Origin of the sequence: Paenibacillus apii (assembly GCF_011043685.1) — a bacterium.
In the GTDB taxonomy this organism is placed as follows: Bacteria; Bacillota; Bacilli; order Paenibacillales; family Paenibacillaceae; genus Paenibacillus_AQ; species Paenibacillus_AQ sabinae.
In genome coordinates, this window is record NZ_JAAKGU010000002.1 from 57672 (window position 1) to 115342 (window position 57671).

Annotated in this window: 52 protein-coding genes, 1 pseudogene, 1 riboswitch and 1 other annotated feature (2 of these 55 cut by a window edge); of the genes and pseudogenes, 37 read left to right on the forward strand and 16 right to left on the reverse strand. The window is 48.2% G+C overall.

Features of this window, described 5'->3' with window-relative positions; all coding sequences use genetic code 11:
• The 10 genes from G5B47_RS06135 to G5B47_RS06180 all read left to right on the forward strand — a co-directional run.
• Window positions 1-936, forward strand: partial view of a S1C family serine protease gene (locus G5B47_RS06135; protein ID WP_165095684.1) — the 3' portion only. The gene continues 306 nt to the left of window position 1, outside the view; the window shows 936 of its 1242 coding nt (coding positions 307-1242); its start codon lies off the left edge, out of view; its stop codon occupies window positions 934-936.
• A gap of 289 nt (window positions 937-1225) precedes the next feature.
• Complete coding sequence (locus G5B47_RS06140; RefSeq protein WP_025337122.1) at window positions 1226-1426, forward strand: cold-shock protein; 201 nt, start codon at window positions 1226-1228, stop codon at window positions 1424-1426.
• 95 nt (window positions 1427-1521) lie between these two features.
• Window positions 1522-1752, forward strand: coding sequence for a cold-shock protein (locus G5B47_RS06145; protein ID WP_025337121.1), 231 nt, complete (start codon window positions 1522-1524; stop codon window positions 1750-1752).
• Between the two features lie 213 nt (window positions 1753-1965).
• Window positions 1966-3369, forward strand: coding sequence for a cytochrome ubiquinol oxidase subunit I (locus G5B47_RS06150; RefSeq protein WP_165095687.1), 1404 nt, complete (start codon window positions 1966-1968; stop codon window positions 3367-3369).
• Window positions 3356-4375: a cytochrome d ubiquinol oxidase subunit II gene (gene cydB, locus G5B47_RS06155; RefSeq protein WP_165095689.1), complete on the forward strand. Its 1020-nt coding sequence runs from the start codon at window positions 3356-3358 to the stop codon at window positions 4373-4375. Before G5B47_RS06150 ends, cydB begins: the two co-directional genes overlap by 14 nt.
• Window positions 4375-6279 (forward strand): thiol reductant ABC exporter subunit CydD, encoded by a 1905-nt coding sequence (gene cydD / locus G5B47_RS06160; protein ID WP_165095692.1) that lies wholly within the window; start codon window positions 4375-4377, stop codon window positions 6277-6279. Before cydB ends, cydD begins: the two co-directional genes overlap by 1 nt.
• Window positions 6276-8186 carry an amino acid ABC transporter ATP-binding/permease protein gene (locus tag G5B47_RS06165; RefSeq protein WP_165095695.1) on the forward strand — a complete coding sequence of 637 codons (1911 nt, stop codon included), beginning with the start codon at window positions 6276-6278 and terminating at the stop codon, window positions 8184-8186. The genes cydD and G5B47_RS06165 overlap by 4 nt, the downstream gene beginning before the upstream one ends.
• A gap of 172 nt (window positions 8187-8358) precedes the next feature.
• Complete coding sequence (locus G5B47_RS06170) at window positions 8359-8526, forward strand: CxxH/CxxC protein (protein ID WP_165095698.1); 168 nt, start codon at window positions 8359-8361, stop codon at window positions 8524-8526.
• A gap of 93 nt (window positions 8527-8619) precedes the next feature.
• A complete protein-coding gene (locus tag G5B47_RS06175) occupies window positions 8620-8988 on the forward strand; it encodes a VOC family protein (RefSeq protein ID WP_165095701.1) in 369 nt (122 codons plus the stop codon).
• 222 nt (window positions 8989-9210) lie between these two features.
• Window positions 9211-9807, forward strand: coding sequence for a Crp/Fnr family transcriptional regulator (locus tag G5B47_RS06180; protein WP_165095703.1), 597 nt, complete (start codon window positions 9211-9213; stop codon window positions 9805-9807).
• Here G5B47_RS06180 and G5B47_RS06185 read toward each other — a convergent pair.
• The gene (locus G5B47_RS06185) at window positions 9764-10471 is read right to left on the reverse strand and encodes a DUF4386 domain-containing protein (protein ID WP_165095706.1); all 708 of its coding nucleotides are present in this window, start codon (window positions 10469-10471) and stop codon (window positions 9764-9766) included. The two genes, G5B47_RS06180 and G5B47_RS06185, sit on opposite strands and share 44 nt — an antisense overlap.
• Before the next feature lie 153 nt (window positions 10472-10624).
• On the opposite strand from G5B47_RS06185, the gene rlmH reads away from it, so the two are divergent.
• The 4 genes from rlmH to G5B47_RS06205 all read left to right on the forward strand — a co-directional run bounded on the left by rlmH (window position 10625) and on the right by G5B47_RS06205 (window position 14780).
• Complete coding sequence (rlmH, locus tag G5B47_RS06190; RefSeq protein ID WP_038699763.1) at window positions 10625-11104, forward strand: 23S rRNA (pseudouridine(1915)-N(3))-methyltransferase RlmH; 480 nt, start codon at window positions 10625-10627, stop codon at window positions 11102-11104.
• A gap of 351 nt (window positions 11105-11455) precedes the next feature.
• Window positions 11456-13027, forward strand: a complete 1572-nt coding sequence (locus tag G5B47_RS06195) for an RNA-directed DNA polymerase (RefSeq protein WP_165095709.1) — start codon at window positions 11456-11458, stop codon at window positions 13025-13027.
• A complete protein-coding gene (locus G5B47_RS06200; RefSeq protein WP_165095712.1) occupies window positions 13000-13281 on the forward strand; it encodes a hypothetical protein in 282 nt (93 codons plus the stop codon). The genes G5B47_RS06195 and G5B47_RS06200 overlap by 28 nt, the downstream gene beginning before the upstream one ends.
• A 5-nt stretch (window positions 13282-13286) precedes the next feature.
• Window positions 13287-14780, forward strand: coding sequence for a P-loop ATPase, Sll1717 family (locus G5B47_RS06205; RefSeq protein ID WP_165095715.1), 1494 nt, complete (start codon window positions 13287-13289; stop codon window positions 14778-14780).
• A 295-nt stretch (window positions 14781-15075) separates the two neighbouring features.
• Here G5B47_RS06205 and G5B47_RS06210 read toward each other — a convergent pair whose 3' ends face one another.
• Window positions 15076-15513 (reverse strand): isochorismatase family protein, encoded by a 438-nt coding sequence (locus tag G5B47_RS06210; RefSeq protein ID WP_328804469.1) that lies wholly within the window; start codon window positions 15511-15513, stop codon window positions 15076-15078.
• A 410-nt stretch (window positions 15514-15923) separates the two neighbouring features.
• A riboswitch (glycine riboswitch) is annotated at window positions 15924-16004 on the forward strand.
• Between the two features lie 134 nt (window positions 16005-16138).
• Between G5B47_RS06210 and G5B47_RS06215 the strand changes: the two genes are divergently transcribed.
• A complete protein-coding gene (locus tag G5B47_RS06215; RefSeq protein ID WP_165095718.1) occupies window positions 16139-17512 on the forward strand; it encodes an amino acid permease in 1374 nt (457 codons plus the stop codon).
• A gap of 494 nt (window positions 17513-18006) precedes the next feature.
• Here the strand turns inward: G5B47_RS06215 and G5B47_RS06220 are convergent, their stop codons facing one another.
• A complete protein-coding gene (locus tag G5B47_RS06220; protein ID WP_042205576.1) occupies window positions 18007-18246 on the reverse strand; it encodes a hypothetical protein in 240 nt (79 codons plus the stop codon).
• A gap of 348 nt (window positions 18247-18594) precedes the next feature.
• Between G5B47_RS06220 and helD the strand changes: the two genes are divergently transcribed.
• The gene (gene helD, locus G5B47_RS06225) at window positions 18595-21012 is read left to right on the forward strand and encodes an RNA polymerase recycling motor HelD (RefSeq protein WP_165095721.1); all 2418 of its coding nucleotides are present in this window, start codon (window positions 18595-18597) and stop codon (window positions 21010-21012) included.
• Between the two features lie 44 nt (window positions 21013-21056).
• On the opposite strand, the gene G5B47_RS06230 is transcribed toward helD, so the two are convergent.
• The 3 genes from G5B47_RS06230 to G5B47_RS06240 all read right to left on the reverse strand — a co-directional run bounded on the left by G5B47_RS06230 (window position 21057) and on the right by G5B47_RS06240 (window position 23939).
• On the reverse strand, window positions 21057-21671 hold the full coding sequence (locus G5B47_RS06230) for a TetR/AcrR family transcriptional regulator (protein WP_165095724.1): 615 nt from the start codon (window positions 21669-21671) through the stop codon (window positions 21057-21059).
• 115 nt (window positions 21672-21786) lie between these two features.
• Entirely contained in the window at window positions 21787-22608 is an 822-nt protein-coding gene (locus tag G5B47_RS06235; protein WP_165095726.1) for an SDR family oxidoreductase, read from the reverse strand.
• Between the two features lie 221 nt (window positions 22609-22829).
• Window positions 22830-23939, reverse strand: coding sequence for an ATP-binding protein (locus G5B47_RS06240; protein WP_165096617.1), 1110 nt, complete (start codon window positions 23937-23939; stop codon window positions 22830-22832).
• 261 nt (window positions 23940-24200) lie between these two features.
• On the opposite strand from G5B47_RS06240, the gene G5B47_RS06245 reads away from it, so the two are divergent.
• The 10 genes from G5B47_RS06245 (at window position 24201) to G5B47_RS06290 (ending at window position 34279) form a co-directional block, all read left to right on the forward strand.
• Complete coding sequence (locus tag G5B47_RS06245; protein ID WP_165095729.1) at window positions 24201-24992, forward strand: DUF2785 domain-containing protein; 792 nt, start codon at window positions 24201-24203, stop codon at window positions 24990-24992.
• Window positions 24993-25333: 341 nt separating this feature from the next.
• Entirely contained in the window at window positions 25334-26368 is a 1035-nt protein-coding gene (locus G5B47_RS06250; protein ID WP_165095732.1) for a LacI family DNA-binding transcriptional regulator, read from the forward strand.
• 6 nt (window positions 26369-26374) lie between these two features.
• Window positions 26375-27199 (forward strand): ABC transporter permease, encoded by an 825-nt coding sequence (locus G5B47_RS06255; protein WP_165095735.1) that lies wholly within the window; start codon window positions 26375-26377, stop codon window positions 27197-27199.
• A gap of 34 nt (window positions 27200-27233) precedes the next feature.
• Entirely contained in the window at window positions 27234-28271 is a 1038-nt protein-coding gene (locus tag G5B47_RS06260; protein WP_165095738.1) for an ABC transporter ATP-binding protein, read from the forward strand.
• A gap of 18 nt (window positions 28272-28289) precedes the next feature.
• A complete protein-coding gene (locus G5B47_RS06265; RefSeq protein ID WP_165095741.1) occupies window positions 28290-29450 on the forward strand; it encodes an extracellular solute-binding protein in 1161 nt (386 codons plus the stop codon).
• The gene (locus G5B47_RS06270) at window positions 29447-30292 is read left to right on the forward strand and encodes an ABC transporter permease (RefSeq protein ID WP_165095744.1); all 846 of its coding nucleotides are present in this window, start codon (window positions 29447-29449) and stop codon (window positions 30290-30292) included. The genes G5B47_RS06265 and G5B47_RS06270 overlap by 4 nt, the downstream gene beginning before the upstream one ends.
• 38 nt (window positions 30293-30330) lie before the next feature.
• Window positions 30331-31149 carry an inositol monophosphatase family protein gene (locus G5B47_RS06275; RefSeq protein WP_165095747.1) on the forward strand — a complete coding sequence of 273 codons (819 nt, stop codon included), beginning with the start codon at window positions 30331-30333 and terminating at the stop codon, window positions 31147-31149.
• Between the two features lie 6 nt (window positions 31150-31155).
• Window positions 31156-32085 carry a hypothetical protein gene (locus tag G5B47_RS06280; RefSeq protein WP_165095749.1) on the forward strand — a complete coding sequence of 310 codons (930 nt, stop codon included), beginning with the start codon at window positions 31156-31158 and terminating at the stop codon, window positions 32083-32085.
• Complete coding sequence (locus G5B47_RS06285; RefSeq protein WP_165095752.1) at window positions 32085-32834, forward strand: glycerophosphodiester phosphodiesterase; 750 nt, start codon at window positions 32085-32087, stop codon at window positions 32832-32834. The genes G5B47_RS06280 and G5B47_RS06285 overlap by 1 nt, the downstream gene beginning before the upstream one ends.
• A gap of 278 nt (window positions 32835-33112) precedes the next feature.
• Window positions 33113-34279 carry an acyltransferase family protein gene (locus tag G5B47_RS06290; protein ID WP_165095754.1) on the forward strand — a complete coding sequence of 389 codons (1167 nt, stop codon included), beginning with the start codon at window positions 33113-33115 and terminating at the stop codon, window positions 34277-34279.
• Window positions 34280-34390: 111 nt separating this feature from the next.
• Here G5B47_RS06290 and G5B47_RS06295 read toward each other — a convergent pair whose 3' ends face one another.
• The gene (locus tag G5B47_RS06295; protein WP_235957106.1) at window positions 34391-35401 is read right to left on the reverse strand and encodes an AraC family transcriptional regulator; all 1011 of its coding nucleotides are present in this window, start codon (window positions 35399-35401) and stop codon (window positions 34391-34393) included.
• 101 nt (window positions 35402-35502) lie between these two features.
• Here G5B47_RS06295 and G5B47_RS06300 point away from each other — a divergent pair, with 101 nt between their 5' ends.
• Window positions 35503-36378: a MerR family transcriptional regulator gene (locus G5B47_RS06300; protein ID WP_165095756.1), complete on the forward strand. Its 876-nt coding sequence runs from the start codon at window positions 35503-35505 to the stop codon at window positions 36376-36378.
• Window positions 36379-36735: 357 nt separating this feature from the next.
• Window positions 36736-38292 carry a malate:quinone oxidoreductase gene (locus G5B47_RS06305; RefSeq protein ID WP_165095759.1) on the forward strand — a complete coding sequence of 519 codons (1557 nt, stop codon included), beginning with the start codon at window positions 36736-36738 and terminating at the stop codon, window positions 38290-38292.
• Between the two features lie 58 nt (window positions 38293-38350).
• Here G5B47_RS06305 and G5B47_RS06310 read toward each other — a convergent pair whose 3' ends face one another.
• Window positions 38351-39115: an SDR family oxidoreductase gene (locus G5B47_RS06310; protein ID WP_165095762.1), complete on the reverse strand. Its 765-nt coding sequence runs from the start codon at window positions 39113-39115 to the stop codon at window positions 38351-38353.
• Window positions 39116-39261: 146 nt separating this feature from the next.
• Window positions 39262-40089, reverse strand: a complete 828-nt coding sequence (locus G5B47_RS06315) for a MerR family transcriptional regulator (protein ID WP_165095764.1) — start codon at window positions 40087-40089, stop codon at window positions 39262-39264.
• A 141-nt stretch (window positions 40090-40230) separates the two neighbouring features.
• On the opposite strand from G5B47_RS06315, the gene G5B47_RS06320 reads away from it, so the two are divergent.
• Window positions 40231-41001 (forward strand): phosphotransferase enzyme family protein, encoded by a 771-nt coding sequence (locus tag G5B47_RS06320; RefSeq protein WP_165095767.1) that lies wholly within the window; start codon window positions 40231-40233, stop codon window positions 40999-41001.
• Window positions 41002-41149: 148 nt separating this feature from the next.
• Here G5B47_RS06320 and G5B47_RS26155 read toward each other — a convergent pair whose 3' ends face one another.
• Window positions 41150-41326: a transposase gene (locus G5B47_RS26155; protein ID WP_407945216.1), complete on the reverse strand. Its 177-nt coding sequence runs from the start codon at window positions 41324-41326 to the stop codon at window positions 41150-41152.
• A 262-nt stretch (window positions 41327-41588) separates the two neighbouring features.
• Between G5B47_RS26155 and G5B47_RS06330 the strand changes: the two genes are divergently transcribed.
• Together G5B47_RS06330 and G5B47_RS06335 are read left to right on the forward strand one after the other, a co-directional pair.
• The gene (locus tag G5B47_RS06330; RefSeq protein ID WP_165095772.1) at window positions 41589-42293 is read left to right on the forward strand and encodes a hypothetical protein; all 705 of its coding nucleotides are present in this window, start codon (window positions 41589-41591) and stop codon (window positions 42291-42293) included.
• Between the two features lie 11 nt (window positions 42294-42304).
• Window positions 42305-42562: pseudogene (locus tag G5B47_RS06335) on the forward strand (CD3324 family protein); the annotation flags it as partial.
• A gap of 534 nt (window positions 42563-43096) precedes the next feature.
• On the opposite strand, the gene G5B47_RS06340 reads toward G5B47_RS06335, so the two are convergent.
• The gene (locus G5B47_RS06340; RefSeq protein WP_165095775.1) at window positions 43097-44131 is read right to left on the reverse strand and encodes a helix-turn-helix domain-containing protein; all 1035 of its coding nucleotides are present in this window, start codon (window positions 44129-44131) and stop codon (window positions 43097-43099) included.
• A gap of 195 nt (window positions 44132-44326) precedes the next feature.
• Window positions 44327-44581 (forward strand) — a binding site (T-box leader).
• Between the two features lie 73 nt (window positions 44582-44654).
• On the opposite strand from G5B47_RS06340, the gene G5B47_RS06345 reads away from it, so the two are divergent.
• Both G5B47_RS06345 and G5B47_RS06350 read left to right on the forward strand, forming a co-directional pair.
• Window positions 44655-46334, forward strand: coding sequence for a glutamine--tRNA ligase/YqeY domain fusion protein (locus G5B47_RS06345; RefSeq protein ID WP_165095778.1), 1680 nt, complete (start codon window positions 44655-44657; stop codon window positions 46332-46334).
• Between the two features lie 159 nt (window positions 46335-46493).
• Window positions 46494-47354 (forward strand): hypothetical protein, encoded by an 861-nt coding sequence (locus G5B47_RS06350; protein ID WP_165095781.1) that lies wholly within the window; start codon window positions 46494-46496, stop codon window positions 47352-47354.
• Window positions 47355-47422: 68 nt separating this feature from the next.
• Here the strand turns inward: G5B47_RS06350 and G5B47_RS06355 are convergent, their stop codons facing one another.
• Window positions 47423-47707, reverse strand: a complete 285-nt coding sequence (locus tag G5B47_RS06355) for a transporter (RefSeq protein WP_165095783.1) — start codon at window positions 47705-47707, stop codon at window positions 47423-47425.
• A gap of 151 nt (window positions 47708-47858) precedes the next feature.
• Here G5B47_RS06355 and G5B47_RS06360 point away from each other — a divergent pair, with 151 nt between their 5' ends.
• Complete coding sequence (locus G5B47_RS06360) at window positions 47859-48632, forward strand: sporulation protein (RefSeq protein ID WP_165095786.1); 774 nt, start codon at window positions 47859-47861, stop codon at window positions 48630-48632.
• Between the two features lie 229 nt (window positions 48633-48861).
• On the opposite strand, the gene G5B47_RS06365 is transcribed toward G5B47_RS06360, so the two are convergent.
• Together G5B47_RS06365 and G5B47_RS06370 are read right to left on the reverse strand one after the other, a co-directional pair.
• On the reverse strand, window positions 48862-50457 hold the full coding sequence (locus G5B47_RS06365; RefSeq protein WP_165095789.1) for an L-lactate permease: 1596 nt from the start codon (window positions 50455-50457) through the stop codon (window positions 48862-48864).
• Between the two features lie 102 nt (window positions 50458-50559).
• The gene (locus G5B47_RS06370; RefSeq protein WP_165095791.1) at window positions 50560-51459 is read right to left on the reverse strand and encodes a LysR family transcriptional regulator; all 900 of its coding nucleotides are present in this window, start codon (window positions 51457-51459) and stop codon (window positions 50560-50562) included.
• Between the two features lie 152 nt (window positions 51460-51611).
• On the opposite strand from G5B47_RS06370, the gene G5B47_RS06375 reads away from it, so the two are divergent.
• The gene (locus tag G5B47_RS06375; protein ID WP_328804470.1) at window positions 51612-52529 is read left to right on the forward strand and encodes an NADP-dependent oxidoreductase; all 918 of its coding nucleotides are present in this window, start codon (window positions 51612-51614) and stop codon (window positions 52527-52529) included.
• Between the two features lie 61 nt (window positions 52530-52590).
• Here G5B47_RS06375 and G5B47_RS06380 read toward each other — a convergent pair whose 3' ends face one another.
• A complete protein-coding gene (locus G5B47_RS06380; RefSeq protein ID WP_165095794.1) occupies window positions 52591-55863 on the reverse strand; it encodes a DEAD/DEAH box helicase in 3273 nt (1090 codons plus the stop codon).
• Between the two features lie 202 nt (window positions 55864-56065).
• On the opposite strand from G5B47_RS06380, the gene G5B47_RS06385 reads away from it, so the two are divergent.
• Entirely contained in the window at window positions 56066-56350 is a 285-nt protein-coding gene (locus G5B47_RS06385; RefSeq protein WP_165095796.1) for an alpha/beta-type small acid-soluble spore protein, read from the forward strand.
• A 16-nt stretch (window positions 56351-56366) separates the two neighbouring features.
• Here G5B47_RS06385 and infC read toward each other — a convergent pair whose 3' ends face one another.
• A complete protein-coding gene (gene infC, locus G5B47_RS06390; protein ID WP_165095799.1) occupies window positions 56367-56882 on the reverse strand; it encodes a translation initiation factor IF-3 in 516 nt (171 codons plus the stop codon).
• A gap of 137 nt (window positions 56883-57019) precedes the next feature.
• On the opposite strand from infC, the gene G5B47_RS06395 reads away from it, so the two are divergent.
• Window positions 57020-57671 carry the 5' portion of an ATP-binding protein gene (locus tag G5B47_RS06395; RefSeq protein ID WP_165095801.1) on the forward strand. Its footprint extends 587 nt past the window's final position, so the window shows 652 of its 1239 coding nt (coding positions 1-652); it begins with the start codon at window positions 57020-57022; its stop codon lies beyond the right edge, outside the window.

A 57671-nucleotide genomic window follows, 5' to 3' on the forward strand; every position in this document is an offset into this window, starting at 1 on the left:
GCGGTGGTCAGCATCATTAATCATAAAGAAGAGAGCGCGAAGAATACGCTGGACGAATCGGCGCTTGGTTCAGGCGTTATTTATAAGAAAAACGACGACAAGGCGTTTATCATCACCAACAACCATGTCATCTCCGGAGCGAGCAAGCTTGAGATTGTTACCGTAGACGGCGAAACCCGCAAGGCGGAGCTTGTGGGGGCGGACAAGGTCAGCGATCTAGCCGTCCTTTCCATCGATGCGGCGGGGATCAACACCATTGCGAAGCTGGGAGACTCCTCGAAGCTTCAGCTTGGGGAAACGGTGATCGCGATCGGCAACCCGCTCGGTCTTGGCGATACGCTTACTTCGGGCATCGTGAGCTATACGAACCGCACGATCCCGGTATCCCTTAACCAGGACGGCGTTTATGACTGGGAGCAGGAGGTTATCCAGACCGATGCCGCCATCAATGAAGGCAACAGCGGCGGAGCGCTCGTCGACTTGAACGGCCGGGTAATCGGCATCAACACGATGAAGATTTCCGATACCGGCGTAGAAGGCCTCGGGTTCGCCATTCCGGCCAACCATGTCATCAAGATTGCGGAGGAACTGGTCCTGAAAGGGAAAATCGCCCGCTCTTACCTGGGAGTATACTCGATGGATCTGAACAACCCTTACGTTCCGCTTGCCGAAGACCAGCGCAAGGCGCTCAAGCTGCCGAGCAGCGTCAAGGAAGGCGTCGTCGTTCTCGATGTCGTCGGGCCGGCCAAGGAAGCGGGACTCAAGCTGAATGATGTTATTACGAAATTTAATGGCCAGACTATCGATTCCACGCTGAGCCTGCGCAAATATTTGTACAATGAGACCCGGGTGGGCGACCCGCTCGCAATCACCTTCTACCGTGGCGGGGTAGAGAAGGAAGTTACGATTACGCTTGAAGAGAAACCGGGAGAATAAATTCCGAATTTGCAGGATATAATACTAAAGAACCGAGATAAGGCTGGCTGTGCTGGATTGGGGAGCTAGCCTTATATCGGAAAAAAATGGGTTTGCTACCGGTTGTTAGCTTGCCTTTGATGTCTTGTTGTGGTACTATGATAAAAGTCATAATTTAATTTGAACCCTGGAATTTCCACATTGAAAAGGGTTGTCAGGTTGGAAGAGCAGCCTTTTTCAATGTGTGAATTTTTTCTTTGCTCAAAGATAAAAGGAAACATGTTAATTTCAATTTTTGGAGGCATACAACATGCAAACAGGTACAGTTAAATGGTTTAACGCAGAGAAAGGCTTTGGCTTCATCGAAGTTGAAGGCGGAAACGACGTATTCGTACACTTCAGCGCAATCGTCGGCGAAGGCTTCAAATCGCTGGACGAAGGCCAACGCGTTGAATTCAACGTTGTTCAAGGCAACCGCGGACCGCAAGCCGAGAACGTTGTAAAACTGTAAATCAACCCAAGTACCGTCCCCGCTTGACAATAGTTGGGACGGTCTTTTTTTAAATCATAAACCAACCTTGCACCTAAAGAATGGAGGGAACGGCAATGAACTACCGGAAGAAACCGCTGGAAGAAGTCCCGGAAGAGAATACGGCCGTGTGGTCCTGCACGAATGATGACTGCAATGGGTGGATGAGAGATAATTTTACGTTTGAGGATGCGCCTGCCTGCCCGCTGTGCCATGCGCCGATGGAGCAGGGAATGCGAATGCTTCCGCAATTGATTAATTCAAGCAGCGATCCGAAATCGTTGAAAAAGAACATTTCCATTTCTTGATAGTGAAAGAAAGAAACAGATTTTCAAACGATAAGCTTTAAAGACGGATAACCGTCTTTTTTTTTGCTTTTGTCGAAAAATTTGTGATCAATGTCACAAATTTATTGATTTTTGTGTTGGAAAAGTGGAATTAAATGTGACATAAATCACACTTCACATCTTAAAATTTTGACAAAATAAAAAGCAATCAAACGGGGGGAAGGAAGGGAAAACATGGATACACTTATGCTGTCGCGCATGCAGTTTGCGTCGACAACGATTTTTCACTTTTTCTTTGTGCCGGTGACGATCGGATTGTCGTTCATCATCGCGATTATGGAGACGATGTACGTACGCAGCGGCAACGAAGAGTACAAGCGAATGGCTAAATTTTGGGGCAAGCTCTTCCTGGTTAACTTTGCGATCGGAGTTGTGACCGGAATTTTGCAGGAATTCCAGTTCGGTATGAACTGGTCGGATTACTCGCGCTTTGTCGGGGACGTATTCGGAGCTCCGCTTGCGGTTGAAGCCTTACTCGCGTTTTTCCTGGAATCGACGTTTATTGGAATTTGGATTTTCGGCTGGGAGAAGGTTTCGAAGAAGGTCCATCTGCTGTCTATCTGGTTTGTTGCGATCGGCACCACGCTATCGGCTTTCTGGATTCTGGCAGCGAACTCCTTCATGCAGCATCCTGTAGGGTTCACCATCAACAACGGCCGCGCGGAGATGAATGATTTTCTGTCGCTCATCACCAACGGTCAAGTTCTGGTTGAATTTCCGCATACCGTACTCGGCGCTTTTGCCACCGGATCCTTTCTGATTATCGGTGTCAGCGCGATTAAGCTGCTCAGAAAGCAGAACGTTTCGTTCTTTCAAAAATCTTTTAAAATCGCGGCGATCGTCGGCATCATTTCCTCGATCGGCGTTGCCTTTGCCGGCCACTGGCAGGCGCAATATCTGGTTGAGACCCAGCCGATGAAGATGGCCGCTTCCGAAGGCCTGTGGGGCAAGAGCGGCGACCCGGCGCCGTGGACGGTAATCGCCAATATCGATCCTGATAAAATGGAAAGCACGCATGAGCTGAAGGTTCCGTATTTGCTGAGCTTCCTCTCCTACAGTACATTCTCCGGTGAAGTCAAAGGGATGAAAGAGCTGCAGGCTGAGTATGAGCAAAAATACGGTCCGGGCAATTACATACCGCCTGTACGTACGACCTTCTGGAGCTTCCGGATTATGATTGCCGCCGGTATGGCGATGATTTTTATAACACTATGGGCTGTATATCTGATGTGGCGCAAGAAGCTGGATCAGCCTAACACCGGGTTCCTGCGCATCTGCTTATCCGGACTGCTGCTGCCTCCGATCGCCAATACGGCAGGCTGGGTCATGACGGAATTCGGGCGTCAGCCTTGGACCGTTTTCGGACTGATGACCACCGAGCAGAGCGTCTCGCCCAATATTACGGCAGGACAAGTCTTGTTCTCGCTCATTACCTTTAACGCTATCTATGGGGTTCTGTTGATCGTGCTGATCTATCTGTTCGTCAAAGTAATCAAAAAAGGCCCGTACGCCATCGACGAAGATTCGCATTCGACCGACCCTTATAACAAAAAGGAGGGACACCATGCTCTCACTTAATGAACTTTGGTTTGTGCTGATTGCGGTTCTCTTCGTCGGGTTCTTCTTCCTGGAAGGCTTCGACTTCGGTGTGGGGATGCAGTCCCAGCTGCTCCCGAAGGACGAACGGCAGCGCCGGGTGATGATCAACTCCATCGGCCCTTTCTGGGACGCGAATGAGGTATGGCTTATTACCGGGGCGGGGGCGATGTTCGCCGCTTTCCCCGAGTGGTATGCAACGCTGTTCAGCGGATTCTATGTACCGTTCGTGTTCGCTCTGTTCGGTCTGATTCTCCGCGGGGTGGCCTTTGAATACAGAGGCAAAGCGCAATCTGGGGGCTGGCGGACCACCTGGGATCTGTCGATCCTGATCGGCAGCTTCCTGCCGCCTTTCCTGCTGGCCATTGTGTTTGCGAGCTTCATCAAAGGTCTGCCGATTGACGGCGACATGCAGATGCACGCGGCCTTTTTCGGGGACATTGTGAATGTCTATACCGTGCTGGCGGGAGTTGCGGTCGTCCTGCTGTGCAATATCCACGGCTTGCTGTTCACGGCGCTTCGGACCTTCGGCGAGCTTCAGGAACGGGCGCGCAAACGGTCGCGAGCTCTGCTGCTGCCGACGGGTATAGTGCTGCTGGCTTTTGTCATCATGACTTACTTCCAGACGGATATTTTCAAAGTGCGCGGGGTGCTGCTGTGGGCTATTGCGGTGCTGGGGCTGGTCGCTTTTCTGCTCGCGGGTTATTTCAGCAAGCACAAGCGCGACGGCTGGGCATTCGGCATGACGGGCGCGGTGCTGGGCCTTTCGGTTATCGCCGTATTCGTGGGCCTGTTCCCGCGGGTAATGGTCAGCTCGCTCGGCGAAGCTTACAACCTGACGATTACGAACGCCGCATCCGGCCAATATTCGCTTAAAGTGATGACGATCGTGGCGGTGACCATGCTGCCGTTCGTGCTGGGCTATCAGGTCTGGAGCTATTTCATCTTCCATAAAAGGCTTAGCGATAAGGAGACTCTCGAATATTAATGGATAGAAATTTGCTTGGGTATAAAGGAGTTAGGCCGGTCTTTCTGGCGGTGGGATTCCTTACCCTGGTGCAAAGCTTGTCCATCTTGCTGATGGCGGGGTCGCTGGCCGAAGTCGTCTCCGCGCTGTTCGCGGGGAATCCGCTGAAGGAACAATGGGGCACTGCGCTGTTGTTCCTTCTTGCGTTTCTGGCGAGGCATGCCTGCGGCCTGCTGATGAGCAGTGTTTCGTACCGGTTCGCGGAGAAGACGGGCAGCGCCATGCGGCGCAAGATGATGGACAGGCTGTTTCGGCTGGGGCCGAGAATGGCCGGGGATCAAGGAACAGGAACGCTGGTAACGCTTGTCCTTGAAGGGGTTACCAAGTTCCGCACCTATCTGGAGCTGATTATTCCGCGGATGGTCGGCATGGCGGTAACGCCTGCGCTGCTCCTTGTCTTTGTGTATACACAGGACCGCATAAGCGGGATTATTCTAACGGTGACGATGCCGATCCTTATCGTGTTCATGATTCTGATTGGCATGACGGCACGGGGGCAGATGGACCGGCAGCTGGAGTCGTACCGGACGCTGTCCAATCATTTTGTCGATTCACTGCGGGGGCTGGAAACGCTGAAGTTTCTCGGACGCAGCAAGGATCACAGCGAGGCGATTGCCGAGGTCAGCGACCGCTACCGATCGGCAACGATGCGTACTCTCCGGGTCGCATTCCTGTCCTCGTTTGCGCTCGATTTCTTCACGATGCTGTCCGTCGCTTCCGTGGCAGTAAGTCTCGGTGTGCGACTGGTGAACGGAGAAATGACGCTGGTGACGGGGCTGATGATCCTCATTCTCGCGCCGGAATATTTCCTGCCGGTACGGCTCGTCGGCGCCGACTTCCATGCTACGCTCGACGGCAAGGAGGCTGGGGAAGCGATGAAGAGCATTATCGACCGTGAGACGGTCAAGGCGGTAGTGCTGAAGCGTGGGGAGTCATCGCGGATGAATGCTCAGGAAGCAGGAGGGGAGGGGCGGCAGGAAGAACGTTCTGAGGATGAGGGCAAAGTGCGTGCTTTGTCGGCTGTGGCAGGTAAACCGGATACGCATCCGTCCGTCGGCGGGGAGAAGACTGAAACCTCTGGTAAGGGCGTATTGGCTGTGCTGGAGTCCGTATTTGCCTGGGCTGGCACCAGCAACCTGTCTCTTGAAGGGATCGGCGTCCGGCACGAAGAGGGAGGTCCTTCCTCGCTGGAGGAAATTACCGTGCAGTTCCCCAGTAACGGCAAAATCGGCATCATCGGGGAGAGCGGCGCCGGCAAGTCGACGCTGATCGATGTGCTTGCCGGGTTTTTGCATCCGAGCCGGGGACATATAAAAATTAACGATTATGACGTAAGCGCGCTGACGGACGACGCCTGGCGGCGCCAGACGTCGTATATTCCGCAGCGGCCGTACATTTTTAGCGGAACATTGGCGGATAATGTCCGGTTCTATCATCCGGAGGCTTCGCCGGAAGCCGTTGCCGGGGCGGTCGCAGCAGCCGGTCTCTCTCCGCTTGCCGCTTCGCTCCCTGACGGACTGGACGAAATGATTGGCGGCGGCGGACGCGCTTTAAGCGGGGGGCAGGAGCAGCGGGTCGCGCTGGCGCGGGCGCTGCTGAGTAGACGTCCGATTATGCTGCTGGACGAACCGACGGCGCATCTGGACATCGAAACGGAATATGAGCTGAAGGAGACGATGCTGCCGCTGTTTGAGGACAAGCTTGTCTTCCTGGCTACGCACCGTCTGCACTGGATGGCGGATATGGACCTTATTCTGGTCATGAAGCAGGGCAGGGTTGCCGAAATGGGCACCCATCAGGAGCTTCTTGAACGCAAAGGCACCTATTACGAGCTTATAGAAGCGCAACTGGAGGGGATTCTTTGAGACGGGAAGGCTGGTTTGCCCCCTATGTATCGTCCTATTTCTGGCGTTTCCTGGCGATTGTCCTGCTGGGAGCACTGACGATATTTTCCGCTTCATCCCTGATGTATACGTCCGGCTTTCTGATTTCCAAAGCGTCTATTCCGCCGGAGAACATCCTCATGATCTATGTCCCGATTGTCGGCGTGCGCGCATTCGGCACAAGCCGGGCGGTCATTCATTATGTGGAGCGGCTGGTCGGGCATGATACGATTCTGCGGATATTGTCCCAAATGCGTCAGCGGCTGTACCGCATTCTGGAGCCGCAGGCGTTGTTCCTGTCCTCGCGCTTCCGCACGGGCGATATCCTCGGGATGCTGGCTGACGACATTGAATATTTGCAAAATGTATACCTGCGCACCGTATTTCCCGCCGTCATTTCCCTGATTATCTACGCGGTGGCGGTTATTGCCATCGGCACGTTCGATGTGCGCTTCGCGGTGCTGGTCGGCCTGTACATTCTGGTGCTGGTCGCAGTCCTGCCGCTTATTTCGCTGCTGCTAACGCAAAAGCGTCAGCGCGAAGTCAAGCAGGCCCGCAATCGGCTGTACCAGAAGCTGACCGATGCTGTGCTCGGCATGAGCGACTGGATGATCAGCGGTCGGCAGGGCCAGTTCGTTGAAACGTACGAGGCGGATGAGCGGGCGGTCGCCCGTACAGACGCGGCACTGCGGCGCTGGGCACGAATCCGCATGTTCCTGGGCCAGTCGGTGGTCGGCCTTGGCGTGGTGTCCATGATCTGGTGGGCCGGCGACGAGTTTGCGCAGGGAGCGATTCCCGGCACATTGATTGCCGCATTCGCGCTGGTGGTCTTTCCGGTTGCGGATGCGTTCCTGCCGGTATCGGAGGCTATCGAGAAAATCCCGCAGTACCGCAACTCGCTGGAACGGCTCGCGGGTGTGGAGGAAAGGCCGCGGGAGTTGGCGGAGGGCGGCGAAAAGGCGGGTAGCACGTCATATGAGGGAGACTCAGAGCTGTCTAAGGCTGGTGGCGCAGACGGCGGACAACCGGGCAGTGCTAATTTGGAGCAGTCTGGTGCTGACCGTGCAGCTGGGAGCGACTCCGGCCGCGCTGGTTCAGACCTGTCTGCAGCCGGTGGCCAAGAAGGTCATTCGGCGCATATTTCGCTGCGCGATGCAGGTTACAGCTACGGCGAAGCCGGGGAATGGTCGGTTCGCGATTTGACGCTGGACATTCCTCAAGGCAAGAAAGTCGCCATCATCGGCCGCAGCGGCGCAGGCAAATCGACCCTGCTGAAGATGATCCAGGGAGCGCTTGCTCCCACCTCAGGGTCAGTAACGATTAACGGACATGCCGCAGCTTCTTATGGAGACCGGATTCCATCCATTATCTCCGTGCTGAATCAGCGTCCGCATCTGTTCGACACGACGGTAGCGAACAATATCCGACTTGGCGACCCGGAGGCTTCAGAGGAGCAAATCGCGCAGGCGGGCGTTTTAGCGAAGCTGGGCGACCTGATCGCCTCGCTGCCTGCAGGCTACGACACGCGGGTACGCGAAGCGGGACTGCGCTTCTCCGGCGGGGAACGCCAGCGGATCGCGCTCGCGCGCATCCTGCTGCAGAACACGCCGGTCGTCCTGCTCGACGAGCCGACTGTAGGTCTCGATCCGCGCACGGAGCTGGAGCTGCTGTCGACGATTTTTGCCGCAATGGAGGGCAAGACGCTGATCTGGGTGACCCATCATCTTGTCGGCGCGGAGCGGATGGACGAAGTGATTTTTATGGAGAATGGCAGAGTCGAAATGCGCGGCACCCACGCCGAGCTAATGGCTTCCGAGCCCCGCTACCGCAGATTGTATGAGCTGGACCGGCCGGGGTATGCGGCGCAGCGCGCCACTTCGGCGAATTAAGACAACCGCAGCATTTTGGCAGAGCAAGGCTAATCATAGACCCGTAAAGGCAAGGCTGCGTCAGGCGGCCGCTTTTGCGGGTTATTTGGATTTCTTTTTTGGCGGAATTGTGGTAGAACAGTAAGAGGAGTATTACGCTTTAAGAGCAAAGGGAAAGGGATGCTTGCATTACATGTATGTTGTCTGTAAAGAACATCTGGAGCTGGCCATTGATATGTTTGTCGACGAATACGAGGACGCGCCCGACGTCGTGGATCTGAAAGATACGGAATTCTCGGACTGGGACCCGCCGGCCAAATGTGCGGAATGCAAGAAGAATGCGGAATATCTGGTCGTGTAAATAGAAATGGGAGAGAAAAAGACGGCTTCCCGCCGTCTTTTTCCATTGATAGCATATTAGCGGATGGGACAATCAGCAGAGGGGGATACACGCATGAATTTGAGCATGAATTGGATTACACTCCGGGTGCGCGATCTCGAGGCGTCCATGAACTTCTATCACGGGATTCTCAAACTGCCGGTTCAGCGCAGATTCGAGAGCAGAGGCAGGCAGATCGCCATGCTGGGGACGGATGGGCAGCCGAAGGTTGAACTGATTCAGGGAAGTGAGCCGGTGTTGAAGACGGAATGCGGCGTGTCCATTGGTTTTGAAGTGGAATCCCTGGATGAGGCGATGGAATATTTGAAGAACCTGGGCATTCCGGTTGCCCGCGGGCCGGTCGCGCCCAATCCCCGCCTGCGATTCTTTTATATCCTGGACCCGGACGGCTTTGAGGTGCAGCTGGCGGAGCATAGCGATTAGGGTCAGCCCTTAGCCTACAAAAAAGAGAAATGTACAACCCGCCTGGCCTCCCTTAAAATGGAGGATGGTGCAAGTCATATCCGGCGGGCGTGACCGACCCGGACTACTGCGTGCTGTAATTTACGGTGGAGAATGGGCGGTACTGCAGCCTTTTTCATTCGGACAATTTTGACGTGCCCATGATGCGGTAACTCATACACTGAAGGAGGAAGGCTGGAAAGAATGAAGCATCTTTTACTAAAATATATGGCCCGGCTGACCTCTTTGAGCGAAGCAGAGCAGCACGCGATTTTGGATGAAATTCAGGTGGAAGAATACAGGAAGGGAACCGTTCTGCTCAGGCAGGGGGAGATTCCCGGCAAATGTTATTTTGTCCTAAAGGGGTGCGTACGGCAGCATGCGGTGGATGAGACGGGCCGGGACATAACCTCGAACTTCTACACGGAGGAGCAGGCGATCGCCATCTTCAACGTACATAAGCCGGATAAATCATCGGATTACACCCTGACCTGTCTGGAGGACTCTGTATTGGTCGTCGGCCAGCTGGACACTGAGAGGGAGATGTACGCCAAATACACGCAGCTCGAGTCCATGACGCGCCGGATGATCGAGGAGAGCTTCGGTCAGGTTCAGGAGGAGTTCGCCGCTTTTATCGCTTCTTCCCCCGAAGAGCGCTATAAGACCCTGCTTCTTCGAAGACCTGGCCTCATCGACCGAGTTCCTCAGCATCAGCTTGCAAGCTATCTCGGCATGACGCCGGAGTCGCTGAGCCGGATCAAGAAGCGGCTTCACCGCGAACGCGCGGAGACGGAGCTCTGAACAGCAGCCAGATCCCAAAGCCCAGTTCCCCGGCCGTCATCGGCAGCATAAACACCCACTCCAGCCCCTTAACAAGACCCTCGGCCTCAGGCCAAAGCGTGCGCCACACATGGATGACGATATAACCGGCTCCGGCCAACAGCAGCAGTACGCTAATGATCTTCGGTACATTCGCTGTCCAGAGAGCCAGAATCCCCACAATTACCAGATGCCCACCAAAAATGATCAAACCAACCGACCATACCGCTTCAAAAGCCCGCAGAAACAGCATCGTCTCCGTCTCCAACTGATTCGCCGTGAAGCCCGAAAATGCCCCGGTACTGCTGCCTGTAAGCAGTGAAACGACGACAAGACTGGAGACGGCCGCACCCAAGACCGCTGTATACAACAGGCGCAGCCATGCGCCCAGCAGGGACAGGCTCGGCTGCACCGGCTTCAGCACTTTATATAATCCCCATGCAGCCACGATGTCACAGACCATAATCAGGGTCCATCCCAGGATCTCTGCCCTGAACAGCAAAGGAGATGCGGTCAAGCTGCTAGATGTAGCGCCCGGGTCTCCCTCCGTGACCAGATTTGAATGCACATATCCGTACGAGAATGCGGCGGCAGCCGCCATCAAAATGAGTGAAATCCCGGCCGCCCGGGCCGCTGGAGTCGACATTCGAAAACCCTCCTCATAAGAATTCTTCATGGTTACATTGTACTAAGGAGGAAACGGGACTTCCTTGACTTAAGTTAAGGGAAGGCCCGCGTTTGTGTATTCATCGATCCTTGTTTATCATTAGAGGACGAAGAAAGGGGAGTTCGGAGTTTTATGTTCATTCAGCTCATTACGGTCGGAAAATTAAAAGAGAAATACCTGGTGCAGGGCATCCAGGAATATGCCAAACGGCTTACGCCCTACCTCAAGTTTCAGATGATTGAGGTGGCGGATGAAAAAGCGCCCGATACCCTAAGCGAAGCCGAGGTATCGGGCGTGAAGGCGCGCGAGGGCGAGCGCATCCTCGCGCATGTGAAGGAGGGCGCGCATGTCATCGCGCTCGCCATCGACGGCAAGCTCTGGAGCTCGGAGGAGCTTGCCGCAGAGATCGACAGGCTCGGCACCTACGGGACGAGCCATGTCGTGTTCGTCATCGGAGGCAGCCACGGGCTCTCCGATGCGGTCCTAAGCCGCGCGCAGCAGCGGCTCAGCTTCGGGCGCATGACGCTGCCCCATCAGCTCATGCGCCTGGTGCTGGTGGAGCAGATTTATCGGGCGGTGAAGATCAATCGGGGGGAACCCTACCATAAGTAGGGGCAGGTTTTTGAGGGAAGAATAAAGGAACAATTCGATTTTCTTTAATTCTTCTTTATTTAGGGTTGCTGCAGTAGAAGGTCCGTCAAATTTCTCAGTATCATCATGTACCTCAGGGCATTAGAGGCTCTATGTCTTTTTATTACCTCTCTAGAGATGTTCGAGTTTACAGAATAAAAGAATACCCCATGACGCCTCGATCCTTGGTTTTATTGGTCGTCTGATCTATTCTTCGATATGATCAAATTCCCTACTGATCGGTTCAATAAATTACAGTTGTAGGGTGTTACATAAATTGGTAGAATGGGTAGTATGTCATAGTTCTTAATGAGAATAAAGAGGTGAGTTTATATGTTGAGAATACAACCGCAGTCATATGACTGGGCATTAAGTCATATAGAGAAATATGGGGACACCGATATTTTTCCAACTCCATTTGAGTTTTCCGCTATTAGGACTTATTGGGAACAAGATGTAAAGCCAGAACTTTCGCAACAAAATGTCTTAGCGTGGGAATTGCGTACTTATCGAAGACTATTGACACCAAAACATCGTTATGGATTTCGAATCTCAACACAACTCGATCCATTGGATTCCATCACTTTTACAGCATTGATGTATGAAATTGGACAAGATATAGAAGAGTTTAGGATTCCTAAGGAACAAAACATAGCTTTTTCTAATAGATTTGACCCAGATAATAATGGCCGTATGTATGACCCAAATTATAATTGGGATGGCTTCCAGGATCATTGTAAAGAACAAGTGGATTCAGGTGCATTTGAATATGTTGTAATCGCTGATATTGCTGACTTTTTCCCACGGATATATTCCCACCCACTAGAACAAGCTTTAGGCCAAGCATTGCCTGCTAAAGGTAACCATGTAAGGACATTGAGAAGATGCTTAAGCCAAATGAATGGCAGTGTGTCTTATGGGATTCCCGTCGGACAGGCAGCGTCTCGTTTACTTGCTGAATTGGTCCTAGATGATGTTGACCGTGGATTAATGGGAGAGGGTTTAATTCACTGTAGATTTGTTGATGATTTTAGAATCTTTTGTGAAACAGAAAAAGACGCTTTGGTCGCCTTGGGTACTCTAGCGAATTTGTTATTTGAAAATCATGGGTTGACCTTGCAACAACACAAAACTCGGGTTATGACGATTGAAGATTTTGAAAATCGCATATTAGGGAATGAAGATGACCGGGAAATTGGCGGGTTGAATGAACAATTTAATGAAATACTCTCACATTTGGAAATTTCAAACCCATATGACGATTTTGACTTTTTTGAACTTGATGATGAGCAACAAGAAGAATTAAGACGGTTGAACTTAGAGGGAATTTTAGAAGAACACTTGGAAGAAGTCGATGATATTGACATATCCCTAGTGAGATTTCTCTTAAAGAGGTTAACTCAGATAGGAAGCCCTGCTAGCGTCGAGTGTTTGATTGGTAATATAAATAAACTGTATCCTGTGGTTAAAGAGGTAATGGTCTACTTCCAAACAATTGAAATTGATGTTGGAACAAAACACAGAATCGGAACACAACTTCTTAACCTGTGTACAGATTCAATTGTAGGCCACCTAGAGTACAATCGAATTTGGATACTAAACACATTTACAAGTAATAACGAGTGGAATAATGAGGATAGATTTAATAGGCTTTATACAGAGTTGACGGATCAATATTCCCAAAGGGAGTTAATTTTAGCTATGGGTAGAGCAGGACTAGATCATTGGTTTCGTCCAAGAAGAAGAAATGCTTCGGAATTAACTCCATGGCTAAAAAGGGCTTTTTTGGCGGCTTCAAGTTGTTTGCCAGGAGATCAAGCACAGCACTGGTACCGTTCACTTCCGCGGCTTGACATACTCGAGAAGGTAGTCACGAAATGGGCAACGGCAAATCGTTTTTCTTAATTATGAAAGCTGCTATTCTTAGTGGGCCGTCTAAGACAGCCCTATTTCTTTATCCAAAATTTGCCGATACAGACAGCGCGGAGAACCGTATCATAAATAATGGCAAGTTTTCTCTATTAGCTTCAGTAATACAGTTCCATAATATCAAAATCATTGATGTATTTTTTTGTAAATTATTGTTTGAAAATGTAGAATTAAAGAACAGAATGGTAATATTTGTTCTAGGTGTTTTTTATTGTGTTGAAAAGGGGTAAAAACAATGAGCACTAATATGGTGGAGTTAATTAAAAAGATAGATTTTGGTGATATAGATGGACTGTATGATGCTAATCTGGAATCTTATTTTATCGACGACAACTACTGGCAAACAATTGTTGAAAATAATATTTATTTTGTTATTGGTAGAAAAGGTACGGGTAAATCAGCAATATATAATTGGATTGAGAAACAAGCCGGCAACAATGATGCGATTATTTCAAACATGTCATTTAAAGACTTTCCATTTGAAAAGTTGCTTACTTTGAAAGATGAGGATTTTTCAAGACCAAATCAATTCCAGAGTATATGGAGAAATATAATTTTTTTAGAATTGGCGTCTCAAATTACACGTGATGCAAATTCTGTTGTTAACGATGAATATAAACAATTGTTCGATTATGTACATTACTTATTTGGTGATGATGTTATTGATTTACATAAACAAGTGGTGACTAAAGCAGATAAAACCTCGGGCAGTATATCACTAAAGCCGTTGTCCTTATCCGCTGAGAGTACAGGAAATACTACATATGCGCGTGAGTTTAGCAACATAACACAAATCAACAGGAAGCTAGAGAATCTAATTATTAATTACTTTCAAGGTTATCCTGAAACAACAAGATTTTTGATTCAATTTGATCAGTTAGACGATAACTATACTCAATATCAAAACATGGGTGAGTATCACCAAGCAATTATAAGTCTCTTTAAAGTTATTTATGATATAAACCAAACGTTTAAAAGTCGAAATATAAAAGCCAAAGTGGTGGGATATCTACGAAGTGACATTTATAACTCGATTGATCAATTTGATGCTGAGAGTGCACGCTGGGATAGGTATAAATTGAACTTAAACTGGTCTATTGTTAATAGAGATGATTGGGCAAATGCAAGATTATTGCGAATGATCAATAAAAGAATTCATCTGTCTATACCTTCACTTTCAGAATATGGGGCATTTAATGCACTCTTTAGCAAAAAGGTTTTTGATTTTGATTCTCGGGAAAGCATATTCAAGTTTGTTGTACATCGTGGTTTTCATAGACCTCGTGATGTTCTTCAATTTTCAATAAAAATACAGGATGAGATTAATAGAACAAATTCAATTTCTAGGTCAACTATTCCAAGTGCCGAAAAAGAATACTCCTTATGGCTGCTTTCTGAAATCTCCAACGAAATAGCTGTAAAAATTAATGACCAAGATATATTACATGAATTATTACGAATTGTAGGTCCACAGCCATTCTCTTTAACCGAATTTAAGCAGCAAAGATATAAAAATTTTGAAGCAAAATTAGGAATGGATGCGGAATCCTTACTTAGATATCTTTATCAGTTCGGAATTGTGCTAAATCGAAATAGACTTAAGACTCATACAGAATATTATTCGATAATGCGTAATGATAGATCAACATTAAATAGGGAGTTAAAAATACAGATTCACCCAGGGATCTGGAAGGGACTTCATACATCAACTTATTCCTTACGTAGATAGAACAATACCAAGGGCTGCTGAATATAGCAGCCCTTCATTTTGTAAAAAACTTGCCGCTACAGACAGCGCAGTGAACCGTAACATAAATAACGGCGAAATATAACGATAGTTATAAAAAAATCAGCTGCATACGCGGCTCAGCCTGAACCCGCCGAGGTTGCAGACAAGTCTACTTCATTCGTTGCCCCTGCCCCTCGGGCAGAGAAGTTTTACCCCGCTACCCGTATGAAACCGCAGGGGCCGCCTTTATATTATTTTTCCCTAAGGATGCCTGGCTCTGATTCCGATAGCTGCTTCAATCAGGAGTGGAAGAGTGAAGGGCGGCACAGGCTAGAATGTCCGCCGTCGTGCGAATTCTGCCAAGCCGCGGGAAGATCACGGAACGCACATACTCATGCTCCGCCTCACTGAAGCCGGTCATGGCGTCTATCGCAAAAATCACCTGATACCCGTGGGCGAAGGCTTCTCGCGCTGTGGTATCCACACCAATACCTGAAGCAATGCCGCAAAGGACGATCGTCGTAATGCCACGCCGGCGCAACTGCTGATCCAGGTCCGCCGCATGGAAGGCACCCCATTGGCGCTTTGTAATCACGTGGTCGGTGTCTATGACACCGATCTCTGGCACAATTTCATCCCAGCCGGGTGGCAGGTTCATTGCAGGAGGAGCTTGGTCCAGTAAAGGACGCGGCATATCCTTGAAGTCCTTGCTGGATACGCGTACGAGCCCCACGAATGCACCTGCGTTTCAGAACGCCTTCACCATGGAGGCGGCACGGCTGACGACTTGCTCAGCTGAATGAGGGGCATAGCGGGTTCCAAGTCATTTTTGCAAATCAATTACGATTAAGGCTGTCTGAGGAAAACGAAATAATAATTCTTGCAGGAGCTTAAGAGCTTGGTCATCCAGTTAAAGCAGATTGTCCTATCTGAACGGGATTGATCCACAGAGAACCCTGCCACAAGTAACCTCACTTTTAACAGGGCGCAGCCTTAAACCCAAGAGGGCTAGGAAAGACATTGTGACTTTTATCACTGTTTAAATACTTACATCGCAAGTAATATGTTAAAATATCAGAAGGCATTACCGCTTAATTAACTTAATAGTTAGCAAGCTATGATTGCTATGGGCACACTATAGCAGGAGCAGCTTCTGGAGAGACCGCGGGAAATCCGCGGCGCCGAAGGGTTCACAATCTCAGGCAAAAGGACAGAAGAGTACTGAATGTATTTGTTATGCTGATCGTTGTAAGCAGGATAAGTATTATTCGATATTCTTATGAACCGGGAGATTGGAGGACATCCAATCTCTTTTTTTATTGGCACCAATGTATTGCATTCATAAGGGGGAACTAGGTATGGCACAACCAGAATTAAAGAGAGAGCTAGCAAATCGGCATGTTCAACTCATCGCGATCGGCGGCACCATTGGTACGGGATTGTTCTTGGGATCGGGAAAAGCGATTCAACAGGCAGGCCCATCCATCATGCTTACGTACATCATCGTGGGGATCGCCGTGTTTTTCGTGATGAGAGCGCTAGGAGAACTCCTGTTGTCTAAAGCAGGTTATCAATCGTTTACGGATATTGCGGAAGACTATCTTGGATCTCGGGCCGCGTTTATAACCGGTTGGACCTATTGGTTTTGCTGGATCATGACGGCTATGGCTGATGTAATTGCGGTTGGCGTATATGTACAATATTGGTTCGATATCCCGCAGTGGGTACCTGCTATCTTCTGCTTAATCATTTTATTAGGGCTCAACCTGTTAACGGTAAAAAATTTCGGAGAACTGGAATTTTGGTTTGCGTTAATCAAAGTGATCACGATTCTTGCCTTAATTGGCATCGGGGTTGTTTTGCTGGTCATGGGATTCAAGACGGATGCAGGATCGGTCACGGTAAAAAATCTCTGGGAACACGGGGGCGTTTTTCCGAACGGCATTTCAGGTTTCTTATTTTCCTTTCAAATGGTGGTATTCGCCTATGTCGGTGTGGAATTGGTTGGGGTATCGGCAGCGGAAACCTCCAATCCGGAAAAAAATATCCCATCGGCGATCAATAAAATTCCTCTACGGATTCTATTTTTCTACGTGGGCGCGCTGTTCGTCCTGCTCTGCATTAACCCATGGACGGAGCTCAGTCCGGCTGAAAGTCCTTTTGTTAAAACCTTTACTTTAGTAGGGATTCCGATTGCCGCAGGGATTATCAATTTCGTCGTATTAACTTCAGCCGCTTCCGCATGCAACAGCGGGATGTTCTCTACAAGCCGGATTCTTTATAACTTGAGCAAGAACAACCAGGCGTCTCCTCATTTTTCCAAATTGAATAAAAATCATGTGCCCGGGAATTCGTTATTCATCTCCACGCTTGTCATATCGGCGGGCGCTCTACTCAGCAAACTTATTCCGGAGCAGGCGTTTGGAATCGTGACAACGATAAGTGCCATTTGTTTCATTTGGGTCTGGGGCGTCGTGCTCGTCTGCCATATCCGGTATAAGAAGACCCGGCCGGAATTACAGGCTCAATCCAAATTCAAGGCACCCTTTACGCCATTTATTAACTATGTGGTCTTAGCGTTGTTTGCCGGGATACTCATCATTATGCTGTTTGCCAAAGAGACACGTCCGGCGTTATTGTTTACCCCTCTGTGGTTTGTTCTGTTATTTATGCTGTACCCCAATAGAAGCAAAAGGGAAAAAAGCAGCAATATAGCGACGAACATCAAATAGATTTGCTGTTAGGAACGCATTGACTTCTCGTGGAGTCGGTGCGTTTTTTTCTGCTCCGAGAAAGGCGGCTTTTTTGCTATAATCGGGACTTTACAAAAGATAATTAGTTACAAAACAGCGCAGCCCCGGCAGACGAAATCCAAAATGGAAGTGATTCTTTCGTGTCTAGCCGTAGTCGATCCAAGACCCACCAAGAACAAAAGGAAAGCGAACAGAATGTCATTTACATTTTTCTTTTTCAAAAGAAAAATAAGTAATTTAATTGTTTAAGTGTGATTAACGTAAAACTTCCCTTGTGAGAATCCTTATTCTAAAGGATTCTCACAAGGGTGTAAGAGGACAAGAGCCTTAATTGCGGCTAGGAACAATTGAGATTGAGAACACAACCAGCGGGAACTAAGGCAAGTCTGAAATTTCTTTTTTAACTATTTGAAATTGATAAATTTGACTTTTCGTAGTGCCTTGGCACCGGAATCGTCAGCCTATCGTGCAGATTATCCCACACCATCACTTTCTAACAAGGAATAAAAATTATCACGGTCTTCGTCATCAAATTTGCCAAGTGTCCGTACCCTGACATACTCATGTCCGCCATACATGTCTATTTCCTCACCGTACCTATTGTAGAGCGCGATCATATTGCCATCCTGATTCAATTCCATGTACCCGTAACATTTTGCTTCAGGCGCTTCACCGTAAAAGAGGGTAAATCTGATTTTGATCACTCTGTGCATGCAGATCCTCCTGTTCTGTCTTTCGTATTGGCTTTGAATTTATACAGTATCCCCCATAAAATGTCAACAGTGATCCGTCCTTCGTCATCTGATTTTAAACGTGCTTTTCGACGAGCGGCGCATGAGTTAAATCAAAAAACCCCCGGCAATCCCGCCGGGGGTTCAACTATGCATAAATAAAGTTTGCGCACAAAGAAGCACTATGCTATGATTGAAGAACTGCTGATTTTAATTTAAATAATTGCAAAGTTAACCCATCTTATTTACACTTTAATCTTACCACACGACATTACGGTTTGTCAAACTTTCTTTTTCTTCAAATTCGAATGAAGGAGTGCATGCAGGAAGATGATAAGCGCGGAGGATTGGAAGCAAGAGCAGGAGCGGCTGGAGCTGGTTACTGAAAAGCTGCAAGCGAGAATCGCTGAACTGGCGCCGGAAGTGGAGGGGCTGCACAATCAGGCGGTGGATATCCGTAAGCAATTTTGGGAGGAAGTAACGGTCAACACGAGCACGGACGAAGATTTTGAAGAGACCTTCTACAGTATCAGGCAGCAAGAAGCGTTATTGTCCGAACGGGAGCGAAGCCACCGGCAGCGCGTACAGCAGTGGAAAAACATGAAACGGTTGCTGGCATCACCCTACTTTGGGCGCATCGATTTCCACGAGGATGGCTTGAGCTCTACCGAGCAGGTCTACATCGGTGTGTCATCCTTCGTCGATTCTGACGGCATGAGTTTCCTGGTTTATGACTGGCGTACTCCAATCGCGAGCATGTACTACGATTATTCTCCGGGAGCGGCCGGATATGACACGCCGGATGGAGCCATCTCGGGGACGATGAAGCTGAAACGGCAGTATCAGATCCGCGAGGCGGTGCTGCAGAACGTGTTCGACACGAGCGTAACGATCGGCGATGAATTGCTGCAGCAGGTGCTCGGCAAGGGTGCGGACAATCAGATGAAGAGCATCGTCGCGACGATCCAAAAGGAGCAGAACGCCATTATCCGTGATGACAAAAACCGGATGCTCATCGTGCAGGGGGCAGCCGGCAGCGGGAAAACCTCGGCGGCGCTGCAGCGGGTAGCGTATCTGCTGTATAAGCACCGCGAGCGGCTCAAGGCGGACCAAATCGTTCTTTTTTCACCGAATCCGATGTTTAACAGCTATGTATCTACCGTTCTTCCCGAGCTCGGTGAAGAAAACATGCAGCAGACGACCTTCCAGGAATATCTGGACCACTGGCTTGGCGGGACGTTCCGTGTAGAGGACCCCTTTGACCAGATCGAATACGTGCTGACAGAAGCATCAAGCCAAGGGTATGCCGCCCGGATGAAAGGGATGGAGTACAAGGCATCCGCAGACTTTCTGCAAGCTCTCCAGAATTATGCGCAGTGGCTGGAGCAGCAGGGCATGCGCTTCTCAAGCATCCGCTTTCGGGACCGCGATTTGATCACGGCCAAGCAAATAGAATCCACATTTTATAGCTATGATCCCTCCATTCGCATGACCAATCGCATTATTATGCTGCAGGAGTGGCTGCTGCGTGAGTTGAACCTGCTGGAAAGCAAGGAACGTGAGGCGCTTTGGGTGCAGGAGGAGCTCGATTATCTTGACAAGGATCAGTACGCCGAAGCGTATCATGCTCTGCACAAGGAGAGGGGCGTGTTTGACTTTGCCGAGCAGTATGAAGAGGTCCGCGAAAGACTGGACGGCAAGGGCAGACCGGACGAGGGCGATTTCGACTATGCCGAGCGGGAGGAAGAGCTACTGCGCCGGATGATCGTGAAGGAGCAGTTTAAGCCGCTGAAGCGAAGCGTGAAGCGGTTGTTGTTCATCGATATGGCCCAGCTGTACATTCAATTGTTCGAAGAAGAGGATGCTTATAAAAAGATGACGAAGGAAGCTGAAATTCCTTCGCTTTGGCCGGAAATCTGTGAACAGACCAAGGAGAAGCTTGGCCGGCTCCAACTGTTCTATGAAGATGCGACACCGTACCTGTATTTAAAAGAGCTCATCGAGGGCGTTCGGACGAACACGGAGATCCGGCATATATTCGTCGATGAGGGTCAGGATTATTCGATGTTTCAATACGAGTTCCTCAAAAAAATGTTCCCCCGTGCTCGCATGACGGTGCTTGGCGATTTCGGTCAGGCCATCTTTGCTCAGGCCACGGAGCTGTACGGTGAAGAGTCGCCGCTTATCCGGCTGTACGGCGAAGCTGAAACGAGCTTGTTCCGCCTCGTTCGCAGCTATCGGTCAACCCGCGAGATTGTGGAATTCACGAGGTCTCTGCTGCCGAACGCCAAGGAGATCGTACCCTTTGAACGAAGCGGCAGGAAACCGCTCCTCTCTAAGGCGGGCGACGGCGAGAAGCGGGCAGCGCGAATAGCGGAGCATCTCGCGGCGCTTCAGGCGGAAGGCTTCGCCTCCATCGGCGTCATTACGAAGACAGCGGCCGAAAGCAAAGAAGCTTACGATCTACTGACGGCTCAGGGATGCGAGGGGTTGAAGCTTGTGACGAAGAGCACGCCCACCTTCGAGAAGGGAACATTAATAATCCCCGTGTACCTCGCCAAGGGCGTTGAATTCGACGCCGTTCTCATCTATGACGCCTCTTCTCAGACGTATCATCGGGAGAGCGAGCGCAAGCTATTTTATACCGCGTGTACGCGTGCCATGCATCGGCTTCTGCTGTACGCAGCAGGAGATTGGACCCCATTCATGCAGGCAATGGATAAGTCCTTGTATGAGATAGAGCAATAATAAACAACGAAGGAGCTGCCGAGGCATGCTCCTTTCGCATTTTTTTAGCCGATAGTTCCGTTAAGCTGAACCTTATCATCCTCGAGCTTCACAGCCTTCCAACAGGAACGGATGACTTCATGCACGCTGTCGCTGGTTAATTCGAAGATCCCTTGCAGATGGGCTTTCAAAATATAAACTAATGTCCCGTAATGCATCTGTACCATCAGCTTCGGATTCATGGGGATAAACAACTTCTGCTGAATAGCTTCTTCATACAACTTGTTCATAGGCCCGCACCAGCCATCTGTATAGACTGCCTGCTTCACCTCATCATAAATGTAAGGCGAGAACGAATACTGCTCAATAAATTGAAAGCCCTGTGGATATTTTTCACCCAATTCGACAACCCGATTCCAACCTAATTCGAACTTTTCACGAATCGTTCTGCCCTGCAATAAACCTTCGCGCACATACTCTCCGTTGAATGTGACAATTGCTTTGTACAACTCGTTTACAATATCTTCTTTACTTTGAAAGTAATGATAAATGTTCCCGGTCGATACGCCAGATTCCTTGGCTATTAGCGCCATTGAGGTAGCCTGTAATTCCTTCCGAATAATAATGTTAAGAGTCGTTTCGAGGACGGCCCGCTGCACTTTGTTGTATTTTTCAAACATTCAGCTCTTCCTTTCCCAGCATCAAATCGAACGTTCATTCTAAACTAGAATATACTTAATACGTTCTTCAGTCAATACAGCCTCATGGTAGCAGCGGGAGAAGGTTGTCATATCGTTACATATAATTTTTAGCGATGGTCTCTAAATAATCCTCGATCGGCACAGAGTTTCTAAGAGCCATCAGGTCGTTGCCTGCTGCGCCGATAACGGTACGGAACTTCTTGCTTTCCCCCGTTGCCAGAGCGACAATGGCGTCCACAATAATTTGAGGGTCATCCAGACGGCCGCTGGTATCGGCGGTGTTCATTACATTTTGCACTTTCCCCATCAAATTATCGTAGTCTCTAATGTTCTCATCCCTGTTCCAAGTGATACTTTCCTTAAAATTATTTCCTGTAGACCCGCCCTGCTCAATCAATCTAAGCTCGATATTGAACGGCTTCAGTTCGTAATAGAGACCTTCCGTCAATCCTTCCAAAGCGAACTTGGACATGTTGTACAGCGATCCAAGCGGCACTGCTGTCGTGATCCCCATGAAGGAGCTGATGTTAATAAACATGCCCCCTCCATTAGCTCTGTAATGTGGCAAAAATTTACGAATAACATTGATTGGCCCCCGCGTATTAACGGCGAACTGCCAATCGATCGCGTCCTCTTTGGCTAGCTCCAACGGGCCGTAAGTGCCCATACCGGCATTATTGACGACGACATCAATTTTCCCGAATGCGGCTATGGCTTGTTCCACGGCCATTTGAACCTGCTCCACTTTGGTGACATCCAGTTTAAATATTTTAATATTGTCATAAGCCGTAAGTTCGGTTTCCTTCTCGGGTGTACGCATGGTGGCCGCGACGTTCCAGCCCAACTCCGCAAATCGAATCGCTGTTAATTTACCCAATCCTGAACTGGTCCCCGTAATAAAGACTGTTTTGCTCATCATAAAACCTCCAATGTATAAATTGAACATTCATTCTATAGCTAATAACAGATTAGATCGAATGTTCATTCTAATCCTATTATACAGTAATCCGTTTGTCAAATGATTACGTAAGCAACTTCTGGAAATCAATACAAACAACGAAGGAGCTGCCGAGGCATGCTCCTTTCGCATTTTTAGCCGATAGTTTCGTTAAGCTGAGCTGCAAACATTTAGTTTCATTAAAGATGAATGGTCAGGTCGGGATAAATTGCTGAAATTTCTGGGACATGTTTTGCTATAACATTTTTGTCAAAGGCGGATTTAAAAATCTCCGGGTCGGGTAGAAAAGTAACGCTTGTTCCCGTTTCTTTGGTTATACCTACGGTCAACAAACCCGTTTGAGGAATTCCATGTCTATAGTCTTGCCTGAAGACTTTTCCTTCTCGGCGAACTTCGATTGAAAGCTTTTGGGAGAGAGCATTGACGACCGCAATGTTAATCCCTTTTTCTCCCCCCGGAGCAACAAAAGAGTCGCTGGTGCTATAATGGCTCAGTTCGGTGAGAACGGCTTGCACGCGTGACTTTTCTGTGTTCGGAAGGACTTGAACAGGGATTCCTCGCCCGTTGTCGGATACTGTGACGCTACCATCGCCTTGAAGGAAAATGCCTGCTTCGCTGCAGAATCCAGCCCGATGTTCCAGAATGGAATTCTCCAACACTGCCCAGAGGAGATAGTGAGGGTCGTAAGCATCCTGGGTGTTACCCAAATAGGCACTAGCGTTGTTTCTGGTTTCAGCTAGTTCTATATAGTCGCTTGTATCAAGCAAGTCGGAAGTCGCGGCTAGCAACAAAAGGAGTGGAAGTACTCTGTGGGAGGGAAGCGAGTACATTCCACCCCGTTCTTCCTGGACAAGGAGGTCAGCTCCAAGCAGCGCTTTAATGTGATGGTAGAGTTGTCCGGTTGTCCCCATGTTCAGACGTTCGACAATTTCCGAACCCGAAAGGGGCTCTTTCAACACCGATCTAAGAATGTCCAAACGCTGCTTGTGACCAAGCGCCGCTAAAATTTTGGCGACTTTCTCGCCGTCCAGATCCAGCAATTGACTGACAAGTCTTTCTTGGGGTTCCCATCTGAACCGCCATTTCTCCCCGCTGTATTGCCCTGAGTAAAAGACCCCGCCAAGATCCAATTCATCGTTGACCGTTTCGACTAACACGGTATTTTTGTCAAATGTCCGGGTCCGCGAAACTCTGGGAGAGCTATCGTTTGCGATTTGGCTTACAAGCTGTTCAAGATCACCCAATTGCTTCTTTAAAATATCCAATTCTGCGCCGAAGTCTCTAGGCATTGTCAAACGGATCACCCTTTCAATGAATTACTTAAATACGTAGTTACGTAATTACATATATATAATAACATGCAATAGACCTTTTGTAAATAATACCCAAATGAAATGAAGGTCCTGAATTCACTGGGACTGAGGCCTATATTTTTTGTATAGTCATTTAATGGTAAAATCATCGAAGTGGGGGAACTGGCGAAAGAGGTTCTGGATGAAGATGGCAATCAATGAGAAACGAACATGGGAATAGAAGGGGGCAACGACAGAATGGAAGAGGAACAACAGGATGTATGGACGCTCGTTCAGCAGAAGGTGATCTTGCTCGGGTCTCCGGACTCCGAAATTCGGGAAGAAGCGTACTCCGCTCTGTTCAATTGGCTGCTGGAGAAGAACGCAATCGGGAAGTCACAAATGGAAGAACTGCTTCAGCAATCCGTTTCAGATAGCGGATTATTTTACGGGATCGGGGAGAAGGAGACGGACAGCGTCTTTAAGCGCACGTTTACTTCCCTTTTGATCGCCCTGTTGCTTACCTACGATAATCGGGAGCCGTACTTAACTAGAGAAAGCTATGACCTCGCTCTGAATGCACTGGTTCGCTATTGCCATTTGGAAGACGATTTTCGCGGATACGTGGAGGTCAAGGGATGGGCGCATGCCGCTGCGCATGTTGCAGATGCGTTGGATGAATGTGCGATGAGCCGCTATGCGGGAGCGAAGGAATGTGCCGAAATCTGGACGGGCGTGCAGACCTTGCTCGAGAGACCCGCTGAGGTGTATCAGAGAGAAGAGGACGAACGGCTCGCTACGGCGATCGTCTCTATGCTTCAGAGTCAAAAGGTTTCCTTTGCCACGATTTGCGAATGGTTGGGGCAGATGGAGCCGGCGCGAACGAAGAGTGTGGAAAGCTACACTCTCAATACAAACCGTAAGCACTTCCTTCGCTGCCTGTACACAAGGCTCTATGATCAGAGGGAAAAGTTCGAAGAAACGGGAATGGGACTGAATCGGCTGCTGGAACTGGAGAAGCCCTTCAATCCGTTTCGTCTACAGGCATAGATTTTTATGGTTTTTGTTCACAAGTTTAAGGTTGATACTCTATTAGCTTAGTTAGATGTACATATAGTAGACTTCAAAAATCGAAGAGTACTTAAAGAGGTCGAAGAGCTTCGCCCTATAAAGTGGTACGGAGAACTGTATCACTCTCAAATAGCTATGAACCGGCACCGTGTCGGTGGTGGGGACGCCAATAAAATTGCGCCGGCGCGTATGATCCATTTTAGTAAGATGGATCACAGATCTTAATAATATTTTAGTATAGGGATAATTTTGAGATAACAATTCGAAGTTATATTTTATATGTGGGAACGGTCTCACATATTAGAAATGAGGTCATGAGCATGGAGTTTACGATTAAAGAAATTGCCCGGCGCGCAGGTGTGTCCAAATCAACGGTTTCAAGAGTAATTTCAGGAAAGGGCTATACGAGCGCGGAAACGCAAGACAAAGTGCTTAAAATCGTACAAGAATTGCAATACAAGCCGAATGCAGTAGCGAGGGCTATGGTTCTGCAACGTACGAACAATATCGGTGTGCTCATTTACCGTGAGTATCATCCTATTGCCGCTCATCCTTTTTACGGCAAAATTCTCGACGCTATCTTAACGTCTGCCACAAACCTGAATTATTCCGTATTTGTGATGACCGATCATGAAATTTCGCTTCGCTCCGCCGATTTTATGCTCGAGAAAAGAGTAGACGGCCTCATCCTCATCAGCCGAATCGGACAAAATGTCATTGATAGTATCAAGAACTTCGAAGTTCCGTACATTATGGTCAATAGCTCAAACCATGCGGACGGGGATATCCACATCGTCAATCAAGATGAGAAGGGCGCGCGAATAGCAGCCGATTATTTATATGGTCTTGGGCACAGGAACACATTTGTACTCGCGGGGCCGCAAACTCATCGCAGTCATCATTTACGATTGAAAGGATTCCGGCATAGCATGGAAGAACACGGAACCTCTCTCTCGCTCTCGTCCGTTGTGAGTGCGTCCACATCCACATTTGCGGAAGGGTATGAATTGATGTGTCGGTATTGGGAACATTTTCGAACGGGAGGTTATACTTCCTTATTCGCGACCAATGACATGATGGCTCTGGGCGCTATGAAATTTTTATTGGAACAGTCGGTACGCATCCCCGAGCAAGTGGCCGTCGTAGGATTCGATGACATCGATTTCGCTTCCATGTACTCCCCGTCCCTGACAACCGTTCGGGTCGAAAAAGAAGAGATGGGAATTCAGGCCTTTACGTTATTGGACAAGCTGATCCGAAAAGAGCCTGTTCCGATGCATAACGTAGAACTTGAACCCAAGCTGATTGTTCGGCAGTCCACTGGATTAAAAAAATGCCATGAAGGGAGCGAATAGTTCGGAATGAATTGGTACTTAAAAGCTATAGGTCCCCGGAAAATTGTCGAATTCATCATCCTCGTTGTATTTGTTATCTTCTTCCTAGGACCGTTGTTGAACCTGGCCATACTGGCCTTCACCGGCAAATGGAACTATCCTGACGTGCTTCCGCAGGAATGGTCGTTGAAATGGTGGACGTTCGTGTTTCAACAAGAGGATGTTGCCAAATCGATCGGATTGTCGTTTGTGATTGCTTTGATTGTGACAGGTCTGTCTATTGTCCTCTGTATTCCGGCCGCCTATGCGTTTGCCCGGATTCGATTCCCGCTAAGCCGCTTCTTCATGTTCTCGTTTCTGCTCACACACGCCTTTCCGAAAATGGGGCTGTATGTGACAATAGCGGTTTTGTTTTACAAGCTGAACTTAATGAACACGATGGCTGGGGTCGTGTTGATTCATATGATCAACGTGCTCATGTTCATGACCTGGATTCCAACGGCGGCCTTCCGCAATGTTCATACGGCCCAGGAAGAGTCGGCAAGGGATGTGGGTGCGAGTCCGTTCCGAGTATTCCGCAGCATCACGCTTCCGATGGCGATGCCGGGCATTCTTGTCGCTTCGATATTTACGTTTCTGAATTCGCTCGATGAGGCGCAGGGCACATTTCTTGTCGGTGTCCCCAATTATAAAACGATGCCGATCATCATGTACTCGATCATCGCCGATTATCCTGCCTATGCTGGGGCTGTATTTTCGATCATTCTAACGGCGCCTACGATCATTCTGCTGCTCGCCGCACAGCGATTTGTCAGCTCGGATATTATGGCCAGCGGATTCCAAATCAAATGACGGCAAAATCCGATCAGAAAAAAAGGGGACCAATATGGGCATTCAACTTTCAATTCAACAGCTGACGAAGCGCTATAAAACGGGGGAAGGCGTAACAGGCATCAACCTCGATGTCATGAAAGGGGAACTGATTACGCTGCTTGGTCCGTCCGGCTGCGGCAAAACGACAGTGCTGCGCAGCATAGGCGGGTTTCTCGAACCGGATTCAGGGGATATTCTCATCGAAGGCAAAAGCGTTATTAAGGCTCCCCCGGAAAAACGCCCAACTTCTATGGTGTTCCAAGGCTACAACCTTTGGCCGCATATGACCGTATACGAAAATTTGGCGTTCGGCTTAAAAATACGAAAGATGAAGAAGGCTGAGATGGAACAAGAGATATCCGAGGTGCTGAAGCTCGTCCGTTTGCCTGGGGCGGAGCGCAAATATCCGACTCAGCTATCCGGAGGCCAGCAGCAGCGGATCGCAGTTGCCAGATCGCTGCTGCTGAAACCGGCCGTCTTGCTGCTGGACGAGCCCTTTTCCGCACTCGACGCCAAGCTTCGGCACGAGATGAGAGAAGAGCTGCGGGAGATCCAGGCGAGTACCGGCCTAACGATGGTGTTTGTCACCCATGATCAGGAGGAGGCGCTATCGATCTCCGATCGCATCGTCGTCATGAACCATGGACACATCGAGCAAATTGCCTCCCCGCAACATATTTACGATGAACCCGAAACGCTCTTCGTAGCGCAATTTATCGGAAAAATGAACTTTATAAAGGGGGTGGTAGCATCCGATCGGGTGATCGTGGGACAACTGACATTCCCCAATTCCAAACGGCTTACAGGGAACGTAAAACTGGCGGTCCGCCCCGAAGATGTAATCGTAAACGGCAAAGAGGAACAAGGCCTTCCAGGAACGATCAGTCAAATTATGGTGCTGGGTCATTACGCTGAAGTGTCCATCCACTTGCAGGAGCATGGAACCATTCGGTCATTTCAGCCGCGCGATTTTGTCAAAGAGCTTCATAAAGGCCAAGAAGTAAGTATCAGCTTTGCAAAAACAATATCTTTCCCGGAATCCCAAACATGATCAAGGAGGAAGTTCATTATGTTTAGCAAGAAAACAGCCATTATGCTTACGACCCTGTTTACCCTCACAGGCGCTATTTTATCCGGCTGCGGCAGCAGCAAGGCACCTGAGAATTCAAGTTCCGCTGACGCAGCCGCGACTGCACAGCCGACAGAGATCACGCTTTATGTAACAAGCTCGCAAAACGTGAAGGATTTCTGGGATACGGTCATTCCGAAATTCGAGCAGCAGGCTACCGATGTGAAAGTTAAATTGGTATTCACGGCTTCCGGCACAGGAGCTCAGCCCACATATGACCGCATCATGGCCGCCAAACAAGCGAATAAAGGCTCCGGCGATATCGATATTTACGAAGATACCTTGGCAACTGTGACGCGCGGCCAACAAGACGGCCTGTGGGATACACTGGGCACCGATAAAATTCCGAATTTGAGCAAAGTAGATGCTGAGACGATGAAGGATATCGCGAATATGGCGGTTCCGTATCGCGCCTCTGCCGTAGTACTGGCTTATAACAGCGACAAAGTGAAGACTCCTCCGGCCAATCTGGATGAATTGTACGCCTGGATCAAGGCGAATCCGCAAAGATTCGCTTATAACGATCCGTCCACCGGCGGTTCCGGAAACTCTTTTGTAACTACGTCTCTCTATAAAACGTTGCCTGCCGATGCGATTCACAATTCCGATCCAAGCATTGTGAAGCAATGGGATCAAGGTATTGCGACATTGAAGGATCTTGGAAAATATGTGTACGGCAATGGCATTTACCCGAAGAAAAATCAAGGAACGCTCGATTTGCTGGCCAGCGGCGAAGTTGACATGATTCCGGCATGGTCCGACATGGTTCTTGATCAAGTATCCAAAGGCCAGTTGCCGGAATCGATCAAAATGGCCCAAATCACCCCTGGATTTAACGGTGGTCCCGCCTATTTGATGGTGAACCAGCTGTCGACGAAGAAAGAAGCGATCTATAAATTCCTGAACTATGTGCTGTCTCCGGAAGCGCAATCCGTTGTCGCCAACAGCTTGCACGGCTTCCCGGGCATTCAGATGACGAATATGCCGCAAGATGTGCAGGACGCCTTCAAAGGCGCAGCATCCGGATTCCGCACGTTCAATATCGGCGCGCTGGACAAAGAAGTGAATAAACGCTGGCAAAGCGAAGTCGCTGCCCAATGAGCAAGCAGGTGAAAACGGGGATACTGGGATTACTTATGGTATTCCCCTCTTTTTTATTGCTGGTCGTCATCGTCGTTATTCCGATCATCATTTCTTTCAAAGAAAGCTTGACCAACAAGACCGGTGGCTACGATTTGTCCAATTATGCGTATTTATTTACCGATAAGCTGATGCGGTCCAACATCCTGTTCACTTTGAAAGTTACAATCATTTCCGTCATCCTTATTCTGATCATCAGCTATGCGCTGGCCGCATATATGAGATTCAATAACGGCACGGTGGCGAAAATAATCCGTGAAACCTACATGATCCCGATTTTTATTCCGTCCGTGATCGCAACATACGGTTTGATCCAGCTGCTGGGCAACCACGGTTGGTTGGCCCGCCTTTTGCTCATGGCTCATGCGGGGCCGTTGCCGCGCATCATTTTCGACATGAAGGGAATTATTATCGCCAATTTATGGTTTAATATTCCTTTTGCGACGATGCTGCTCAGTTCCGCTTTATCCGGTGTGCCGAACTCGGTTATCGAAAGCGCGAAGGACGTCGGGGCCGGCGGCTTGCGAATATTTTTCCGGTTCGTGTTGCCCCTTACCTACAAAACGATGCTCGTGGCTGTCACGTTTGTATTTATGGGGATCATCGGTTCATTTACGGCCCCGTTTCTTATCGGCCCCAATGCGCCGCAAATGCTGGGCGTGTCCATGGAGCAAATTTTCGGCGTTTTCCAAGATAGACAGCTGGCTGCGGCTGCCGCATTCTTTACGTTCATCCTATGCTCAGCGATGGGGTATTTCTATATTCACAGCATGATCAAAGAAGAGAACGCAAAGCTATCATGAGCCTGGTTTAGCGAGACAAACATTGAAGGTGATTTGAATTGAACGAACAAGATTTGAACGGACAACTGCTTCAATCGGCCATACGATATGCCAAGAAAGCGGGACAATATATACGCGAACATGCGCTGAATATGGGACCTATCGAACAAAAGAAGAATGCTTCCGACTTGGTTACGGATGTGGACAAGGGAAGCGAGGCGTTAATCAAACGAAACATCGAACAGGAATATAAAGATCACTGGATATTATCCGAAGAAGACACGGGTCAATCCAATTCTTATGCAGCACTGTTATCGAAAGGATCCGGCTACGGCTGGATCATTGATCCGATCGACGGAACGACCAATTTCATTCACGGCATTCCTCATTATGCTGTCTCCATCGGGGTGGTCAAGGATTGGAAGCCGATCCTTGGGGTCGTATACAATCCGTTAACGGATGAATTGTTCTATGCATCCCTGAACCTCGGGGCATTCCGAAATGGCAGCCCTCTTCGGGTCGGAAATGAACAGACGATTGGCGATGCGCTTCTCGCTACAGGATTTCAAGCTGCGGATTGGAAGCGGGGTTCGCAATTAGTGCAAGAGATCGACCGGTTCACAGGAAGCTGCAGGAATGTGCGTTTGAATGGGGCGGCCAGCCTGGAGCTTTGCTGGATTGCTATGGGGCGTCTGACCGGCTTTTGGCATGGAGGGTTACACCCGTGGGATACGGCGGCTGGCGTTCTGATCTTAAGTGAAGCCGGTGGGGCAGTAACGACAAGGGATGGGACTCCTTATCAATTACATCATGATACCTTGGTAGCTTCTAATGGAAAGGTCCATAATGAACTGCTGGAACTCTTAAAAAAGGAATGAGAAGCTATGTTTCATATTTATACACATGAGTTTTCTTACGCACAAAAGGAATTGATCCAATTTGTATCGAATGGAAAAATCTCAGATACGGACTATTTTCTCATAGCCATCGACCAACTGGAGCTGCTGAAAAAAGCGGATCCGGACAATCTTCTCTATACGGCTTGGCAGGCGGAATACTTGCATCTGGATGGAAACTTGCGCCGCGCGGCTGAACAGTATCGCCGTGTGCTGGAGCAAGATCCGCTGCAGCCGCTCACTCCGGACGAGGAAAGACGGATTAAAAAATTTTGTCCCGAGTTACGGGTAAATCCGAGAGAGTGCTTTCCATTAAAAGATATCGTGGCGGTGCATCATCCGGAACAGCCCTTGATTGGCTATCACCTGTTCTGGGAGGACGATTTCGATTTTCCCGATGATGGCGAGCCCTGCGATCATGAAGAGATTTGGGTAGAGTATGACCGCGAAGAAGAGACGGTAACTCGAGTCATGACGTTCTTCCACAGCAGAGTCATCCATTCGGATGCTGCCGTAGAGGAAGCGAGGAATAATCAACAACGTCCGATTGTACGAGTTGAATGGGGAAAACACGGTTCTTTGCTCAAAGGCTGGGAGTCCATGACAGAATCCTTGACAAATGTAACCTTACTGGAATGGATGAAGCAGACCTACGAGCATGTCAAATCCGGGGGAAGAGTGCCTGAGCATCCGTTAAAGCGGTTTTGGCCGAAAGGATTTGAAGGCACTTTTGATCAATACCTTGAATTTCCCGATGTCGTAGATCCGCTTGATTGGCTTGAGAAGAAACCGTTGATGTTTAAAACCCGCTGGGCCAACGCCGTTATCTGCACGCATGGCCTGCTCTATAATTTCCATCCCAAGATGGAGTGGCCGGAACGATATTGGAATATATCGCGCAACAAGGAGGACTCCTGATGGCCGGACGCTTCCCGCTCATCACCGCTCACACCGGGTGTATGAATACACCGGATAATACGCTCCTCTCTGTGGAAGCAGGGATTCGAGCCGGGGCGGATATCATCGAAGACGACATCCGTGTTACGAAGGATGGAATACCTGTTCTTGCGCACGATGATGCGATTTATACGGTTGACGGCGGGGAATATCTCATCTCCAAACACCATTTCAAAGAATTGTCGGAGCTTGAAATCAAAGCTCATGGAGATGGCGGCCAACTTCACGGGCTCTGTAAATTGGAAGATATGTTGAAGCTTCTTCAGGCTGCCGGCAAAATGGCCAATTTGGACTTGAAATCCGACGATAGCATTGAAGCGTCTGCACATTTGGTGAATCGATATGGCATGCTGGACCAGGTTATTTTGTCCGGGTGTGAGAAAGAGCGGGCATTATTGGCATATCGAACCCACCCTGAGTTAAAGAGACTCTTAAATGCCGACGCCGGTTTGTTCTTGACTTTGGATTATAAGGAGGCCGTCATCGCAACATGTGAAGAGGCAATGGCCGCTTCTTGCTTGGGGATCAACATCCATTACCGGTTCGTCCGCTCGGAATTGCTCGAATACGCAGCTTCACGAGGTCTTCCTGTCTGTGTGTGGACAGTAGACGACAGGGAAGGGATGAGGACCTTTATCGGGAAGGGAGTATACTCCATCACGACCCGGAATGTGTCCGAATTGGCGGAGTTCAGGCCGAATCCAGCATAGTTCGGCCGGTTACGATATATAAAGGATTTCCGGTACTGCGGTCATTATGTCGGGAGTATTTTGTTTGGAAAAATCTGCTTAGCAGAACTTATCACGGGAGGCACACTGGTGTTGTGCCTTTTTTTCTATTTGCAAGTAGTTCATTCGAACCCTGCCACAAATGATTCGCCTTACATATGTTGCGATCGTGCAAATCATACAGGGGAGCGCGCGCCCGTCTTGACGTGAACGTGCTATAATAATATGGAAATTACCCCCTAGAAAGCAGGTAGGACTTGGTGAACAATAGACTGCATTTTCTAGACAATCTAAAAGTTGCATTGACATTTCTTGTCATCGCACATCACGCAGGGCAGCCTTATGGTGGATCTAACGGATTTTGGTATTTCCAAGGTCGCGAAGCAATCGATCTTGGAGCTTTTTTTTCGGTAAACGCCGGTTTTTTCATGAGTCTTTTTTTCCTGATTTCTGCTTATTTTTTTCCGGCTTCTTTTAATAGGAAGGGTCCCGCGCGATTTCTCAAAGACTGGGTGAAACGCCTTGGTTTACCACTGCTCTTTGGCTTTTTTGTGATAATGCCGTTATTGATGTATGCATATTATCTGAACTTCAGAAGCTACGGAATTGTGACTTTCTGGGATTATTATTTGAAGGTTTATTTTGGCTTGGGGGGGAAGCCTCACGGGTGGACGGGACCCTCATGGCCCGATATGCAATTCGGTCATTTGTGGTTTATTGAGCACCTGTTAGTTTATGCATTCCTTTACACCGGAATTCGAAAGGTTTTAAGAAGAGAGACGGCCGGTATATCGGTGAAAAAGCCTTTGGGACAAGGGGGCATTATTGCATTTGGATTTTTGGTGGCAACGGCAACATTTTTGATTCGCCTCCACTATCCTATCGATAAATGGGTTGGCTTTTTGGGAATCATCCAGACAGAATTCGCTCATGTCCCCCAGTACGCTGCTTTTTTTACAGCGGGAATAATTGCTTATCATCGTCAGTGGCTTCAGACATTAAGCCGTACTGTTGGCACAATCTGGCTGATAGTCGGAGTGGTCCTGGCAGCCTGTAGGTATGCGGGGTGGATTCGTTTCAACTCTCAAAGCGGCTATAGCTGGAATTCCCTGGCCTATTCATTTTATGAGACATTTCTCTGTATAGGACTGTCACTCGGCCTGATCTTTTTATTTCGCGAGGTTGGAAATAAAACTTTTCGATGGACCGAGATATTATCCAAAAATGCCTTCACAGTCTACGTCCTACATGTTCCGGTAGTCGTCTGCCTTCAGTATGCGTTTAATAATATCGTATTGCCGGTTGTAGCGAAACTCTTATTAGTCTCAGCATGGGGGATCGTTCTGACTTTCGCTTTAAGCCATCTGATTCATTTAGCCTCTAGTCGTTTTAGGAATTTAAAGAAGGAAGAAAACTTGCCGTTATAGACAATACAGGGAACCGTACCAAATAGCGGCAAGTTTTTTTAAAGTGTGACTAGAAACGTACTGAAAAAAGCTTCATGGGAAAACAGCCCTTTTTCTATTTACTATTCCTGCTTAAATCTTCTTTATAACGGGCACGTAGATATCCATAACTGTATCCGGACGGAAATGGCAACGTTCATCATAGAATTCAAAATCTAATTTGGTCTCATCATACTCATACCCGCTATCCTTGAACCATTCCTCAAAGATATACTTCCATGTTTTACTGATCGCGTTGGGGAAATCCTCCTGATTGGCTTTACCGTTTTTTCCTCCGAGTGTCACATCCACAGGAGGAGTAGTAAATACAGCGTAGGTAGCTTCAGGTACTTCAAGAGTAATCATGTCTGGAGTCACTTTTTCAAAATCTTCAACAATGACTCCCAGCAAATAAACCAAGCTTTCGCTTTCTCTAGACTCCGGTACACAGATCCCAACTTCACCATGTTTCGGAGGATTAAGCTGGTCATACATTTTACATTCCCACCCGTTAATATCGTAATTGTTCCAAAATGCAGCGATATCTTTAGTAAAACTTCCATCTGCGATATTCGTTTTTATTCCATAACCGGCAACTTTAAATGACGGCTTTGAGATAATTGTAGGAACCATAAAACAGCCTCCTAATTTTAAAGTGTTTTTTTCTCCGGTAAGATAATTTTTGACACCTGCCATCCTTACTGCATATTGTGTCGGGTTATAGCCATACTCCTTACGAAAAGCTTTAGTGAATCCGCTTTGTGTTTCATAACCGTAATCAAACGCAATATCGATGATTTTTCTGCCTTTATAAAGCTCTACCGATGCTAAGGACAACCGTCTCTTTCGAATATACTCCATGACAGGAACTCCCATACACACTTGAAAAACCCTGCAGAAATGATACAAAGAGTATCCGGTATGTTGAGAAACGATTTCTGGTGTCAGTTTTTCCTTGATATTGGCCTCAATAAATTCGATGCTTCGTTTGATATCAACGCTATAGTTCAAACCATCATTCCCTTTCCCCGTACGGTTGATTAAATTATAACAACAGCCGAAACACCTAACTGTTCCAGCTTTGCTATTCTGGAATCTTTCCATGGAATGAGGATTTTCCTGACGGAGAACAGAAAGATAACTCTTGAAATTGTCGCAGCGTCAACTGCTACTATAACATTGAGAGCTCGGAAAGGAGACTTTGGATGAACAGATCTGTTGCAATCAATCAGTTGTCGGAGCAGATGGGACTGACGAGTCGCACCTTGCGCCATTGGGAATCAGAAGGATTGTTTAAAAGTTCAAGGGATACCTCTGGATGGAGAATTTATGATGAAAACGCACTCTTATGTATCCGAATTACTGCAGTACTTCGAAAAATCGATATTCCGATAAAGGATATAAAATCTGTTATTGAAAACCAATCCCCTTCACGGCTTATCGCGGTTATTGAAAATAAAATCTCCACGTTAAAGCTGCAGAGAGCGGAAATCCTGCTTTTTGAACAGCAATTAGACCGGGTCTTGAAACTTTTTCATAAGAAAAACATAGATTGTCTCTCAAGTCTTGATGAGATCCTTACGGAAATGGAGGATTTATTAATGAGCAATCCGGAAGAAAACAACATTATCAAAATAGTCACCCTGCCTCCTATGAGGGTAGCCTATAATATTGCTGTAGGTGTTTCTCCAGAAGATGAGGCAATTGCGCCGGTGCTGGATTGGATTACGTCGTCAAGCTTACTGGGTACGGCACGTTTTTTTGGTGGTAATGTGAAGCCGCTGCCAAGTCATCCCGGTATCCCATATGGATATGGCATGTGTGCTGCAATTCCGGATGGAGTGGATGTTCCATCACATTTACAAGAAATGGTGTTACCCGGCGGCCTGTACGCGATGTTAGAAAGCAGTGATGACATAGGCGGTTCATGGAAAACGTTAATGCGTCACTTGTCAAAGCACAGTAAGTACAAATCTGACCGTTCAAGACTATGCCTGGAAGAACATATTCGTAATGACAATCCGGATGATAGTGGAAGCAAATATTATCTGAATTTATTCGAACCGGTGGAAGTAAAATAATTTTCAGCGCAGCATAGAAGCAGTCCATAGGGAAACATTCGCTTAAAGAAAAAGGTCATCCGTATTGGATGGCCTTAACGTTTGCCATTTAAAACAACTCGCCGCTCCCCACCCTAACTAACAAAAACCCCAACCTAATCCCCTGCTCACAGCACCCACTGGCATAATTTACTCAGCACTATTCCAATAAAAAATTAGATAAATATTAAAATCTAATACCAATAGTGATACACTAAGATTAGGGCAACATTAATCCAGAAAAAGTGTGCGGCGAGGTCGCGCGCTGGCTTGCTGTGGCGCCTAAGCAGGAGCGCCTTACATCCTTCCTGCAAATTGTAGGGTAGAAGGACGGTAAAAATGAGCAACGGACAAACGAAAACCGACGTTATTTTAATTGGTGCCGGAATCATGAGTGTGACTTTGGGTTCACTGCTCAAGGAACTAGCGCCGGACTGGAAAATCACCGTGTTTGAGCGGCGCGCGGGCGCAGGAGAGGAAAGCTCTAATGAATGGAATAATGCGGGTACGGGGCATTCTTCGCTGTGCGAACTGAACTACACCGCCGAACAACCGGACGGATCGGTCAATATTAGCAAAGCGATAACCGTAAATGAAGAGTATCAGGTTTCCAAGCAGTTTTGGTCTTATCTGGTGGACAGCAAGCGGATACGAAATCCGCGGGACTTTATCGTGCCTGTGCCTCATATGAGCTTTGTCCAAGGGGAACAGGATACAGCCTTTTTAAGAAAACGATTTGAAGCGCTTTCCAAAAGTCCCCTATTTCAAGGGATGGAATTCTCCGATGACCCGGCACAACTGATGAAATGGATTCCGCTTATGATGAAAGACCGGACACTCAATCAGCCGATAGCGGCAACGAGAATCGAATCGGGAACGGATGTCAATTTCGGCGCTTTGACGCGCATCTTGTTTGACCACTTAAAGAGTAACAACGTCGATCTGAAGTTCAACCATCAGGTGGATGATATTAAACGTGCCGGCGACGGCTCGTGGGAATTGAAAGTGCGGAATCTGGATAGCGGTACCGTAGGGCGCCATACGGCCAAATTCGTCTTTATCGGCGGCGGGGGAGGAAGCCTGCATTTGCTGCAGAAATCCGGTATTCCTGAAGGAAAAGGCATTGGCGGATTTCCGGTAAGCGGACTGTTTATGGTGTGCCGGAAACCGGATATTGTCGCGCAGCATCATGCCAAAGTCTACGGCAAAGCCGCGGTTGGCGCTCCGCCCATGTCTGTTCCGCATCTGGACACAAGATTCATCGACAAGGAAGAATCGTTGTTTTTTGGCCCGTTTGCCGGCTTCTCGCCCAAGTTTTTAAAATTCGGTTCGATGTTTGATTTGATCACTTCGGTCAAACCGGATAATCTCGTAACAATGCTGGCGGCAGGCGTGAAGAACTTTGGACTGACCAAATACCTGGTCGAGCAAGTGATGTTATCGAAAGAACAGCGTATGGAAGCTTTGCGGGAATTTGTTCCGAACGCCAAAAGCGAGGATTGGGAGCTATTAGTAGCGGGCCAGCGTGTGCAAATTATCAAAAATACGGCTTCCGGCAAAGGAACGCTTCAATTTGGCACGGAAGTGATTAGTGCCGCCGACGGCTCGATCGCTGCATTGCTCGGCGCTTCCCCAGGTGCTTCTACCGCCGTTTCCGTCATGCTTGAGGTCATAGAAAAATGCTTCCCGCAACTTATCAAAGCGTGGGAACCGAAACTGAAGGAGATGATTCCTTCTTACGGTGTGTCGCTGCCTGAAAACCCGGAGCTTATAAGCGAAATACAAGCTTCAACCGCGCGGTCGCTCGGGCTAACGAATGGGATAGGGAAGCCTGAGAGCAAGACCCCTAATAAAAGTGTGACGGAAGTAGAGGAAGCGGCATTCCGCCCGTTATAACCTAACCCTGTCAAAAATAACAGGAGCAGAACCATGGTTCTGCTCCTTAAGTTTGTGCTTACAGATGTGAACCGCCGGTGGCATCAACCATTTGTCCCGTTACCCAGCGGCTGTCTGATGAAGAGAGGAAAGCGACGATGTCCGCGATATCGGAAGGCTGCCCGATCCGGCCGAGGGCCGACATTTCTGATGCATACTTCTGCCCTTCCGGTGTGTGCAGCCAAGAGGCATTGACGTCCGTATCGACGATGCCGGGAAGGACAGCATTAACCGTAATGCCGCGCGGTCCCAGTAATTGCGCAAGATGCAGGGTAAATGTATTGATTGCCCCTTTTGTCAAATTGTAGGCCATAATGTGGGGATATGCGATTCGTGTAACACCAGAAGAGATATTAATGATGCGTCCTTCGTTACGCAGCATCGGCAATGCCTGCTGGACAAGGAAGAACGGTGCTTTGACGTTTACTGCAAATACCTCGTCGAATGCTTCTTCTGTTGTCTCCTCAAATGATTTTGAAGTTCCGATACCGGCGTTGTTAACAAGAATATCAAACCGGGCTTCTCCGGTACGGTGAAGGAGTGCTTCCTCCAAGGATTGAACCAGCTGCTTCACCCCAAGGGTGGTCTCGAGTCCTGCACCGATCGCAATGGCCTGCCCTCCCTTTTCTTCAATAAGGTGAACGACATCTTCCGCCGCATCACGGCGATTCCCATAATGAACAGCAACCAGGGCCCCTTCCTCTGCCAAACGCAGGGCAATCCCTTTTCCGATCCCTCTGCTTCCTCCTGTGACCAAAGCTATTTTTCCTTCCAGCCGTTTCATTGGTTCCACTCCTCCTTCTTTATTGTGCAGCACTACTTTACACCCTCCAGTTAAGGGGAGAGTCAAGGAAACACCGATTTTTTTGCATAAAAAAACCATGATCCATTTTGCAATTTGCAGAATGAACCATGGGATCAAAATGAGTGTTAACCGGTAGGCTCGATTGGGACGAGCAGCTCAGCCAGCCGTAAGGTTCCGTACATATCCTTGTCTGAAGTTAAATAGATTTCGCGGACCGATTCTTTTGTGGAAGGGACCAGGCTTTGAGACCGAATCCATGACAGGAGTTCTGTGACAGCCGGACAATCATTGCGGTAGGGGTTGCACTGGTGCACAAGGGAAGCTGCAGCCTTCAATTCAGGGAGGATACCGACCTTCACTCTTCCCCCGCTTGGAATAACCTTGGTTAGAGGCAGGGCGACCTCGATATCGGCCAGATCTGAATTCATGCTGCCGAAATCATGCCATACAATCGTCAGTAAACGCCCTTCATCCTCCCCGCAGGAACGGACGTACTGTACAATTTCGTCCAACAGCAGACACAACTGCGTACGTGGGATAGTGTCACGTATGGAAGCGGTGAGTTGGGGTTCTACATACCGAATTGCAGCCAGTGTATGTTGATGATGCTCCTCCAATTCTTCAACACGGGTCAGCCTTTTAGCGATCTCGTTAAGCTGATTTTGCGCTTCATGGATGGCCTGCTCAAGTTCTTTCTTTTTATCCGCTAATTGGTTCTTTACTGCCTCCGGTAGAACGTTTTCTTCCAGCAGGGGCTTGATTTGCTCTAATGTGAAGCCTTGATCTTTCAAGGCGAGGATACGTTTAACCGTTAGAAGCTGTTCTTCGGTGTAATATCGGTAGCCATTATTTTCATCTACGACGGCGGGCTTTAACAGCTCCAGGTTATCGTAAAATCGTAAAGTTTTAACGGAGACCCCGGTCAACTTGGAGAAAGCGCTGATTTTTAACATACCGAAACGGACTCCTTTCGTGAAACGGCTGCTCCTTACATGATATTTCCGTGCATGGATTGCTAGGAATCGTGTGTATTTCCTAATTATAATTTAACTTGTGGAGAAACGATATGGATTGGCTTGAGTGGGGGAGTGAAAGTGAATCATTTATTAACCGCAGCAGAAGCGCTAAAATCGTATGCAATTCATGTTGATACGATCCAGTTGATCGGACAAAGTGGAAATATCGTATACAAAGTAACCGACTCCGATCAACACACCTATTCCTTACATCTTAATAAGTCCAAGAATGACGCTCTGGACAGCAAATGGACAAGTTATGAGGCCCTCAAGTCACAATTGCAGTGGGTGGATGCCCTGGCTGCGGAGACCGATTTAGTTGTGCCGATTTCCCGTAAAAATACGGACGGCGAGCATATTACCATTATAAATGGTGTGCTTTGTACATTGACAAGTTGGCTGGAAGGGGAGAATAAATCTTATATTCCTACAAAAGAGGATGCCGAGAATACCGGTACAATGATAGCGAAAATACATAAACACTCTTCGGGATGGAAAACACCGGATGGTTTCTCCAGACCTGCCTACGATTCATCTGCCATTGCATCGGTGCTTGAACAATTGGATCAAGCCTCCGAATTTTCTTTTAATCAAAAAACGCTCCGAGTGCTAAAAGAAGCAGGGAATAAGCTGATTCGTTTTCTTGATTCGCAAGACAAGAGAAACGGCAAGTGGGGAATGATCCATGCCGACCTAATCTGCCCTAATATCTTATTTTATAATCAGGAGGTACGACCGATTGATTTTGGTGCCTGTGGATTTGGATTCTACCTTTTATGTGAAACTGACAGAGGCATTTTTTGTTGCGGCACAGATGGAATCCTTGAATTTCTTATTACGCGTCCCTGAGGCCAGTGAGTGGGTGCCAACTACCTTTGACAAATTAACCGATAGGGAATTTGCGAGTTTTCTGATGGATGAACATTTTCTGTTTAGCGGGGTACCTTTTTGGTGCTGAGCGGAATTACTATCGGGACGGCCCCTAAAACTAGCCGCTTCAGACAGTGCGTTGAGCCATATCCACAAGTAATGGCAAGCCCCTCCGCCGTTTTGGTGGAAGGGGCCAGTCGTTCATCCAACGGTATAAAGTGTTGTTACAAATCCCCAGCTCGCGGGCAACCTGCGCCACCGCCTTTCCTTCTTCCTGGATCATCTGAATGGTTTGCAGTTTGATTCTTTATCGTATTTTTTCGTCATGATAGCACCTCGAATTTGGATATGTTCATTCTACCCGATTCTCTATGTCTACTTTTTAGACTAGCGGCAATATTAATGTAACAAAATCGCTTATACATATATCTGCTCTTGCAAGGGCCTGTGTAAAGTTGATTTAAGATATTCATTGCCTATATCCCACGTAGTTCCAATGATATCCTTATCCTATATCAGATGCGCACCTGATGAATTCTAATTTGAGAATGAAAAAGGAGGAAAAAATGGGTAAGGATAATATCATTAAATCAATGCTTTCTGGAATGGTGAGTATGACGCCGAATGGATTTATCGCCGATCAATTAAACCAAGAACAGTTTGTAGGTTGCCATGAGTTGTTCTTTGACAAGATCCTGGAAATTCATTCATCCGATATAAAGGGAGTAGAGGGTTATGGTGAGTTTAGTGAGGAATGTAAAACGGAATACGAGACCTGTAAGGAGTTTCTGATCGATACATTCGCAGAAGATAAAGAGGGATATTGGTATAATTGGAAGGAGATGTTCGAGACAACGGTTCTTGAGCCTGAGTTCTTTGAACAATATTTACAGGAAATGAAGGACAGAATCCCGTATTGTGAAGGAAAACGTTATTTGGTGTATAACAACACATTCTTCGCCAATATGATCACGGATGGCAAGACGACGGTCGGCTTCCCTGACTGGAGCAGATCCGGCATCTGCGATTTCCTTCTCGATTTTGCCATTATGGATTTGAATAAGCCGTACTTGCACATCCCGGAATTGTTTTTCGAGTATTGTAAGAAAAGGAACATCCTTATACCGGATTTTCAAGAGAGGTTCTTATGTATGGCTTATTATAAAGGGATCGATGTCTTGCGTTGGCACGCATCGATTGATGATACGGAGTCCTGTGCATCAATCATGAAATCGATCAGCGAGCTGAAAGATCGAATATACGCCTTATAGATGGTGATAAGATGAAATATGAAAATGCCAGCGATATCATTCCCGAGGAACTATTGAAAGAAATCCAGAAATACGCGGCAGGGAAACTTCTATATATTCCCTCCGGGGAGGAAAAAAGGGCTTGGGGGGAAACGTCCGGCTACCGGGATCAACTGCAGAAGCGCAATCGAATGATTCGCAATAAGTACGCTCATGGGCTGACAGTTTCGGAACTTGCGGACGAATACTTCTTATCCTTGGATTCCATTAAGAAAATCATCTATTCGAAGAATAATCATAAGTATTTAACTTATGCTCCGACACTAGAATCAGCTGTATCCTATGCGAATGCCGGGATGATCGAAGAGTGGGTTCAATGCTATTTCCTGCTTACCCGGAAGGCTGCTCCCATTATGAAAGATTTCATGAAGGTAGATTCTCTCTATTTCGGTGTAGTTAAGTTTCCATTGCGTCTCATTCGGCGCGAAGAATCCGATATTGGGACGAACCAGGTAGTTGAAAATGATGATAATGTATCTGCGAAACCACCACTTCTTATTCGATATGAGGAAGGAATGTTTTATTGTACCGTACAGCGGGAACTGTTGGCTTCACTAAAACAACGTAAAATCAATGCCTATCCCACCATCATCGTTTTGAAAGGAAATACTGAGTATAAAAGATTCATGAAGTACTATGGAAATCTGTTTATTTATGTTAATAAAGTATAATTTGATGAATGCGTACTGCAAGTAATGGCAAGCCCCTCCGCCGTTTTGGCGGAAGGGGCCGGTCGCTCATGCCAACTTCTTCGGCCATTTTATTTATTTCAGCAATATCTTTAAATTTTCAATCTCCCCTTTATAATAATCAATGGTCTTCCCTTCCGTAACCTTCCAATCCTTTTCCAACAGGACAATGATTTCTTGAAGCTTTTCAATAGCCTTATCATACTTCCCCTGGATCTCATAAATATGAGAAATCGCTTGCAATGAATCTGTATATTTGGGGTGTGGTTGAAGCTCGTAACCTTTGGTGTAATATTCTATGGCTTCGTCATATCTGCAAAGTTTAGCCATGCAGTCCCCTCTGGAGGACCATGCAAGCCATTCGTGAGAGTACCGTTCCGTCATCTGCTCCCACAGAGCTAATGCTTGAGAAAGCTTGCCTTCTTCCTTACAGATCAGACCTCCATATAGTGGATACAAATAGCCTGGATGGATGCTGTTCAGTTGTTCCAGGGTTTCTTTGGCTTCAGCACATCTGCCATCTGCAATGAAGTAGTTCATCAGCCATACATAACCTCGCCAGTAGTCCGGATAATTGGGCACGAAATTTTTGTAATACTCGATGAGCTTATGGTGATTTGAGAAGTTCCAGTCGAAAATGACTCCGTTCTCTGCATCCCGCAGAGCGTTATGATTCCTTTTCTTATCTGGAGCTAGGATCAGTGCGTCCTTGGCATAATGGGAGGCTATTTCACGGTGCTCATCTGAACGATGAATGTGCAGTTCCGCCAGCAAGGTGAGACATTGGGATTTTCTCTCCTCGTCATTCAGCCTTTCCTTCAGAAATTGTTCCGCATAGTCAAAATCATCTTTGGATATAAAATGTACATTACTAATCATATTTTCAATACGTATTAAATGGGTGTCATCGGTTAATGCAAATAGCTCATCAATTGTAACACCTAAAATAACAGATAAATCAGGGAGGATTTGGATATCAGGCATGGTTACATTGTTTTCCCACTTGGATATTGCTTGGGATGACATATTCAGTTTGGACGCAAGCTCTTCCTGGGTCATTCCTTTTTGTAAACGCAAGGTCCTGATTTTTTTCCCTATCTCAAAATTCACTTGGATAACCTCCAATTTTTATCATTTCGACTAGTCAATTGCATTATAGCTTTTCGAATAAAATACCCTCAATGACCGCGTGGTTAAGTGAATGAACTTATCAGTTACATTAGTAGTCGTATGTATGTACTTGGAACAAATACTATGAATATGGGTTTACAAAAATGGGAATAATTGATATCCTATCGATAACATGAAAACGCGATGATGAGAAGAGTAAGGAAGTGACGTTCTTGCACAGAGAGCTCCGGTAGGTGAAAAGGAGCAAAGAGCAATTTCCCGAACCAAGCCTCTGAGCAGCATGCCGGAACCTTCAAGGGGGATGGCATGACGGGAGCTCCCGTTATTGAGCTAGAGTATAAGCATTGCCTGCAATGCCGTACTTAAAGAGGTTAATATGGCGACATATTAATGAACCTGGGGTGGCACCGCGACAACTTCGTCCCCAAGACATGAAGTCTTGGAGGTGAAGTTTTTTTTGTATCGGATGATCACTTAACAAGTTCATTAGGAGGAGTCGACATTGAGTAGCCTCAAGGAGCATCACACCGAGAATTTTTTGCTTAGTCTAATTAGTGAGGAGCTTGAGAAGAGCCCGTTTGGCAGAGAAATGTGCACGCGATTTCCTCCCGAACCCAATGGATATCTTCACATCGGGAGCGCCTACGCCATAAATACGAATTTTACAGTGGCCCAAAGGTTTAACGGAACGTTCAATTTACGTTTTGACGATACGAATCCTCTTAAGGAGGACATCAAGTACGTTAATGCGATCATTGAGGATATCAAGTGGCTCGGATATGATCCGGGGGAAAATATCTATTACGGCTCAGACTACTCGGACGAAATATATAACGCTGCAATCACATTGATCAAGCGTGGGAAGGCCTACGTCTGTGATTTGACACCGAACGAAGTGACAGAGTATCGCGGGACTTTGACGGAGCCAGGGAAGAACAGCCCTTACCGAAACCGGTCCATTGATGAAAATCTGGAGCTTTTTGCCAAAATGAAAAACGGTGACTTCCCGGCTTCTTCAAAGGTCGTTCGCGCCAAAATCGATATGGGCTCGCCCAATTTGAATCTGCGTGATCCTGTGATTTACCGAATTATCCATGCTGAGCATTACAGGACTGGAAATGACTGGTGCATCTATCCGATGTACGATTTTGCTCATCCTATCCAAGATGCGATTGAGGGCATCACCTATTCCCTATGCTCCATTGAATTCAAAGATCACCGTCCCTTGTATGAATGGGTCTTAAAGGAGCTTGGTACCCCTGAGCCTCCGCGGCAAAGGGAGTTCGGGCGGCTGAACTTAACGGGTGTAGTAACGAGCAAGCGATTTTTGAGACAGCTGGTTGAAGGGGGCTACGTCGACGGCTGGGATGATCCCCGGCTCCCAACGATTCGTGGTTTAAGAAGAAGAGGCTTCACGCCAGAGAGCATACGCCGTTTTATTGAGGAGATCGGCAGCATTCGAACCCAAAGCACGGTAGATATTTCGCTCTTGGATCATTGCGTCAGGCAGGATTTAAAAGAAAAGACGGTTAGCGTCATGGCTGTTTTGCACCCTCTAAAAGTCGTCATTACCAACTACCCTGAAGATGGCGCGGAACGATTAACGATTGAAAACAACAGCGAAAATGAGGCTCTGGGGAAAAGAGAGGTTCCTTTTTCCAAAACGATTTATATCGAGCGGGACGATTTTATGGAGCAGCCATCCAAGGGCTTTCACCGGCTTAGTCCGAATGGGGAGGTGAGGCTGAAGGGGGCGTATTTTATCAGATGCGAAGAAGTGATCAAAGACAGCGTTACGGGTGAAATTACGGAGCTGCGCTGCACATATGACCCGCTTACGAAGAGCGGCACGGGGTTTACCGGGCGTAAGGTGAAGGGGACGATTCATTGGGTATCTGCGGACCATGCGGTCAAGGTTGATGTTAATCTTTATGAAAAACTGCTGCTTGACCAGGATATTCCGAAGGAAGACAGCGGAGATTGGACAACGAAGATCAACCCTGACTCATTAGTTACCATAAAGGATGCTTTAATGGAGCCTTCCATTCAACATGCCAGCCCGGAACAGAAGTTCCAATTCTTCCGTCACGGTTATTTTTGCGTCGATAAGAAATATAGTACCGGTGAGCGGCTTGTGTTTAACCGTATCGTACCGTTAAAGGATACTTGGAGCAAAAGATGAGGCTCTGAAAAAACTTGTCTGGCGACACGGAGGTATGGTTGAGTTAAAAGCTAAAAAAAACGTATAACAAGGTAGAGGCAAGCTGATTGCGTTAGACTGCGCCCTTAAGTGTTTATGAGTTTGTAGTGAATTAACTCTATATGGATTGGTGGGTTAATCATGACTGGACATTTGGCAAAAGCACGTACATTCATGCTTACACATGCTCGTTTATTGGAACGAAGATTATTCGAGGTTCATTATGAAGGCGCACCTCCCCAATCTGTCGGAAATATCGTACGTGCCTATCAAAATTCGGATGGTGGACTGGGGCATGCCTTAGAACCTGATGTTCGTTGTCCAGAAAGTCAACCATTGTTTATTTCTTTTGGCCTTGGAGCACTCCAGGAAGCTGGATATCTTGACGTTGAACTTGCAACTTCTGTATGCAGCTTTCTGGAATCCGTTTCAAACAAGAAGGGGCTCGTCCCATTTTTTCAGGAATCCGCATATCAGTCTCCTATGGCAAGTCATTGGATACATTCAACCCTAACTCCTGGTCTTAATCCTACAGCTGCGATTTGCGGGCTGCTTCATTATCAGGGAGTCAAGCACGAATGGCTCTCTCTGGCAACGGAAACTTGCTATCAAATGATTGTCGAAAGTCCTCCCTTTGAAGCCCATGCTCTTTGTTGTGCTGCTGCTTTGGCAGAATATATACCTGACAGGGCCAAGGCAATGAACCTTTTGGATGCAATAGCTATAGCTCTTCCTCGAGCACGATTTTTCATACCTGATGCTCCGATAGAAAGTTATGGTCTGACACCTCTTCACTTTGCACCGAAACCAGACGCAATTTGTAGGCCATTGTTTACTCAAAACCAAATCGATGGTCACTTGGAGGAACTTCTGAAACAACAATTGCCAGACGGAGGATGGCCTATTAGCTGGGAAGCCCCAGGTCCTGCTTCCGAATTGGAATGGCGTGGCCGGGTGACTCTAGAGGCAATATGCAGGTTATCCGAATATGGAGTCATCTAATTAATAGAGAAGGCCATCCCCTAAAGGATAGCCTAAAAGCTTGCTGAGCCTCATAGGCTGCTTCAATATTAGTACAGCGTAGGAATCGGAGGACAAGAAACCGCATTTATGAATCTTGGATCGATTCCGTAATAATACCAGAACGTCCCGCTCCAGCGATAGCCTGAAACTTCTCCGTACTCCACACGAGTGGGGAAATACCAGAAACTGTCCCCGTTCCATAACCAGACATAAGTATAATTTTGCACGCAGTCGATGATATAAGATCCGTATGCCGGAGGTTTGGGCGGGATAAAGGCAGGGGGAGGAGACAAGGCTTGGGCGGGTGTTCCGGGCAGTGGCGAAAACGCCATTTGATTCACTCCTTCATCATGATTTCTTTTCATAATATGCATATGCCCAGTTTAAAGTTCGTTCTTGGCTGAAACGGATCAGCCAGATGCTGCGTAGTGCATAGCATGAACGTCTTGCAAGGATGAATTATTGTGGAGGGGGAACCGGTACATGTCTATGTTCAAAAAAGTATTGGCAAGCGTCGGCATCGGGTCGGCTAAAGTGGACACTCGGCTGGAGGAGGCGCAGGTAGTGGCCGGCGGTACACTGCGCGGAGTGGTATCCATTCGCGGAGGCCAGGTGGAGCAGCAAATTGACAAGATTTATATTTATGTAAAGACTCAATATGAGAAAGAAGAAAATGATAGAAAGGTAACCCACGAAACTGAAATCGCGCGCATCCTCATTACTGAGGGATTTTTGCTGCAGGCCGGGGAGACTCGGGAAATTCCGTTCGAAATGACTGTCCCCGAGCGTGCGCCTGTATCGTACCGCAACACACCGGTATGGCTGATGACCGGGCTGGATATCAAGATGGCGCTGGACCCAAGCGACCATGATTATCTTGAGGTACTGCCAAGCGATAACATGCAGGTGGTATTTGACGCGCTGGATGAGCTGGGCTTCAGGCTGCGCGAAGTGTCGAATGATTATGCTCCCCGTCTTGGCGCGGGCTTGCCCTTCGTACAGGAATTCGAGTATGTGCCGACCCGCGAATTTCGCGGCGCGCTGGATGAGCTTGAAGTGATGTTCTTCCCCCGGGGGGACAATTTGGAGCTGTATCTCCAGATTGACCGCAGAGCTCGCGGACTTGGCGGTTTCTTGTCGGAAGCCATAGGTACGGACGAAAGCTTTATCCGCGTGACCTTTACCGGCAATGATCTGCGCCGCGGCGTACATGCGGTGGCCAGCCAATTGCATCAGCTTATCTCCCGATACAGCTAATACGGAATGCAGCGCAAAGCTCGACCTCTCTAAGGAAGTCGGGCTTTTGCTTGTTGCAGAGACTACCATACCATCCACATGCCTGCAAAACAGGTGTATTCCCCGTTTGGCGCCTTAATAATGGTGGTGAGGTCCTTTCGGAAATGGGATCCGCTCTTATTACGCTTTGCTCTCTTGTAGGCATTTACGTACGCTTGAGATTCGTTTCTACCCGTGCCGCCATTTCCTCCTAAAATTTAAAGACTTCTGATAATACATAGGTCCAGAGACAAACAAATGCCAGTAGTCCCAAACTGTATTTTAAAGTCATTTTCGTTAATTCAAATTCTTTGCCTGTTTCACCAACGGCAGCGGTTGCAATGACTGTAGATTGCGGTGAAATGAGTTTCGCCATTACTCCCCCGGCGGTGTTAGCGGTAACCAGTAAAGTTGGATTCGTTCCAAGAATGTTAGCCGCTGTAGCTTGGATAGGCGTAAACAAGGTGTTGTTATTTACTACTGACCCCGTCATAAATACCCCAATCCATCCTAAGATGGGCGATAAAAGCGGGAAGAACCTTCCTGTTGCAGCAACGGCTTCAGCTAATGCATTTGTTAATCCTGCGTAAGTCATTAATTTAGCAATACCGAGAATGGCAGAAATCATAACGAGTGGAATCCAAAATTCCGCAATGGTTTGTTTAAAGAGCTCTATACCTTTTGTGAACCCTAGAGATTTTGTTGTGATAATGGTTGTTAATCCGGCCAGCAATATGGGTGTACCTGTCACACTTATTAAATCGATGCTTGAACGTAAAGCCGATCCGGGTATTCCAAACGACAATGTGGTAAAAGCAAGAGCCCCGCCTTTTGCAAATAAATCTTTAAAAGCGGGCAGGCTCCACATTAAAATAAATAAACTCAATAAATAAAATGGAGACCAGGCCTTAATCACATCACCCGTTGTATGTTTTTGAAGGGTAACCTTATGATTGCCCAGTAAAAAGATTTGTTTCGGCTTCCACTTTTTCGACAGTAAACCCAACATTCCCATAGCCAATAAAGAGGGGATAATATCAGCTAATTCCGGACCTAAAAACAGGGCAATCATAGCTTGAGTTACGGTATAGGTAATAGATACAACTAAAATAGCCGGAAATACTTCTTTGATCCCTTTGAATCCGTTAATTAAGAATATGAGTAAGAATGGAATCGTGAAATTAATAAAGGGCAGCGTTAGTGCAGACATCATGGAAACGTCCATTGAAGTTACATTCCCTTGTAAATTCAAGGTTCCTATGATCGCGACAGGAATACCGATCGCACCGAACGCTCCTGAAGCGCCGTTTGCGATGAGGCAGAGCATAGCCGCTTGTAAGGGTTTGAATCCCAAGGAAACTAATAGAACTGCACAGATTGCGATGGGAACACCGAAACCGGCGGCGCCTTCAAGAAAGGCATTAAAACAAAAGCCTATGAGTAATAGCTGAATCCGCTGGTCTTGCGAAATACCGGCAATGCTTGCACGCAATACGTCAAATTTCCCCGACTCTACAGAGAGTTTATATAACCAAACGGCCATGATGATAATATAACCAATGGGCCATATGGCTTGAATGGTACCTTGTATGACACTTCCAATGGAATCGCCAACAGGTAGCTTAAATATAAACATTGCGATCAAAAAGGTAACCGCCAAGTTTAATAAGGCTGCATAAATACCTTTCATTTTAAATACGGTCAAGCACAAAAGAAACAATAGTATCGGAATAGCCGCTACCATAGAGGAGATGAGCAGATTATTAAACGGATTAAAATCCACTTGGTCTCCAGTTGTTCCATTCATCACAAATGCCTCCAGTACCACATTGGTGAAAATAATATTCCACCGCTTGATTAGAAATATACGGTTCAGGAAGCACTGTTCAGAGAATGATCCGAGAAACTTCTACACATTAATTCCATTGTTAGATTTTTGGTAGTAGGCTGCAGCAAAGTCACGGAAGGCTAGTGCGGCCTTGGACAAATAATGCTTCTCATGCCAAACCAACTGGAACGTGCTTTTGCTGCTGGGGGATTCAATTTGAAGCAGCGTCATGGGAGATTTAGGGGCATCGTCGCTTTTGTTGCAGGCACCTACGATTGCAAGGCCCAGACCGGCTCTTACCAAGCTGGATTTTGTAGCCGGTTCATCTACTTCGCATACAAATTTGGGGGTTATGCCAGCCTGCAACAGCAGGTCCTCATCCCGCTTTCGAAAGATATGATTTGTTTTATAGCCGATAAATGGTTCGTTCGCCACTTCAGTCAGATCGATACTTTCACGTTCAGCGAGCCAGTGGCCGGGAGGAACAGCGAGATAAGCTTTTTCGGAGAACACTGGAAGCTCGCGGATACCGGGCTTTCTAACGGGAAACGCCGTAAACCCAAAGTCGACTTTTCCGGATTCGAGCAATTCCTCCATTTCTTCTGTTGAGGCTTGTGAAAGATGAAACCGGATATCCGGATATTGGTCAAGAAACTCGCTTATAGGAGCAGACAGCCGGTTTAAGGTAGGCGAAGCCACGTGAATACTGCCGGCTTCGAGGCCTGCCATGTCCGCAACCATCCGCTTGCCTTCCTCCAATGCGGAGAGCGCAACTTCTGTCTTTCGAAGGAAAGCCTTTCCGATCGGATTGAGCTTGATTTGCCTTCCCTGCCGATCGAATAACGGGACGCCTAAATCCTTCTCTAACCGCGCAATCGTCTTGCTAAGCGCGGGCTGGGCAATATGAAGTTCCTGTGCAGCTTTTGTCATATGCTCATGCTTGGCAACCGTCCGAAAATAATGCAACTGCAGCAATTCCATCTGTACAACTCCTATTCATATATTTAAAGGAATGAGTCATATAAGGAAAGATATATTATTTATTATAACAAGTTGGTTATAGAATAGAAGTGCGAAGCAGTCCATATGTTCCCGGGAATTTTAGCTGCTTTCAAAGGAAGGAATGGATAAACATGAAAATGAAAACGATGGGGATCGCCTCTTTTGGACCGCCTGGAGTACTTGAGGCGATGATGCTCGATATACCGCAAGCGGGGCAGGGAACGTTAAGGATAAAGGTAAAAGCAGCAGGTGTTCAGCCTGCCGATTGCTTAGTACGCAAAGGTCGGATACCTCCAGGCGCAACGGTACAATTGCCTGCAGTCCTTGGTAACGAGTTCGCGGGAATAGTAGATCAACTGGGAGACGGTGTGACCGGATTTGAGATAGGGGAGGGCGTTCTGGGTTTTCAATATTTAGGATCTTATGCTGAATATATCGTCGTGCCTATTAGTCAGATCGTATCGAAGCCTACCGACATGCCTTGGGAGGTGGCCGGCGGATTTTCTGGAGCTGCGCAAACGGCACACACCGCCATAGAAGAGCTAAAGGTCGCCAAAGGCGATGTCTTATTTATCAACGGGGCTGCAGGAGCGGTTGGCACAGTAGCCGTACAGCTGGCGAAGGAACGAGGCGCCGTCGTTATCGGAAGTGCAAGCGAAGCGAACCATGAGTATTTAAAATCGCTTGGTGCGGTTCCCGTTCTTTACGGTGAAAACATGACTGAATCATTGCGACTCCTTGCCCCGCAAGGAATAGACGCTTGTCTTGATGCGGCCGGTGGAGAAGGCTTATTCGCGGCAGTCGATATAGCGAACGATAGAAGCCGCGTCGGAACGATCATTGCGTTTGCGCAAGCGGAGAAATTAGGGGTGAAACAAATTCGAAGCAAACGAAATGTGTCCCGGCTGCAAAATCTTGTAGAGCTCTATTCGGAAGGAAAGCTGCACATTCATATTCGAAAGGTTTATTCGCTGGATCATGCGGCTGACGCGCACCGCGAGGTAGAAACTGGCCACGGCCGAGGGAAGGTTGTGCTCAGTGTCGATTAAACTAATGTTCGTTTGATTGTCATAAATAGGACATGCGGCGGATGCATGTCCCATTTTACATTCATATCATCAAAATCTCCCGCAGCTCCTCTTCGGTAAGAGCCGACGCTCCCTCCTCCTGGCCGGGGCCCATGACTTCGTCGATTAAGAGCTTCTTTTTGTGCTGGAGCTCGTACATTTTTTCCTCCATCGTGTCTTGGGTGATCAGGCGGATGACCTGGACGGCGTTCTTCTGCCCCATCCGGTGGGCGCGGTCGGCGGCTTGCTGCTCAACTGCCGGGTTCCACCACAGGTCATAGAGAATAACGGTATCGGCTCCGGTTAAATTCAGTCCGGTTCCTCCCGCCTTCAGGGAAATGAGGAAGATGTCCATTTCGCCATCGTTGAACCGGCCGCACAGCTCGACGCGCTCACGCGCCGGCGTAGACCCGTCCAAATAAAAGAACGGAATACCCTGACCGCTCAGCGCTCTGCCAATGAAGCCGAGCATTTCCGTGAATTGCGAGAAGATCAGCATGCGTTTCCGGTTGGCTAGACCTTCCTCCACGATTTCCATCAGCTGCGTAAGCTTCGCCGAGCCTCCCTTGTAATCTTCGATAAAAAGGGCGGGATGACAGCAGATTTGCCGAAGCCGGGTGAGACCGGCCAAGATCTTGATCCGGCTCTTGTGATAGCCGTCCACGCTTAGATGCTTCAGGGTGTCCTGCTGCAGCTTGGCCAAATAAGCGGCATACAGCTTCTTCTGTTCGGGCAGCAGCTCGGCCGGCTTGATCGACTCGGTTTTGTCCGGCAGGTCTTGAAGCACCTCGCTCTTCCACCTGCGCAGCATAAAAGGCCGCGCCCGTTTGGCCACCTCTTTGCGCGTTAAGTTGCCGAACGTCTTCCGGTCAGGGAACAATGCCGGGAAGACGACGCTAAAGATTGACCACAGTTCTTCGATCCGGTTCTCGACAGGGGTTCCGGTCAAGGCGAACCGGTAATCGGCCGGGATCGATTTAACGGCCCGAGCCGTTTGCGTTGCATCGTTCTTGAAGGCCTGGGCCTCATCGAGAATGAGTGTGTGAAACGGCTGCTTGGCATAGAGATCCGTATCCCTCAGCAGGAGCGGGTACGAGGTAAGGACGACGTCGGCGTCCTCCAGCCTTTGCATTTTCTCCGCCCGCTCGTTCTGGCTGCCATCTGCAATGAGTACGCGGATGCCGGGTGCGAACTTCCGCAGTTCGTTACGCCAATTGTAGACAAGCGACCCCGGCGAGATCACGAGGACAGGGATGCGCCGCTGCCGAATCTCCGGCAGAACGGAAGCGATGAAGGCGATGCTCTGCACGGTCTTCCCCAGCCCCATGTCATCCGCCAAAATGCCGCCGAATCCGTAATGGGCCAGCGTCTTCAGCCACTGGTAGCCTGTAATTTGATAATCCCGGAGCACCTTCGTGAACGAATCGGGAACCGGGAAGTCGAGATTGTCCGGATTCCGCAGGTTATAGAGAAGCTGACGCACCGGCTTGTCGAGCTTCAGGCCGCCAAATTCATGATCGATCAGGTGAAGGCTGCGGGCAAGAGGAACCCGGATCTTCGATTCGATGATATCGGTGTAGAGCAGCCCCGTGTCCTTGAGGAACCTCGACATCTCCTGAAGCTCAGCGCTGTCCAGCGGCAGCAAGGAACCGTTCGGCAGGCGGTAGTATCTCCGCTTTTCCTCCAGGGATTTCACAAGACCGCGTATTTCGGTTTCGGGTATCCACCCCATATTGAGGCGGAATTCAAGCCAGTTCATTCGTTCGGCTGCGGATACCTGCATACTGACCTTAGGAAGTGTATTTAGTTTGTGCACCCGCAATTTCACCGCCGTCGTTGCGTACACCTTCATCAGCTTCTCGAGCTGCGGGACAACCGTATAGAGGAAGTCGAACTCGGCTTCTTCATCGTTCATGAAGTATCCGGCCTCTGTCTTCGTGAACGGACATTGCTCGATCATATCAATGATCTGCCGCTCGCCCTCCATGTCGCGGATGAGAATGCGCGGCGCCCCCTGCCGCATACGGTCGTCCTCCAGGGGATTAATGACGACCTCGCCGTATTGAAATTCAACGGCAGCGAGAAGACGATCCTTCACCCGGTCCAGATACAGCTTGGCCTGAAGCGGGGATTGCGTTACTTGCTCCGCAATGGCCGGGGCGATGCGGACGCTGCCCAGCTTCATGAAGCCGGGGACGGCTTTTTCCATAAAAGCCTGCATCTGTCCGCCGGGAATAAGAATGTCGTCCGCACCTGAATCGCCAAGAATGGCCTTTAGTTCGGCAAGCCGCTTGCCTTGTTTGGCAGGGATCGGGAGCAGCTTCCCCTGAAGGAATGCCGCCCCGTATGGCTCCATAACCGTTATTTGCTCAAGGCCGTGAACACGGAGCGAAACGTCCCCTGAACCGGCTTCGCCCAGCTCGAAGCGAAGAGGCAGGGGCTCATCCGACAGGCTAATGCCGTCATATTTGATCTCCCCGTCCATAACGGTGACCTTCGGCGCCTGCTTCAGCAGGGGAAGGAGGCCCGCCCATGCCTGCGGCGAAATGAGCAGCATGCGGTCGCCGCTTTTGCCAGAGCTATATACTGAGTGCAGGCGGTCTGTTTCGCGGTAGGCGGCGCGGTCCCGAATCATTTCCATCAAGGCCCGAAGAACGGCCTCGTCTTCTTTCGCAAAGGTGTGAAGCTCTGGGCTGTAGCCGAATCTCGCTGAGAAAGCATAGCTTTCCCCCCGGTCAAGCTGATCCAGGAAGGAAGCGATATTTTGAACGATGTATAAGGCTTTGGGGCCTGCTTTAAGCTCTATGCCGAACAGCGCGGTTTTTTGGTCCAAGTCGAGCAGCTTAAGAATAAACTCCACATTAAGAGGTGTTCTTGTCTCCGCAAGGGTTCTATTGTGAATGGGGCGTATAGGCTTATCGTCGAACAGTTCGAGAATGCGCTCGGTGATCGCGGCGGGTTCGGCGCGTCCGGGAGCTGCTCCGGGGCCGCGATCGTCAGGAATCTGCGGGACGGTGGAGTCGCCGGTTAGCTGAATGTCGCAGAGTCGGATCAGCACCGCGGCTATATGGTGGCAAAAAGAGTCGTATGAGCCAAGCGAGGGACAGGTGCATACCGCCTCCGGCTTGCCGTTTCCGTCAAATGAAAGCTGAACCTCATGGCGGCTTCCGCCGTTCACTTCGGCTGTATATTCATGCGCTTCGGTGTCGAATCGTCTAAAATGAATTTTATTGGCGCGGCACAACCGGCTGCCTTTTTGATATGCATTAGGCCCGCACCATTGTTTGATCGATTGTTTGGTTAATGGTATGTTCATCGGCCGGCACCTTTCTATATAATAGAACAGATGTTTGTTCGTGACCATTTTAGCATTCCCTATTGATAATGTATATTACCCGCGCTATGGTGAGGGGAGTCCGTTATAATGAATGGTAACTCGAACTGGTGAAGCGGATACGGGATGAAGAGGGTCACCTCGGGGCATGTTAGGGGAAAAGACTTCGAGGGAGTGGATCCGAATGGCCAGAAGAAAGCGAAAATATGCGGTGCCGGGGGTAGAGCAGGAAATGCAGACCTTCAAAGCAGATGTGATGCGGCATGAAGGGTATGCCGTTGATCCGAATCACCCGGATGACGTGAAATACGAAGTGGCCAAGGAGCTTGGCGTCCCCCTGCAGCCGGGTGAAAATGGCGGTCTGACGACGGAATCGGTGGGCCATGTCGGCGGCAAAATCGGCGGCTCCATGGTCCGCGAGATGATCCGGCTGGCCCAAGAGCAATTAGCGAACCGGGAGCAGCGTTAACCTTCTCCCAAGGCAATCAGCGAGGGTTTAATTTTACCTGGGAGCCTTTGCCGCTGGTCTGGATACCCGTGTCCTTTACTCCGGCGTCCTTCAGATCGGTCACCAGCCGCTCCAGCACGGCCTTGGCGGCGGCCGCTTCTTTGGCGCCGGATGCTTTCACGACCAGCTGTACCGGTTTGCCTGTGCGCAGATGCTTGTCCGCCTGCCGGAGCTTCGTGTCGTAGTCATGCTCCTCAATATGAGCGGTGAAGCGAAGCTCCTTGACCTTCTCTTTGCCGCCTCCTCCGGCTCCCCGTCCGGCGTCTGCCTTGCTTGGCGCAGCGCTCTTCCGGGCAGCCGCCTTTCCTGTCCCCTTCGCAACGAGGCTGCAGGGCGGGGGACTGCTCATAAGCGAAGTGCAGACCAGGTCCGCCCGTTCGGATCTGGCCATGGCCAGCGCTTTTTCTCTGGAGACGATCCCTAAATTCTCTCCATTAAGCCCGGTCAGCACCACCTCGGATGCCTTGATTTGTTCATTAATGAGTACTGGCACGTATGAAGCCTCCCAAGAATCATGATTAGCATTATCATTATACGCCAAATTTCAATCGAATCCGCGTTCATCTTTAATTATAATTAAATTAACCTGTTCATTGGATTAGTTAAGTGAGGCCGAAAGGAAGTCTTGCCTTGTTAGAAACTTTACTGTTAAATTTCCTGTTTTTACTCTTTCCGGTAGTAATCGTTCTGATTTTCTTCGAAAACCGGACCCATTCCTATAATCGAAAAATGCTCATTTTACTGTCGGTCGTCACGATGATTCTTTGTATTGCCAAACCTATCAAGCTGGAAATGGGCTTTATTTATGATTTAAGATATATCCCGTTTATTATCGTGGCCCTTTACGGAGGATACAAGAATGTTCTCCCGCTGTATATCGTGTTAAACATTTACCGGTTCTATGTAGGCGGCGCCGGGACAATTCCTTCGTTTCTTTATTCAACGGCCGTATTCGCGCTGGTCCCGTTATTCAGTAACAGATTTCTGAAGCTGGACCCGAAGGGCCGAATCGTCAGCGCAACTGTTATTTCTTTGCTCACCATGGGATGTTACCTGATCATTTTAAGCCGGATTGTAGGCTCACTCGATTGGCAGTTCTGGATTCTCACCTTCTATGCCTTAACTACTCATGTCGGAGTGATATGCGTCATTATGGTCCTGATTGAGCAGATCATCGCCAATATTAAGAATCGGGACCGGTTTTTGCAATCGGAGAGACTAAATGTCGTCAGCGAGCTTGCGGCCAGCGTTTCCCATGAAATCCGGAATCCGCTTACCGTTA

Bases quoted from the DNA above. Each gene is read 5' to 3' on its own strand.
- cydB (WP_165095689.1), top strand. From the start codon at position 3,356: ATGCTCTCACTTAATGAACTTTGGTTTGTGCTGATTGCGGTTCTCTTC.
- G5B47_RS06370 (WP_165095791.1), bottom strand. From the start codon at position 51,459: ATGGAATTGCTGCAGTTGCATTATTTTCGGACGGTTGCCAAGCATGAG.
- G5B47_RS06180 (WP_165095703.1), top strand. From the start codon at position 9,211: ATGAAGCATCTTTTACTAAAATATATGGCCCGGCTGACCTCTTTGAGC.
- G5B47_RS06365 (WP_165095789.1), bottom strand. From the start codon at position 50,457: ATGAATGGAACAACTGGAGACCAAGTGGATTTTAATCCGTTTAATAAT.
- G5B47_RS06220 (WP_042205576.1), bottom strand. From the start codon at position 18,246: ATGCACAGAGTGATCAAAATCAGATTTACCCTCTTTTACGGTGAAGCG.
- G5B47_RS06380 (WP_165095794.1), bottom strand. From the start codon at position 55,863: ATGAACATACCATTAACCAAACAATCGATCAAACAATGGTGCGGGCCT.
- G5B47_RS06360 (WP_165095786.1), top strand. From the start codon at position 47,859: ATGTCTATGTTCAAAAAAGTATTGGCAAGCGTCGGCATCGGGTCGGCT.
- G5B47_RS06305 (WP_165095759.1), top strand. From the start codon at position 36,736: ATGAGCAACGGACAAACGAAAACCGACGTTATTTTAATTGGTGCCGGA.
- G5B47_RS06195 (WP_165095709.1), top strand. From the start codon at position 11,456: ATGTTGAGAATACAACCGCAGTCATATGACTGGGCATTAAGTCATATA.
- G5B47_RS06175 (WP_165095701.1), top strand. From the start codon at position 8,620: ATGAATTTGAGCATGAATTGGATTACACTCCGGGTGCGCGATCTCGAG.
- G5B47_RS06185 (WP_165095706.1), bottom strand. From the start codon at position 10,471: ATGTCGACTCCAGCGGCCCGGGCGGCCGGGATTTCACTCATTTTGATG.
- cydD (WP_165095692.1), top strand. From the start codon at position 4,375: ATGGATAGAAATTTGCTTGGGTATAAAGGAGTTAGGCCGGTCTTTCTG.
- G5B47_RS06245 (WP_165095729.1), top strand. From the start codon at position 24,201: ATGGAAGAGGAACAACAGGATGTATGGACGCTCGTTCAGCAGAAGGTG.
- G5B47_RS06200 (WP_165095712.1), top strand. From the start codon at position 13,000: ATGGGCAACGGCAAATCGTTTTTCTTAATTATGAAAGCTGCTATTCTT.
- G5B47_RS06285 (WP_165095752.1), top strand. From the start codon at position 32,085: ATGGCCGGACGCTTCCCGCTCATCACCGCTCACACCGGGTGTATGAAT.
- G5B47_RS06255 (WP_165095735.1), top strand. From the start codon at position 26,375: ATGAATTGGTACTTAAAAGCTATAGGTCCCCGGAAAATTGTCGAATTC.
- G5B47_RS06330 (WP_165095772.1), top strand. From the start codon at position 41,589: ATGGGTAAGGATAATATCATTAAATCAATGCTTTCTGGAATGGTGAGT.
- G5B47_RS06315 (WP_165095764.1), bottom strand. From the start codon at position 40,089: ATGTTAAAAATCAGCGCTTTCTCCAAGTTGACCGGGGTCTCCGTTAAA.
- G5B47_RS06140 (WP_025337122.1), top strand. From the start codon at position 1,226: ATGCAAACAGGTACAGTTAAATGGTTTAACGCAGAGAAAGGCTTTGGC.
- G5B47_RS06235 (WP_165095726.1), bottom strand. From the start codon at position 22,608: ATGAGCAAAACAGTCTTTATTACGGGGACCAGTTCAGGATTGGGTAAA.
- G5B47_RS06145 (WP_025337121.1), top strand. From the start codon at position 1,522: ATGAACTACCGGAAGAAACCGCTGGAAGAAGTCCCGGAAGAGAATACG.
- G5B47_RS06240 (WP_165096617.1), bottom strand. From the start codon at position 23,939: ATGCCTAGAGACTTCGGCGCAGAATTGGATATTTTAAAGAAGCAATTG.
- helD (WP_165095721.1), top strand. From the start codon at position 18,595: ATGATAAGCGCGGAGGATTGGAAGCAAGAGCAGGAGCGGCTGGAGCTG.
- G5B47_RS06375 (WP_328804470.1), top strand. From the start codon at position 51,612: ATGAAAATGAAAACGATGGGGATCGCCTCTTTTGGACCGCCTGGAGTA.
- G5B47_RS06310 (WP_165095762.1), bottom strand. From the start codon at position 39,115: ATGAAACGGCTGGAAGGAAAAATAGCTTTGGTCACAGGAGGAAGCAGA.
- G5B47_RS06230 (WP_165095724.1), bottom strand. From the start codon at position 21,671: ATGTTTGAAAAATACAACAAAGTGCAGCGGGCCGTCCTCGAAACGACT.
- G5B47_RS06355 (WP_165095783.1), bottom strand. From the start codon at position 47,707: ATGGCGTTTTCGCCACTGCCCGGAACACCCGCCCAAGCCTTGTCTCCT.
- G5B47_RS06385 (WP_165095796.1), top strand. From the start codon at position 56,066: ATGGCCAGAAGAAAGCGAAAATATGCGGTGCCGGGGGTAGAGCAGGAA.
- G5B47_RS06215 (WP_165095718.1), top strand. From the start codon at position 16,139: ATGGCACAACCAGAATTAAAGAGAGAGCTAGCAAATCGGCATGTTCAA.
- G5B47_RS06205 (WP_165095715.1), top strand. From the start codon at position 13,287: ATGAGCACTAATATGGTGGAGTTAATTAAAAAGATAGATTTTGGTGAT.
- G5B47_RS06350 (WP_165095781.1), top strand. From the start codon at position 46,494: ATGACTGGACATTTGGCAAAAGCACGTACATTCATGCTTACACATGCT.
- G5B47_RS06260 (WP_165095738.1), top strand. From the start codon at position 27,234: ATGGGCATTCAACTTTCAATTCAACAGCTGACGAAGCGCTATAAAACG.
- G5B47_RS06300 (WP_165095756.1), top strand. From the start codon at position 35,503: ATGAACAGATCTGTTGCAATCAATCAGTTGTCGGAGCAGATGGGACTG.
- G5B47_RS06170 (WP_165095698.1), top strand. From the start codon at position 8,359: ATGTATGTTGTCTGTAAAGAACATCTGGAGCTGGCCATTGATATGTTT.
- G5B47_RS06280 (WP_165095749.1), top strand. From the start codon at position 31,156: ATGTTTCATATTTATACACATGAGTTTTCTTACGCACAAAAGGAATTG.
- G5B47_RS06295 (WP_235957106.1), bottom strand. From the start codon at position 35,401: ATGGAAAGATTCCAGAATAGCAAAGCTGGAACAGTTAGGTGTTTCGGC.
- G5B47_RS06265 (WP_165095741.1), top strand. From the start codon at position 28,290: ATGTTTAGCAAGAAAACAGCCATTATGCTTACGACCCTGTTTACCCTC.
- rlmH (WP_038699763.1), top strand. From the start codon at position 10,625: ATGTTCATTCAGCTCATTACGGTCGGAAAATTAAAAGAGAAATACCTG.
- G5B47_RS06270 (WP_165095744.1), top strand. From the start codon at position 29,447: ATGAGCAAGCAGGTGAAAACGGGGATACTGGGATTACTTATGGTATTC.
- G5B47_RS06250 (WP_165095732.1), top strand. From the start codon at position 25,334: ATGGAGTTTACGATTAAAGAAATTGCCCGGCGCGCAGGTGTGTCCAAA.
- G5B47_RS06150 (WP_165095687.1), top strand. From the start codon at position 1,966: ATGGATACACTTATGCTGTCGCGCATGCAGTTTGCGTCGACAACGATT.